Source organism: Streptomyces sp. NPDC001617, assembly GCF_053596855.1.
Genome location: NZ_JBSFHA010000021.1, coordinates 57,400 through 111,901, shown reverse-complemented (window position 1 = coordinate 111,901; position 54,502 = coordinate 57,400). Strand labels below are relative to the sequence as shown.

Here is a 54,502-nt window from a genome sequence, read left to right as displayed (position 1 = left end):
GCCGCGCCGGCCGAACGGCACCCCGAGGGCCGTGTACTCGTCGCCGCTCCAGCTCACCGTGGGCTGCACCACCAGCCTGCCCTCGCTGATCAGGTCGAGGGTGCCCAGTTCTCGGGCGAGCGCCAGCGGGTGGCGCAGGGGCGCGAGGACGGCCGCGGCGGCCAGCCGGATGCGTTCGGTGACCGAGGCGATCGCCGCCAGCAGGGACAGGGAGCCGGGCCAGGGGGTGTACGGGTCCTGGTTGCCCGGGAGCGCGTACGCACGGGGGTTGCCCATGATCCCGGCGGCTGCCGCGTCGGGTCCGAGGACGATGTGCTCGCTGACCATGACGGCGTCGAATCCGGCCTCCTCGGCCTCGCGGGCCCACCGTACGGCGGCGGGCAGATCGGCCCGGCCTCCCGTCAGGGTCCAGTTCTCACTGAGGACGAGCAGCATGCGGGGAGCGTCGCGGTGGGGCGGTGTCATGTCCGGTTGCCCTTTCTCTTCGTACAATTTGATCCCGAACAACACGAAGGAGCCGCCGTGCCGGGCCAGCGATCCATCACCGAAGCCGAGAAGCTCGCGGACGCGAAGCTCGGGGGTTTCCCGATCCGCCGGGAGCAGATGGCCGCCGTGGCGAACATCTATCGGGCGGCCTCCGCGGTGCGGCAGCATCTGGAGAACTCGGTGCTGCGCGGCTCGGATCTGACCTGGACGGCGTTCGTCGTGCTGTGGGTGGTGTGGGTGTGGGGCGAGTCGGAGACCCGGCATGTGGCGGAAGAAGCGGGGATCTCCAAGGGCACGCTCACCGGTGTGGCCCGCACGCTGGAGTCCCGTGGGCTGGTGCAGCGGGCGGGTCATCCGACCGACGGGCGGCTGGTGCTGCTGAGCCTCACCGACGCGGGCGAGGAGCTCATGCGCCGGGTGTTTCCGGCGTTCAACGAGGAGGAGGCCTTCGTCACCGCGGGCCTCAGTGCCGCAGAGTGCCGCAGCCTCGCGGAGGGGCTGCGCCGGGTCGTGATGCAGGTGGAGGAGAACGGCGAGGAACGGCGTCAGACGCTGCTGGACGGCGCCGAGCCCGCGCCGCGGCGCAGCGGGCGCCGGCCGCGGGCCTGACACCGGCCTCAGGCGGTCGCGCCGACGGCGGCCCGCACCAGCGCGTCGAACAGCGCCTGCTGGACCGGATCGTCGTGGGCCGTGTCCTCCGGGTGCCATTGCACGGCCGTGAACCAGCCTCGGGAACCAGGCAGTTCGACGCCTTCCACGGTGCCGTCCGCCGCCGTGGCGGTGATGGTCAGACCAGCACCCAGGCGGTCGACGCGCTGGTGGTGGTAGCAGGAGATGTCCGCCTTCTCGGCCCCGACGGCCAGGTGCAGTGTGCTGCCGCGCTCGACGGTCACGGGGTGGACGCGGTGCCGATGGTCCGACTCCGCCCCTCCCATGTCCTGTTCCAGGGTGCCGCCGAGGACCACGTTGACCACCTGCAGGCCGCGGCAGACGGCCAGCAGCGGCAGACCCGACTCCAGGGCGGCGCGGGCGGCCTCCAGGTCGAAGGTGTCCTGGAGCTCGTCGACGTCGTAGACGGTGTCGTGCGTGTCGGCGGCGCCGTAGCGGTGCGGGGCCAGGTCGCCGCCGCCGGGCAGGAGCAGGCCGTCGAAGCGGGTGAGGCGGGTGGCCGTCTCCGTGTCGGCGGGGTGGATGCTGACCGGTTCGCCGCCGGCCCGCCACACGGCCTCGACGAGGGCGCGGGCGTTGACCTCGGCGGCGTAGCGCAGGGCGGAGGTCGTCGCGGAGAAGCGGGCCGGGACGGCGATGAGCGGGCGGGTCACAACTGGATCCAGGTGGTCTTGAGCTCGGTGTACTTCTCCAGGGCGTGAGCGGACTTGTCCCGGCCGTTGCCGGACTGCTTCATCCCGCCGAAGGGGACGGTCAGGTCGCCCTCCTCGTAGCAGTTGACCCAGACCGTGCCGGCTTTCAGGGCGCGGGAGACCTTGTGGGCGGTGGACAGGTCGGAGGTCCACAGTCCGGCGGCGAGGCCGTACTCGGTGGCGTTGGCCAGCCGGACCGCCTCGTCCAGGTCGTCGAAGGCCAGGACGGACAGCACCGGGCCGAAGATCTCCTCGCGGGCCAGCCGCATGCCGGGATCGACGCGGTCGAAGACCGTCGGCCGCAGGTAGTTCCCTCCGGTGTCCGTCAGGGTGCGTTCGCCGCCGGTGCGCAGGCGGGCGCCGGCCGCGCGGCCGGCGGCGATGTGGTCGCGCACGCGGTCCAGGTGTGCCTGCCGGACCAGCGCGCCCATCTCGGTCGCCGGGTCCAGGGGGTCGCCCACCCGGAGTTCCTCGGCGCGGCGCACGACGGCTTCCGTGACGCGCTCGGCGATCGAGGAGTGGACCAGGAGCCGGGAGGGGGCGGTGCACATCTCGCCCTGGTTGAAGAAGATGCCCCAGGCGGCGGTGGCCGCGGCCCGGTCCAGGTCGGGGGCGTCGGGGAGGATGATGTTGGGTGACTTTCCGCCCAGTTCCAGCCAGACCCGCTTGAGGTTGGAGTCGGCGGCGTAGCGCAGGAAGTGGCGGCCGACGGCGGTGGAGCCGGTGAACGCCAGCACGTCGACGTCGGGATGCAGGCCGAGCGCGCGGCCGGCGACGGGGCCGTCGCCGGTGACGGCGTTCAGGACGCCCGGCGGAAGGCCGGCCTCGGTGCCGATGCGGCAGAGGAGGAGGGCCGACAGGGGTGAGTACTCCGACGGCTTGAGGACGACGGTGCAGCCGGCCGCCAGTGCGGGGGCCACCTTCCAGCTCGCGAGCGTCAGAGGGAAGTTCCACGGGACGACCGTGCCGACCACGCCCGCCGGTTCACGCGTGATCAGGGCGAGGGCGTCGGTGGCGGTGTGCGGGGACTCGTCGGTGAGCTTGTCCGCGAGCTGGCCGTACCAGCGGAAGGTGTTGATCGCGGCGCGCAGTTCGATGGCGTACGCGTCGGCGATGGGTTTGCCCATCTCCAGGGTGATGGTGAGGGCGAGCTTCTCCCTTTCCCTTTCCAGGAGTTCGGCCATGCGCAGCAGGGCACGGCCGCGGTCGGCCGGGGCGAGGCGCGGCCAGGGGCCGGAGTCGAAGGCGCGGCGGGCGGCGGCGACGGCGAGGTCGACCTCGGCCCGGGTCGCGTCGGCGACGTGGGCGAGGGTCTGGCCGTCCCGGGGGGAGACGACGGGGAAGGTGGTGCCGCCGCCGGGCTCGTCGGTGCCGTCGATGTGGTGGTGGGCGGGCAGGTCGAGGGCCTTGGCGCGGAGCAGGAGTTCGTCGTGGGTGGCGTCCAGCATGGGGTTCCTCGTTCCGGGGCCCGGCTCCGCGTGGGAGCCGGGCCGGGGGCGGGCGGGTCAGCGGGTGCGGACCAGGCGGGCGGCTCCGGCGCCCAGCAGCAGCACTGCCGGGACGGCGAGGACGAGCCAGGTGGCCGTTGCGGTGTCGCCGCCGATGAGGGTCGTGAAGTTGGCGAGCACCACCCAGATCACTCCGGCGATGCCGGCGGCACCGAGGGCGGGGGCGATCAGGGTGTGCCACAGCCGGGTGTCGAGCCGCTCGCGGCGAAAGAAGACGATCACCGAGACCGACGTCAGGAAGTACAGCAACATGCAGGCGAGGACGCCGACGCCGCTGAACCACGAGAACAGGGTCAGGACCGGGTCCTTGCCCGCGACGGCGAACGGCACGACCAGCAGCACCGCGATCGCGGTCTGCACCAGGCCCGCCGCCCACGGCGACTGCCGCCGGTTGAGGGTGCGCAGCCGGCCCGGGAGCAGCCCCTCGCGGCTGAGCGAGAAAAGGTAGCGGTTGGCGGAGTTGTGGAAGGCGAGGATGCCGGCGAAGAGGGAGGTGGCCAGCAGGATCGGCAGGACGTCGTTGACCCAGCCGCCGAACTGGTCGGCGATCGGCGCGAAGACGAACAGCGTGGAGTCGCCGCGCTCCAGCGCCTGGCCCGCGGCCGCGGTGGCCTTCGAGGGACCGTACGCGGAGATCAGCATCCATGAGACGAAGGCGAAGAAGCCGGTGACCACGGCCACCGACAGGTAGGTCGCCCGGGGCACGGTCTTGTGGGGCTCGCGGGCCTCCTCGCCGTAGATGGCGGTGGCCTCGAAGCCGAACATCGACGCGACGGCGAACATCAGGGCCACGCCGGGCGCGCCGTCCAGCACGGCGCCCGGCGAGAAGGTCTCGGTGACGGCGAGGCCCTCGGGCCCGCCGCCCTTCACCAGGGTGACCAGGGCGAAGGCGAGCAGGATGCTGAACTCGGCCAGCACGAACAGGGCGAGCACCTTGGCGCCGAGCTCGATGCCTGCGGCACCCAGCACCTGGACGACGGCCATGGTGACCAGCGCCCAGACCCACCAGGCGACGTGGACGCCGGAGTAGTGCTCGACCAGACCGCTCACGGTGGCCCCGTACAGGCCGTACATCGCGGCCTGGACGGTGCAGTAGGCGAACAGGGCCACCGCGGCGCTGCCGCTGCCCGTGGTGCGGCCGAGGCCCTTGCCGATGTACGTGTAGAAGGCGCCCGCGTTCACCACGTGCCGTCCCATGGCCACGAAGCCCACCGAGAACAGCAGGATCACGGCTCCGGCGACGGCGTAGGCGGCCGGGACTCCGGGGCCGTTGCCCACGGCGACGGCGATGGGGACGGCGCCCGCGATGCCGGTGAGCGGCGCCTGGGCGGACAGGACGAAGAAGAGGATGCCCAGGACACCCAGGGCGTTGCGTTTGAGGGTTGCCGTGGAGCGGGTGCCCTCTTCTGTCTGCGAAGAGGCGTCGACCGTCTGACTGTCCACTCGGATCACCTGCTGAGGGGAAGGGGAGAGATTTCATTTTGAGCCAAACGAGTTGCCTCATCGTGGGCTGGAACTATCCATCTGGCAAGGGGTCGGGGGAAGGAATTTACGCCGCGGAAACTGCCCCCAGGACATGACAAAGCCCCCGCCGCTGACGCGACGGGGGCCGTGTCGGCCCACTCAGTCGCGGCTGCCCTGCGCACGCAGGAGCGAGCGCAGCTCGGCCAGGGCGGCCTCGGTGTCCGCGCGGTCGCCGATGCCGGTCAGCTGGTGCAGTACGAGTCCGTCCAGCGCGGCGAAGACCAGCCGGTTGAAGGCCGGCGCGGCGCCCTCGGGCAGGATGCGGTCCAACTCGCGCCGGGAGGCGTCGAAATACTCGTCGTACAGCGCGCGCACCTGCGGCAGCAGCTCGGGGCGGCGGCGGGCCTCCAGCAGCAGTTCGTACTGGTACGCCTGGCCGTCCGCGTCGTCCTCCACCATGGCCGGCAGCCCGCTCACATAGTCCTCGGGCCGTCCGGTGCCGGGCTCCAGCAGGCTGCTGCTCAGGCTGGTGCGGACGGCGTAGGCGAGGGACTCCTCGATCAGCGCGTCACGGGAGCCGAAGTGGTGGACGACGAGGCCGTGGGTGACGCCGGCCTCCTCGGCGACGGCGCGGTAGGTGAGGTGACGCAGTCCGCGCCGGCCCACGACCCGAACCGCCGCCTTGAGCAGGGCCTCACGGCCCTCCCCGTAGCCCAGCCGCTTGCGCGTGCGGGAGCCGGCTTCCTGAGCGGTCTCGGCGGATTCGGTCATGGTCGCGACCCTACCGGCCGGGCCGCGCCGCAGGTCCCCGCGGTCAGCGACGGGGCGGGCGGATGCCACGGAACTCCCAGTCGCCGCCGAGCGCGGTGGACAGCACCTCCTCGGACTCGGTGGGCCGGGCGCCGACATCGGTGCGGATCGCGGTGGGGCCGGTGACGATGCGGTTGGTGAGCCTGCCGAGGCCTTCGACCTCGACCTCGACGATGTCGCCGGGCTGCACGGGCCGGGAGTTGGCGGGTGTGCCCGACAGCAGGACATCGCCGGGGTACAGAGTGATGGTGCGGGCGATGTCGGCGACGAGGTAGTGCATGTCCCACTGCATCTCGTCGGTCGAACCGTCCTGCACCACCTCGCCGTTGACGTACGTCTTGAGGCTCTTGCCGTGGAAGTCCCAGTCGGTGACGAGCCCCGGACCGAGCGGGCAGAGGGTGTCCGATCCCTTCACCCTGAGCATCGAGCCGGCATCGGTGTCACGGAAGTCGTGCAGGCCGTAGTCGTTGGCGACGGTGTAGCCCGCGATGTACTCCCCCGCTTCCTCGGGAGAGATGTTCCGCGCGTTCCTGCCGATGACGATGGCCACCTCGCCCTCGTAGTTGAGCCACTTGCAGCCCTCGGGGCGGACGATCGCACCCTTGTGGGAGTTGAGGGCCGAGGTCGGCTTGTGGAAGTAGGTGGGCGTGTCGGGCAGTTGGATCTGGAACTCGTCGACCCGACTTCGGTGGTTGAGGTGGACGGCGATCACCTTGGACGGGACGACCGGCGGCAGGTGGTGCGCCTCGTCGGTCTTGACGCGGCGGCCGTCGCCGGCGACGAGTTCGTCGCCGTCGACGGTGACCTGGACCGCGGCGCCGTCGAGGAGGATGCGGCGGTACTCGGGCATGGCAGGGCTCCTAGTGACGGCTGTGCGGAGTGCGCGGGGACGGGGCTGCGGGCAGACCTGTGCCGGTCCAGCCGTCGGTCGGACGGTCGAACCAGAGGTGCACCTGACCGGTGCCGACGGAGTTCTCGTACTCCCCGTACTGGCGGGCCTTGGCGACGCACCGCTGCTCGCCGAGGGCGCCGGCCATCATCAGGTAGTGGAAGAACTTCGCCTCGGGCTTGAACTTCCAGAACTCGTCCATGGTGTCGAGGACCTTGTCGTGCCGCCCCTCCTTGAACCACGCGATGCGCTCGTAGTCGGCCTCACGCGCCTCGGGGGTGCGGATGTGCACCGTGTCGCTGGCCTCGTGGTCGCGGATCTCGCGCAGCGGCCAGAAGGTGTGCGAGAGCGCGCCCGAGGCGATCATCAGGACGCGGCGGCCCGGGGTGGCGGCGATACCGTCGGCGAGTGCGCGGCCCAGCCGTAGATGATCCTCCATGTCACCGGTCTGGCAGACCCCGATCGTCACCCACCGCTTGTCCGGCAGGCCCTCGCCGAGGAACTTCCAAAGGTTGATGGTGGCGTAGTAGATCGGCAGGTAGTCGTCGTCGATCGCGGTGATCCAGGTGCCGTGCTTGTCGGCGAACTTCTCGATGTTGCGGGCGAGTTCGGGGTCCCCGGGGAAGTCGTACGGCATCCGGCACATCCCGCGCGGCAGCTCCTCGGAGGTGAACAGACCGGCCCGCCGCTGCTGGGCCGTGACGACGAACTCGACGGTCGTCGCCCAGTGCGAGTCGAGCACGACGACGGTGTCGTAGTCGTCACGCTCGAAGACGTCGCTGCGGAGCCGCTGCAGGCCGGTGACGAGGGTGATCTCCTTGCCCTCGTTCAGCTCGAGGCGGTCGGCCTCGGGGAGGACGATGGTGGGGACATGCGCGAGGAGCCCGGCCCCGACGATCTCACCCATGGTTCCTCCAACCGGCAGGCGCGGTGACGGTGTTCTTCAGGTCGCAGTAGAAGTCGAAGCTCCAGGTTCCGCCCTCACGTCCGACACCGGAATGACGGGAGCCGCCGAAGGGGGCCTGCAGGTCGCGTACGAAGAAGCAGTTGACCCAGACGGTCCCGGCCACCAGCTGCGCGGTGACGCGTTCGGCGCGCTCGGAGTCGCCGGTGGCGACGGTGGCGGCCAGTCCGAAGCGGGTGTCGTTGGCGAGCCGGACCGCTTCTTCTTCGGTGGCGAAGGTCTGCAGGGTCAGAACGGGGCCGAATACCTCCTCCTGGACGATCTCCGAGTCCTGGGCGACGTCGGTGAGCAGGGTCGGCGCGTAGAACTGCCCGTCCTTGCGGTGCCCACCGATCACCGCGCGCGCACCGGACGCGATCGCCCGCTGCACGAACCCGTCGATCTTCTCCAACTGGCGGGGATGGATGTTGGGTCCGATGTCGGTGGCCTCGTCGCGCGGGTCGCCCTGCGTCAGCCCGGAAGCCTTCGCCACGAACCGCCGCGTGAACTCCTCGGCGACCGACTCCTCGACGAGGAATCGGGTGGCCGCCAGGCACACCTGCCCGGCATTGTCGTACTGCTCCACCGCGAGGTCGACCGCCAGGTCGAGATCGGCGTCGGCGAACACCAACAGCGGTGACTTGCCGCCGAGTTCGAGGCTGAGCGGGGTAAGGTTGCCGGCCGCCGACTCGGCGATCCGCTGGGCGGTGGGCACCGATCCCGTGAAGCTGATCCGGCGCACGTCCGGGTGCGAGGTGAGGGCGTCGCCGATCTCGGAGCCGTAGCCCTGGACGACGTTCAGCACACCTGCGGGCAGCCCCGCCTCGGCGGCGATGTCGGCGAGCAGCGAGGCGGTCAGCGGGGACCACTCGGCGGGCTTGAGGACGACGGTGTCCCCCGCCGCCAGCGCCGGTGCGACCTTCCAAGTGGCCAGCATCAGGGGCGCGTTCCACGGGGTGATCAGCACACAGGGGCCTGCCGGGTCCCAGGAGACGTGGTTGGTGTGGCCGCGGGTCTCGAAGTCCTCGTGGTCCAGCTTCAGCAACCAGTCGGCGAAGAACCGGAAGTTGTGCGCCACGCGGGGCATGACGCCCCGACGGTGCGAGCGCAGGAGGGCGCCGTTGTCGGTGGTCTCGACGATGGCGAGCTCTTCGCTCCGCTTCTCCACGCCGTCGGCGATGGCGTGCAGGATGCGGGCGCGTTCGGCGCGGGAGGTGGCGGCCCAGGCGGGGAAAGCGGCCTTGGCGGCGGCCACGGCGGCAGCCGCTTCCGTCGCGGTGCCCCGGGCGATGTCGCCGATCGTGCTGCCGTCGATCGGCGAGACATCGCTGAACGTATCGGCGGAGGCGACGCGTTCGCCGCCGATCCAGTGCCGGGTGTCGATGGCGACCCCGGCCACGGTGAGGGTGTGCTCGGTCATGTCCGGTCTCCAAGTCCTTTGCGATGTGGGGTGGTTACTCGGCTCCGGAGGTGCCGGACTCCAGCAGCCGTCCGCCGTCCCACACCACGCCGACCTGGCGGTAGTACGCGGCGATCGGCTCCCGGATCTCCAGCCTGGCCAGCTCCTCGGTGGGCGCCTCGAACAGCTCCAACTCGGCTTCACCCAGCCACGGTCGGCCGCCCTCGAAGGAAGCGGCCCCGGACTCGATCAGCTCGTCCAGCGCGAGCCCCTTGCCCTTCTCGATCGACGGCAGCCATCGGTGATGGGCCATGGGATGCGCGTTGACGAACCCGTTGGTCTCCGACGGCTCCCGCAGCGTGACCACCGCCTGGGCGAGCCGCCGGTCGGCGGCGGCGAGCGTCGCCCCGAACCGCGCGCCCGCCTCGATCCGCGGAGCGGGCCCGTACGGATGCGGCCGCGTCTGGTGAATGGACCCGAGCTTCTTCGGATACCCCTGGTGCAGCCCCCGGGCAATGGCGAAGTCCTTGTCGACCCAGATGTAGACGCAGCGCGTGTAGGTCTGCCCCTTGTACTTGCAGCGGACGACCGCGAACGCCTCCTTGTACTGGGAGAGCACGGGGTCCAACAGCTCGTCCCCAGTCCCGGAGCAGGACTGCCAGTCGGCCCAGATCAGGGCGACCGCGCCCGGATCCTCGTCGGCCAACTCCAACGGCTCGGGCAGCAGTTCACGCACCCGCGCCGGATCGGTCCGGTACTCGACGGTGAGCAGATCACCGGAGTACCGCCACGGTGGCGACGGAATCAGCGACGAGGCACCGCTCGCCGTCTTGGGGAAGAAGTAGCCACGGACAGGGGACATGACAGGGGTTCCTTACGCGGTGAGGGCGGGCTGCTTGAGCAACTGGGCGCGATACCGGGCGGCGCCCATCGCGGCGGCCTGACCGCCGAGCGCGACGACGCCGACCAGCCGGCCGCCGACGTGGTAGCCGACGAGGACGTCACCTTCCACGTCGCCGTCGAGGACGCGGACGTCGTCGAGGCCGAGGGCCGGCGCGCCGAACGACTGGAGCCGGAATTCGTGCTGGTCACTCCAGAAGGTGGGCAGCGGCGCGAAGGGGCCGAACTCGGTTTCCGTACCGGCGAGATGGGCGACGAGCGCCTTGGCGGCGTGCCTGGCGGTGTCGGTGGGGATCGACCAGTGCTCGACACGGCGCGGTACGCCGTCGTAGCGGGCGTTGGGGAAGCGGGCGACATCGCCGACGGCGACCACCTCCGGACGTCCGCCGACCCGCAGCTGCCCGCAGGTGAGCACTCCGTCGGACAGGTCGAGGTCGTTGCCCTCCAGCCATTCGACGTTGGCTGCCGAGCCGACCGACTCGACCACCACGTCGGCGGGCAGCACGGTGCCGTCGCTCAGCACGACACCCGTGACACGGCCCTCGCCCTCGAAACCGGCGACTCCGGTGCCGAGCGCGAAGCGCACCCCGCGCTCCTCGTGCCGCTTCAGCAGCGCCCTGCCGAGCAGTTCACCGAGGGGTCCGACCATGGGCAGGGGCAGCGGGTCGACGACGGTCACCTCACGCACGCCGAGTATTACGGCCGTGGCGGCGACCTCGCAGCCGATGAACCCGGCGCCGACCACGACCACCCGCACGTCGGGGCGGGTGAGTTCGTCCCGCAGTCCCTGGGCGTCGGCGATGGTGCGGACCGTGTGACGGCCGGCGAGCGGACCGGGGCAGCGCAGGCGCCGGGGGCGCATGCCGGTGGCGACGACGAGACCGTCGTAGGAGAGGGGCGAACCGTCGTCGAGTGCGACGGTCCGCTCGGCGAGCCGGGCGGAGACGACGCTCGTGCCGAGCCGCCACTCCACGTCGGCGGCGGCCGCCTTCGGGGTGAAGGCCAGTGACTCGAAAGGGGCCTTGCCGGCCAGGACCTCCTTGGACAGCGGGGGCCGGTTGTAGGGCATGTGGGGCTCGTCGCCCACGACGGTGACGGCCCCGGTCCAACCCGCCGCACGCAGCTGTTCGGCTGCCCGCAGTCCGCCCATCGAGCCGCCCGCGACGACGATGCGTGCGGTCATGGGGCTAGGCCTCGATCCGGATGGCCTGCAGCGGACACACGTCGGCGGCCTCCTCGACCTGGTCGCGCAGTGCGTCGTCAGGGTCGGAGACGTACAGCAGGTGCCCGGTCTCGTCCATGGAGAAGACGTCCGGAGCCGCGAAGACGCACTGACCGTGGTCCTGGCACTTGTTCATGTCGACGACGACCTTCATGGCCGGTCCTCCTGAAAGTGCGGGAGCGAAGGGGGTGGGGCCCGGTCGGAATGGACCGGGCCCCGGCCAAAGGGGTGCGGTGATCGCGGTGGAGACCGCACCCCCAACTCGTTTGACATCAAACAAGGTAAGTGCGCCCCACCCCCTGGTCAATACCTATCCGGATGGATAAATTCTTGACCTCAACCTCTTGCGGGGAGGCCACCCCCTCCATACCGTTTGACTTCAAATAATGCACCGGAGGCTTGCTCCTGCCACCGCGCCCCGCCGGTCCCACACAGACCACCCGCCTGCCGGATCCTCCGTCCGGAGGTGTCCCGACAGCCGCCCGAGGAGACAACGGTGAGCGCTCAAGACCTGCCAGAAGTCCGCCGCCACATGGAACGGCTCGCCGCCGACGGCATCGATGTGGTGCGGGTGACGTATCCCGACCTGATCGGCACGGACCGGGCCCGCGACGTGCTGGTCGAGGCCCTGCCTCGGGCCGTGGAACACGGGCTCGCCTTCTGCCGGGCGGTCTACCACACCAGCCCTCAGGGAGACGTCGTCCCGGTGGGCGGCGGCCTGGACGCCGGCCTGCCGGACATCTGCGTACGACCGGACCTCTCCACCCTGACCGCCCTGCCCTGGGAGCCCGGCGTCGCCACCTGTCTCGGCGACATCCTCGACCCGGCCACCGGGGTTCCGGCCCCCGAGTCACCGCGCGACCTGCTGCGGTCGGTCCTGGGCCGGTGCGAGGAGCACGGGCTGAGCCCGGTCGTCGGACCCGAGCTGGAGTACTTCCTGTGCGACCCGAACCCGGCGGGCGGCTGGCGGCGCTACACCGGCACGCCGGGAGTCGTCTACACGGCCGGTCTGCGCGCCGACCCGGACAACCACCTGCTGCGCACCCTGCGGCAGGTCCGCGACCTGGACCTCGGGGTGCTCAGCGGGAACCACGAGTTCGACGGCGGGCAGTTCGAGATCAACCTGCTCCACTCCGACGCCCTCTCCGCCGCCGACCGGGCTTTCCGTTTCAAGGCCGCGATCAAGGAGCTGGCCCGGCGCGAGGGCAGGCTCGCCACGTTCATGGCGAAACCCTTCAACGACGCCGGTGGCTCCGGCTTCCACCTGCACCTCTCCTGCACCGGCCCCGACGACCGCAACACCTTCGACGACCCCGGCGGCGCACACGGCCTCTCCGACACCGCCCGGCACGCCATCGCCGGTGTGCTGGCCCACGCGCCCGCCCTGGCCGCACTGCTCAACCCGACGGTGAACTCGTACAAGCGCTTCGGCCCCGACACGCTCGCCCCCTGGCTGATCGACTGGGGGCTGGACAACCGCAGCGCGATGGTCCGCATCCCGCCCGAACGGGGCTCCGGCGCCCGGCTGGAACTGCGCCTCGGGGACGCGAGTTCCAACCCCTACCTGGCCATCGCCGCCACCGCCGCCGCCGCTCTCCTGGGCGTCCTCGCCGGGAAGGAACCCCCCGCCCCACTGAAGGGCTACGGCTACGACACCTCCAAGGCGGCCGTGCTGCCCATGGACCTGCCGGCCGCACTAGACGCCCTGGAGGCCGACACCGACCTGGCCGAGCTGCTCGGCAAGGACTTCACCACTTCCTACCTCGCCTACAAGCGCAACGAGGTCGAACGCTTCCAACGGCACGTCACCGACTGGGAGTTCACCGAGTACGCCTACCACCTGTGACGCCGAGGAGTCTTTGATGACCGAGATCCTGACCCCTGCCGTGAATGAGCCGATGCCCCTGGCGGACGTCGACCTCGCCGACCTCGACAACTTCACCGACGGGGTGACGCCCTGGCGGATGTTCCACACCCTGCGCCACGAGGACCCGGTGCACTGGCAGCCCGAGGAGGCCCCCAACTCCGGTTTCTGGGCGGTGACCCGGCACGCGGACATCGCCAGTGTCGACCGCGACCCGGAGACCTTCACCTCGACGAAGTTCGTCAACCTCGAGGAGGTCGACAACGACCAGATCAAGAAGCGGGCCTCCATCCTGGAGATGGACGGCGTCCGTCATCGCGCGCTGCGCAGCGTGATCCAGCGGCAGTTCGGCGCCGGTGTCATCAACAGCTACAGCGACTTCCTGCGCGGGCTGACGGCGCAGACCCTGGACGCGGCCCTCGCGAAGGGGACGTTCGACTTCGTCGCCGACGTCTCCGCGGACTTCCCCATCAACGTGCTGGCCCGCCTCCTCGACGTACCGCCGGAGGACAACCAGCAGCTCATCGACTGGGGCAACCGGATCATCGGCAACACCGACCCCGACTACGCGGACGTGCTCCTGCACAGCGCCGAGAGCGAGAAGTACCGTGATCTGCCCTTCCGCTCCCCCGCCTCGCTGGAGGTCTTCGAGTACGGCCGGGAGCTGGCCCGGCAGCGACGCGGCTCCGACGGCACCGACCTGGTGTCCAAGCTGGTCAACTCGACCCCACGCGACGGCATCCCGCTGTCCGCGCAGGACTTCGACAACTACTTCCTGCTCCTGGTGGTGGCCGGCAACGAGACCACCCGGCACACCATCTCCCACTCCATGCTGGCCCTCCTCCAGCATCCCGAGCAGCTCGCCCGCCTCAAGGATGACCCGTCCTTGATCCCGACCGCGGTCGAGGAGTTCCTGCGCTGGGCCTCCCCCGTCTACCACTTCCGGCGCACGGCAACCCGAGACGTCGAACTCGGCGGCAAGCGGATCAAGGAGGGCGACAAGGTCGTCATGTGGTACGCCTCCGGCAACCGCGACGAGGAGATCTTCGGCAACCCCTACGACTTCGACGTCACCCGGCAGAACAACGACCACGTCACCTTCGGCAAGGGCAGCCCCCACCTGTGCCTGGGCAACCTCCTCGCCCGCACCGAGATCCGCATCATGTTCGAGGAACTGATCCCACGCATCGCCGGCATCCGACTGGCCGGCGACGTGCCGCGCGTCCGCTCCAACTTCGTCAACGGCATCAAGAAACTGTCCGTCGAGGTCACGCTCGCCTGACGGCACGCTCGAACCACCGGTTGGGCCGACGACGGTCCTCGGCCGGGTGCCCTGGCACGCGCCGCGGCCACCCGGTCGGCATTCCACACAGCCGAGGTGCCGTTCGAACCTGCATGCGGGGAGAGCAGTGTCACCGTCATGCTTATCACATTTCGACGGGCCGAAGCTCGAAGGAGATCAGCACGATGACCGCACCCAGGCAGGTCAGCGACGAGTGGGCAATCATCGCAACGGATATCGCCCGCGCGAGTGGGACACCCGGGCGGGCACCGTCGAACTGGCCATCCCCAAGCTCAGGACCGGCGGTTACTTCCCGCACTGGCTACTGGAGCGGCGCCGCCGGGCCGAACAGGCTCTCATCAGCGTGGTCGCCACTGCTTACCTGCTGAGCTTCTCCACCCGCCGGGTCGAGAAGCTCGCCGAGCGCCTGGGCACCTCCACACCCTCGACCCTACGGACGGGACACAGCGCGGAACACCCGCCACGTGCGTTCGAAGAGTCGCCCGATCCGCCTGGCATCCTTCCGGCCACAAGCCCGGCACCAGCAGTTCCCGTGCGGGCCGTGATGCAGGGCTCCGTCAGCCGGCGTCGTCGCGCAACTCCCTGTCGATCTCGCTCAGCGCACTGGTCAGTCGGGCGTAGTCGTCGGCCGCCAGCGGCTTGACGAAGAACTGCTCCACCACACGAGCATGTACGGCCGCGCCGCGCAGGAATGCCGTGCGGCCCTCGGCGGTCGGTTCCACCAGGGCCACCCTCCGGTCCCCGGGAGACGGTGCGCGGCGGACCAGGCCGACCTCCTCCATGCGGTCGATCAGGCGGGTGGTGCCGCTGCTGGTGAGGGTGAGGTCGTCGGCCAGCTGGCGCTGGGAGACCTGCTCGCCGGGCTCCCGGTGGAGCCGGATGAGTACTTCCAGCATGGTGTGGCTGATCCCGCACTCCCGCCGAAGGTCGGCGTCGATCCGCCGTTCCAGGCGGGTGGCGGATTTGATCAGCAGCCCGAAGTCGCGCACGACCTGGCTGTTGGCCGCGCGGGCGGCGGCTTCGTCGTCCTGTCCGGGCGTGGCGTCCATCGCTGTGACTTTACTGCAATCTCACCTACTGCTGTCTCAATCACTGAGCAATCAATTGCTGACTAGTCAATGAAACCGTATGGTGGCGTCCGTGTCACCGGCGAGAGGGAAAGCAGTGGATCTGCAGCACTGGCTCGGTCGAGCCACCCACGCGATACAGGACTGGGCCGACACCTTCGGCCCCTACCAGGCCCACCCTTCCCTCCTGGTGGACGACGACCGCTTCGCCGCCGCCTTCGGGGAACTCACGGGACGGCTGAAGGACAACTACCCCTTCTTCCACCCGCATTACGCGGGCCAGATGCTCAAGCCCCCGCACCCTGCCGCCGTGGTCGGCTACGTCACCGCGATGCTGATCAACCCCAACAACCACGCCCTGGACGGCGGCCCCGCCACCGCGGCGATGGAACGCGAGGCCGTCGCCCAGCTCGCCTCGATGTTCGGCTACGACACCCACCTCGGCCATCTCACCACCAGCGGCACGATCGCCAACCTCGAAGCCCTCTTCGTCGCCCGCGAACTCCACCCGGGCCGGGGCGTCGCCTACAGCGAGGACGCCCACTACACCCACGGCCGCATGTGCCACCTCCTGGGACTGAAGGGCCACCCCGTACCCACCGACGACCACGGCCGCATGGGCCTCGACGCCCTGGAGGACACCCTGCGCACCGGGGAGGTGGGCACCGTCGTGGTCACCACCGGCACCACCGGGCTTGGCGCGGTCGACCCTGTCCACGAGGTCCTTCCGCTCACCGAGCGGCACGGTGTCCGCGTGCATGTCGACGCGGCCTACGGCGGCTTCTTCACTCTCCTCGCCGACGCCGACGGCCCCGAGGCGCTGCAGGCGGCACCCTGGAGGGCCATCGCACGATGCGATTCGGTCGTGGTCGACCCCCACAAGCACGGCCTCCAGCCCTACGGCTGTGGCGCGGTCCTCTTCCGCGACCCCGAGGTCGGCCGCTTCTACCTCCACGACTCGCCCTATACCTACTTCACCTCCGCCGAACTCCACCTCGGCGAGATCAGCCTGGAGTGCTCGCGCGCCGGCGCCTCCGCCGCCGCCCTGTGGCTCACCTTCCAACTCCTCCCGCCCACACCGGATGGACTCGGCCAGATCCTGGCGGCCGGCCGGCGCGCGGCGCTGAAGTGGGCGGACCTCATCGACGCGTCCGAGTACTTGGAGCTGTACCAGCAGCCCGAGCTCGACATCGTCAGCTACTTCCCCACCGTCGAACCGGCCACCCTGACCGCCATCGACGCGGCCACCGCACACATCCTCACCGACGGCATGACCAGCCCCGACCCGGTGTTCCTGAGCACCCTCAAAGCCGACCGCGAGGCGTTCACCGCACGCCACCCTCAGATCGCCGCAGACAGCGACGGCGCCCGGATCCTCCGGAGCGTTCTGATGAAGCCAGAGTCCGAGCACCACGTCGAGCACCTGCACAACCGGATCGAACACCTCGCCCGAGCTCGCTGACCACCGGCAGAGTGCTTCTGCCCTGCCGCTCAATCGTCGCTACCTGTTCCCGGCCACGACAGGGATCGCGCAGACGAAGCGGGACCCACCTTCAGTCTGCTCCAGGGCCAGCATCCCGCGAGCCGACGACTTCATCAGACACTTACGAGACACGACAGATAAGCGTGAACAGGCACGGGGCCGGAGCTCCTCGTACCAGGCCAAGGCCTCCGTGCGGCTGGTGGTGGCGGGCACCGGCCGGATCACACGCGGCGGTGGCCGCAACAACTCGCCGAGCCGGTCCAGGCGTTCCTGCAGCGGGCGAGGGCGCAGGGCGGTGCCGGTGACCGTTGGGCAAGCAGCGAGGATCGATCCGAGTACGCGTGCAACCCGCATGTCGAATGTCGGCGGTCCCTGGACATTCGCGACTCCAGCGGTGGGGCTGATCGATGTCGGAAGCGTTTCACGTGTCGGCATCGGCCACGAAGCCAGGAGCACTCGTTCCTCAGGAGGGCGAAGCCGGCTCGCCGAACATCTGGCGTTTGAGCATCTTGATGGGGTTGCCGTGCCCTTCCACGACGCCCGAGTTCCAGAGCAGCGTGAGCCCTGCGATGACCGCGGCCCGGTCGCGACCGATGCCGGCGGCGACCTGCCGCGCCGGCAGGTCCGCGAGAAGAAAGGCCGGTCAGCCGACCGGGCATGGTGGTGCTCGACAGTTATCGGGGGGACCCTGTCAGTCCCTGAACTGCACCGATCACGCTGTCCACCACCTCGGTCACCGGCTTGGAAGCATCGATGATCGTCGCACCACGGCTTTCGTAGAGCGCTCGCATCCCAGGATTCCACTTCAGGGCCGCTGCGAGCTCTTCGGGATGTTGACCGAATGTGTTCGTCGTGCGGGTCGCGAGCCGGTGGCGAAGGGTGTCCTCGTCGATCACCAGGCACACGATGAGGTCGAAAAGATCGCGGACGTCTGCCTCGTTTTCCGCCGACCCACATAAGAACGCGATTCGGAAACGGGACTCCTCGACGAGGGTCTCAACGCGCTCACGGACGATCGCCCACCCGTATCGGTCGAGCCAGCCCCCAGGAACCGGATACGGAGGATCCACCACTACATCGCCCTTGGCTCGGTCGATCCAGCGACTGAAGCCGTCCTCATCGGCGTCGAGCGCGACGTAGCCACGCTCTCGCAACACCCCGCAGACCGTGGACTTACCGACCCCTGAATTGCCCGTCACCCACACCAATGTCACGCCGCCAGGGTAGCTATGACCACCCCGGGACAGTGCCGCAACCGCGGGCCGGTGTCCGTCGGTCAGGCCGAGCTCGGGCAGCAGCAGGGCCGACCACTGCTGGATCCGCATCCCCGTCATCAGTGCCAACTGCAACGCGGAGCGGTTGCGATGGGGTCGCCTCCCCACAAGGCCGAGTCCAGGCCGCCGCCCGGCTCCAGGCCACCAGACCCGACGTCCCGGAAGAATAGGTACTGGCCGAGGTCCCTGTGCCGGATCCGTGGATCCCGGCTCACCCCGCCGCACAGGGACTCCCCCACGTCCCGTCGCCCGTCAGGGCCGCCCGTTCACGTAACCGACCCGGCCAAGTAGCCGTAGAGCCCGCCGATCGCGGCGGCGTCCCGATCCCAAGTGGCCTCGCCCACCTTCCACGGCGCCGGTCGCGGCCTCGCTGGTGTGAAGGTTGGCCATCTCGCGGTCAACAGCAGCCGCTGGCCGCGCCCGGTTGGGCCGCAGTGGCGCAGCAGGTACGGTCCTGCCGCTTGGCCAGGGTGTCGGCGTCGGCCTTGACGACGTAGACCTCCCAGGGTTCCTGGCCGGGTCCGTGGAGCCACACCTTGTCCTGCAGGACCTAGCAGCAGGTGGTGTCGTTCTCCACATCCGTTGCCAGTCCCTGATCTGCCAGGCGGGTGGTCGCGGCGTGGACGGCTTCGGAGGATTCGCCTTCGAGACGGAGGTGGTCCATCCGCGTGTCCTCACCCGGCGCGCCCTGGATCAGGACGAGCTTCAGTATCAGTCACTTGACGTCTTCCATGATCGTCGGCCGCCGGTAGATTTACCCCCTGAGCAGGCATCACCTGCTCTTATCGAGCCCATTTCTCACCAACATCTCCAGCCGCTCACACCCCCGCCTGCCTCCCGAACCGGTCGACAGGTGCTGCCGCTTAAGGTGAACGAAGCCAATGACCCTATGAGCGATAACCCGGACGCATCGGCAGACCACATCAGGTGAGGCCACAAACAGCACGGAATCACCCGCGACGGAGTGCAGATCTTCGAAGCCAGGACTCGGGGGCTGTTCCGTCTCAAATGATGACTTGAGCCGTGAGGGTGCTGGAAATCTCGCTCGATCTGGTCCTGGGCGAGGTAATGCCGGACATGGAAGTCGACGACGGGCGGGAGCGGGATCAGCGCGCCTGGCGGTAGCGGTCGACGATTGCGGTGCGCAGCGCCGGGGCTGATGCACCGAGTGCTGACAGTACGGAGGGCACGAGCCCGCTGTTCATGGCGATGAGGCCGAGGGCGAGGTGTTCGGTGCCGATGTCGGTCTCGTGCCGGGCCTGCGCTTCGTGGACCGTGTTGGACAGGCTCTCCTTGGCGTGCGGGGTGAAGGGGATGTGCCCGGTGGGGCGGGCGCCGTCGGTCTGGTAGAGGCCGGCTGGAGCAGGGGTGGGTGCCGTAAGGACGACGCGTCGGGCGCGGCGTTGGCTGCGCCAGTGGCGCGGGGGCACTGCGCGCCGGGGGTTGAGCCTGGAGGGGCGGGGTGGCCGGTGTACGGTCCGGCCGGCGCGGGCGAGGGCTTCTGGTCCGAAGGATTCCTCGATCCTGGCGCGGACGGCGTCGAGATCGATCCCGATCGAGGCCAGCGCATCCCGGTTGAGGGTGCCGAACAGGAGGGACCCCGCGCCGAGCCCGACCCGGCGGACGATCTCCTCCTCGACGCGCTGCGGCGTGAGGCCGTGCTCGCGCAGGACGGAGCTCGCCGGCTGGTCGGTCAGGACGAGGGCGAGCAGGAGGTGTTCGCTGCCGATGTGGTGGTGCCCGAGCCGGCGTGCGTGCTCCTGGGCATGAGCTACGACGGTGCGGGCGTCGGGGGTGAAGTGTTCGAACATCATCGCCTCCCGATCAGCGGGCCGTACTTGCGGTGCACGGTCTGCTTGGTGACGCCGAGCCGCTGCGCGATGTCCTGCCAGGACCATCCCAGTTTCCGGGCGTTGTCGACCTGGAGGAGTTCCAGCCGTTCGCTGAGTTCTCGCAGGGCAGCCACCGCGCGGAGCCCGACGTCCGGGTCGTTGCTGGCAGCGCCCTCGGCGATTTCGAGTGTGTTCTGCATGCCCGTCAGCATATGCTGACGACCGAGGATGCGTCAACATATGCTGACGACGTGCAGTGACTTCGAGATCCGCGCAGTTCAGCTGCCCTGGCCTCGTTTCTCCTGTCCCCGGCTTCGTGCTCGTTGATCAGGCACCCGCCGCCGGGACGGCGATCCGCTTCACTTGAGACCGCAGAGAGAATCGGGGCCAGTTCGCCTGCGACGCAGACCAGTTCATCGAGGACGGGACCGGGGCGACTGGATCACGTCAGACGGACAGCTGCAGTCTCAGCGAACCGAGCCCACGCGTCATCTCACCCAATCCAGTCCACGCAGGTCAGCGGTGTACGGACGACTAATGAGTGCCCGCTTCTGAACTGCCCTTCCGAATGCGGCTGGGATGATTGCGGGCATGACACATTCCTGGCCGGCGAGGCTGTTCGGGAAGGAGCGACTCCGTAGTGCGGGTGAGGACTCGGCGGCGGTCTCGTCGCCGGGCCCGGTATGGAGCGATCCGGAGATCCCGGACGAGGAGCGCGCGGTTCTGCTCGTGCGCCTCATCGAAGACCCCACGGCGCGCGAGGACGAGCAAGACGACGCGGCGTCGGATCTGGCGTTCCTCTCCGGTCCGTTCGTCGAGGCGGCCCTGATCCGGGCCATCCGGGCGGGGGACTTCCGCAGCGACTTGGCCCAGCGCTGCGCCGAGTCCCTCGCCGGAATCTGGGCCAGGGAGGGCCACGTGGACCCCGCCTTCCTGGCGGAACTGCGCAGTCTGGCGAAGGAGGAGGTCTTCGGCATCCTGGGGGTACGCGCCCCGCACCTGCTGCCGCCTGACGCCCTCTAGAAGATCTCTGACGGCTGAGGTTGCGGAGGTCGGAGGCCGAGTCCGATCTTGGTCATGAGTCCCTCGGTGAGACCGGGTCGGTACTGTGTCCGCTTCAGCCGGGTGCGATCGGCTCGACGAAGACGTCAACGGTGCCGACGGTGAGGTTCCCCAGGTCGTCGTTCAACTCGGGATGCGTGCCGCCAGGCGACGACGTGCCCAGTGCGTGAAGGGAGGGAAGGGGCCCGTCGTCTCCTCCCGGTCGATCAGGGCGCAGGATCTCAGGCACTCGTGCGCCGTACGTGCAGGTGGCCGTCGCGGGGGAAGGAGGGCGGCGCCGCGGGCAGGATGCTGTCGACGTCGTACCGGCACTTCTGTGCAACCCGGCACGATGCCAGGGTGCCCACCTGGTGCAGGAGTTCGAGACGCTCCAGCCCGTCGGCTTCGAACGTGTCGAAGGCCCAGCTCGTGAGTGCCTCCAGAGCGCCGGGGGGAACTCGTCGCCCGCGAGCGTGCGCCGCGGTCCAGTAGCCCACCTCGGCCGCCGGTTTGCCGGAGGTGACTTCTTTGAGAACCACGTTGCCAACCAACTGTTCGCGAAGTGAACCGGGTTGTGCCTCAAGGACGGCGAAGCCGAGCCGCTCCCCCCTGCCCAGCCCCGCTGCCGGGCCTGCACCCACCGTGCCCCGTCAGCATCGTTGTCCACGCCAAAGCTCCCCCGCTGACGCAATGCGGGATCCCGGCTCACCTCGACCAATGCGGCAACGTCCTCCATGCGTCAGGGGCGAAGAACGACAGCGGGAGAGGCCGGCGTCGCGGCCACCTGAAGTACGACGGGGGCATTCATCAACCGATCATGTGAGGCGGCGTATTCACACGACGCCAGCCGCGCCCGGTCCATGCCACCTTGCGACCGCCTCGTCATGGCTGTGTCCGGACGCGCAGAGCCTGGACGGACCAGTCGAACACCGAAGCCAGACTCTCCGGGGCCGGCCAGCCGTTGACCACTGCGAGCAGCTGGAGGTATCGCTCCCTGCGGGGGTCGTTCACGCTCTCCAGCCGAGTCGCCAGCCGGCGGCGAAGCTCGACGTCGTCGGGGCGGCCGAGGAGGTGCGCGTAGTGCGCCGTGAACGCCGCGACGATCGGATCGGCCTGGGGCGAGGCCGGGTCGATCCCGGCGGTCAGGGCCGGGCCGGCCTGATCACGGACGGCTGCGGCAATGTCGCGGCGCGGGCCCATCGTGTCGCTTCGGGGCTGCTCGGCTGCCTGGTCCTCGGCCATCCGCCGCACAACGGCGCGGAAATCCGGGTCCAGGGACATTTCAGCCAACTCCACCCACGCCTGGACCTGCTCCGCCTCCGGGTTGTCGGGCAGCTCGGGAGTCATCGAGCGCATGACCCCCGCGAATGCGGGGACGGCGTCAAGACCGCCGAAGACGGCGTCGAGGAAATCGCCGATCAGACGTCGGCGTTCGTCCTCGGAGAGCTGGGCCAGCCAGTGCATGAGTTCCGTCTCCTCAGGTGTGGACCCGCGCTCGGCCACCGCCGTCAGCACCGCCCGTTGCAGGCGCAGAACGCGGATCTGCACTGCCAGTGCTTCGGCGTGCGCCGCGGCGACCTCGGGAAGCGAGAGCTCGCGGTCCACGACCTTGCGGATCGTGGGAAGGTCCAGTCCCAGCTCGCGCAGGGTCCGCACGAGGTCCAGGCGTGCGACGGCGTCGATGTTGTAGAGGCGGTAGCCGGCCGGGCTGCGGTCCGTCGGCGCCACGATTCCGCGATCGGAGTAGAACCGAATGGTCTTGACCGTGAGACCGGTCCGCCGAGCGAGCTCGCCGATCGAGTAGAGCGTGTCGCCGTCCATGCCCCCACCTTTGTGTCTCCCCCTACTGGAGACTCAAGTCCCTTCGCCTGCCAGCAGCCAACCACTCCTCATTCACAAGTCTTGACAATGCCTCCCAGCGAGCGAATCCGGGGCGGACTGCGAGTCTTCGCAGTCCGCCCCGTTTGTATGTCCTGCGGGGTGACGTGCCGGGCCTTCCGCGCCGGGCAAAGAGCCGGCTGGAGGACAGGCAGTCGCCGGCCGTTCTTCCCCGCGGATACGGGGGCGCGCTCCGGGCCCACCGGTCTGGGGCGCGTCGCCGGCGCCCCGCGATCACATCGGCCTTCGGACCCAGATCCGGCTCAGCTGGAGTCCGCCTGACGGAGCGGACCTGCGCCTTGCCCATCCGGCTGCGCGTCAGGCACTGCGGTGGCCTGTCGACGCCCCCGTGCCCGGCCTGTGGTTGATCCAGGGGCGGCTTTCCGGGATGAAGGGTTATCAGTGTCACACTGTCTGCCCTGGGGAAAGGGGTGGGCCTCATGGGGTTCGGTTTCCGTGTGGGTGTTCCGGGGATGAGTGTGCGCGTCTCGACGCGCGGGGTGCGTACCTCGCTCGGGCCGCGTGCGGCGAGGATCAGTGTCGGCAGCGGCGGTGCCCGGGTCTCCTCCGGGCTCGGCCCGTTCTACGCCTCGAGTTCCCTCCGGGGCAGCCGGGGGCGGACCAGTACCCGGCGCAGCCCGCGTTCGCGCACGGTTGTGCCGTCGGCCGCGCAGTTGGAGCGGGCGCGCCGACAGGCGGAACGGGCTCAGCAGGAAGCGCAGCGTGATGCCGCGATCGCTGAGCTGCGCGAGCTTCGGCGCCAAATGACCGAGGTCCACTTGCAGGTGTTTCCCGCCGCACATCCGCCCGTGCTCCCGGAGGTGCCGCAGCTGGGTCTGCCGTGGGCACTCGCCGAGGCGCAGGCGTTCCATCTGCAGGGGGTGGGCCGACTGGCGAGGGCGGAGCGGGCCGCTGCCAAGCAGCGCGCCCAGCAGGACGCTCCCGCCTACCTGGCGGCAGAGACCGCGCGTCTGCACGCGATCCGGGACCGGATGGCCGACGAGGCCGGGCAGTGGTGGCAGGCCCTGCTCGCCAACGACGAGGGCATTGTCTGCGAGGCCGTTAACACGGCCTTCTCCGACAATCCGGCCGCCGGCTGCGCCGTCGGCGTGGACGGCTCGGTGATGTCCGTGCTGATGCGGCAGCAGGACCTCGACACGCTGCCCACCCAGACCCCCGGCCTGACCTCCAGCGGACGGCCGACACTGAAGAACCTCACCAAGCGCGACCGGCTCCTGTGGTGGCTCACCTCGATGGGCTCCCACCTCATTGCCACCCTCAAAGAGGGCTTCGCCACCGCTCCGGGCATCACCGCCATCGACCTCGCCGTCCTCACGCGCCTGCCCGACACCCAGCGCCTGGGCTTCGTCGCCTATGGCCGCTGGACGCGACAGGCGATCGAAGGCACTGTCTGGCGGGAGGCAGAGGACGCGCTGCGGTTCTTGGACCTCGGCCAGGACGTCGCCTGTGCTGTCACCACGACCGCCTCGGGGAATCTCTCCAGCTCCATCAAACCGCTGGATACGAGCCGGGTGCCCGGCCTGCAGGAGCTGCTGGGCAACGCTCAGGACGAACCCGATTCCGGCGGGGCCGCCCTTGCCGACCTCGACCGCACGCTCGGCGCCAACACCCCGCCCGACGACCCGGCTCCGGACGGCGACCCCTACCGCCTCACCCCGTTCGCCGCATGGAAGCACGCCACGCTCACCACCACACTGCCGCCGGCACCCCTGTTCCCGCCGTCCGCGCCACCGCCTCCACCACCCGCACCGGCTGCGCTGGTGGCCGGGCAGACCCTGGTATTGCCCGAAGAAGCCTGGCAAGGCCTGCGGATAGCCTTCCGTTTCGCCGGCGCGGACGCCGATCTCACCCTCTTCCTCACCGCCGACGACGGTCGGGTGGCCAGTGATGACGACTTCGTCTTCTACAACCAGCCCGCCACCGCCGACGGTGCCGCACGCCTGCTGGGCAAACGGCAGGAAGGACCGCATACCGTCGAATGCGCCACCCTCCACCTGTCCGCCCTGCCCGAACGGGTCCAGCGCGTGACCATCGCCATCAACATGGACGTCGACACCGGACTGACCTGCGCCGCCCTGACCCACGCCGCCCTCGACATGGACAGCCCCGCCGGCGCCGCGTGGACGTTCACCCCGCCCGCCGACCCCCACATCAAAGCCATGGTCATCGCCGAGCTGTACCGGCACACCCTCGACGGCCGCCCCGTGTGGAAACTCCGCGCCCTCGGCCAGGGCTGGGCCGACGGCCTCGACGCACTCGCCCGCGCCCACGGCGTCGACATCGCCTAACCCGACCACGCGCACCAGCCACCACACCCACACACCCCGGGCAGGCCGGCGACACCGGTGCGCCACCAGCTGTGGCCCGCCCCTCCATGTCCCCAGGTACCGGCCGCCGTTACTCGTTCAGGCAGCACCGACCGCACCTCAACCGCTCCAGGAACGCCTCCACCGTGAACGCAGCCCGCCGGCCACGGTGGAGGACCTGTCGTCACGAACGTTCCGACACGACCTGCAGCATGCGGTCGGGGCACCGCTTCGGTGCCCCGCCACCGGGACACGTCAGTCCACATACCACTTGCCGCACTTGAAACTCCTAACAGAATGCTGCAACTCGCCTTGGAATGTTGGTGTCTGATGGGTTGTTAGCCTGGACATGAGAAGGGGTGAGCAGCCGCCGTGGATCGTGCCGGATGGGCTGTGGGAGCGGATCGAGCCGTTGCTGCCGGTTGTGCCGCGCCGTACGGATCACCCCGGTCGCAAGCGTCTGGACGACCGGAAGGTGCTTTCGGGCATCCTGTTCGTGCTGTACACCGGCATTCCGTGGGAGTTCTTGCCCCAAGAGCTGGGCTTCGGCTCGGGCATGACCTGCTGGCGGCGCCTGCGTGACTGGAACGACGCGGGCGTCTGGCAGCGGTTGCACGAGTCGCTCCTGGCCGAGCTGAACGCCGTCGGCGCGCTGAACTGGTCGAGGGCGGTGATCGACGGCTCGCACGTCAGGGCGCTCAAAGGCGGCCCAAAACAGGACCGAGCCCGGTCGACCGTGCCCGGACAGGCTCCAAGCACCATCTGATAACCGAAGGGCACGGCATCCCGCTGGCGGTGTCGCTGACCGGCGGAAACCGCAATGACGTCACCCAGCTCATTCCCCTGCTCCAGGCCGTCCCGCCCATACGCGGCCGACGAGGACGGCCCCGACGGCGACCGGTCGCGCTCTACGCCGACCGCGGCTACGACCACGACAAGTACCGCAAGCAGGTGCGGGCCCTGGGAATCACCCCGGTCATCGCGCGGCGCGGCGTCCAGCACGGCTCGGGACTGGGCGTGCACCGCTGGGTGGTCGAGCAGAGCTTTGCGCTGCTGCACTGGTTCCGCCGACTGCGCATCCGCTGGGAGATCCGCGACGACATCCACGAAGCCTTCCTGAGCCTGGCCTGCGGCATCATCTGCTGGCGACGACTGGTCAACCTCTCACTTTGTTAGGAGTTCTTGGTGACGCCGTCGACCTCAGCACAGGTGCGTGCGGCGAAGTCGGCATTCAAGACGGACTGCGTGCGGCTGCCGGTGTAGGGGCCGCACATCTTCCAGCCCTCGCTCTTCGCCCGCTGGTCGCTGACGATGCCCTTGGTGTTGGGGAACTTGTGGAAGCTGCGGTCGACCCACAGCCGGTCGCCGGCCTTGCGGCCGGACTTGATCTCCGCGCGGCTGTAGCGGTCGAGCACCGACTCGTTTTGCAGCTCGACGCGGCGGCCGTGGAAGTCGAACCCGGCGACGAGTTCAGCGATCGCCTCCGGCGACAGCCAGTCACATGGCTGATCGCCGAACGGTCTCCCGCCACTCGGCCATTACATCGTGAGACTCATCCATGGCGGGATCGCGACATCCGCCGGGTGCGTAGGCCGGGGACCGGTCGGCGCGGAGCGGCACTGGAAAGACGACAACCGGCCGGTCGGCTACCCCGGCGTCAAGGGAATCGGGCAGATCTACCTGCTCGTCCTCGTCAGCCGCGACCAGGCCGCCCAGTTCCCTGTCGACGATGTACAGGGACTGGCCCAGGCCGTGGCTGTGCCAGGCGGTAAGGGCACCGGGCGAAAACCGGCTCATCGCAGTAGAAGGTGTGGTCGGGGTCTGTCGGTTTTCGAGGTCGCCGACACGGACTTCAGGCTCGCTGAACTCCTGTCCGAGCGCGACGAGACGTGTGCCGCGGAACGAGCTATGCACCCTCGTTGTCACCGCGCAGGGAATGGATCATGCTCTGCAGGATCCGGAACGCGTCTGACTGCTCGGTCTCGGCCAGGCCGGCCAGCATTCTGGCCTCGACGGACCGGACGGCTGCGCTCGCTTTCTCGAGGCTTCGTCGGCCGCTAGGTGTGAGCCGCGTGGGAAGCACCTTCCCGACGGGTGCCTCCGCAGGCCTGGTCACGTAGCCGTCTCGTTCCAGGGCCTGGAGCAATACGTTCATCGTCTGCCGTGTCACGAACGCGCCCCGCGCAAGCTCGGAGTTCGACAAGCCCGGTCGTTGCGCCAGCAGCTCGAGGCAGGAGTAGTGCGTCACGCTCATCCCGAGCGGCCGCAGCACTTCCTCCATGGCCGCGCGCAGCGCGCTCGACGCTTCTTTCAGCAGATAGCCCAGTGACGTCTCCAGGTCGACGCCGACACCTTCTTGACTCATGTCAGTATTCTGACATAGGTTGATGCGTGTCAGAAAACTGACACGAAAGGAAGGGATACCATCATGCCAGCCACCGGCCCCGACTTCATCTCGCTCCAAGTGCGCGACCTGGACGCTTCGCAGGCGTTCTACGAGCAGTACCTGGGCCTCGTCCGCTCGCCGGCCGGACCTCCGCACGCCGTGGTCTTCGAGACGAAGCCGATCGCGTTCGCACTCCGCGACGTCATTCCCGGCACCGACCTCGCATCCGTAGCTCAGCCCGGCATCGGTGCCGCGATCTGGCTCCACGCCACCGACGTCCAGGCCATCCACGACGCGCTAGTCACCGACGGCCACACCATCGTCTCCGCCCCGATCGACGGCCCCTTCGGTCGGACCTTCACCTTCGCCGACCCCGACGGCTACCAGGTCACGCTCCACGACCGCGCCTGATCGGCCAAACGCCACCGGACGATCATCAGCGGGTGCGCCCCAGGCTCGTGCGTGACGCTACCTGCTGCCCTGACGACGCCATCGTCCGCCAGTACATCGAGAAGCAAGAACGTCCGCTCCAAGGCGCACGTCACAGCAACCTTCAGATGCATACGTCCCCGGCATGAACACCGGGGCCTTCTGCCAGAGTCCCGATAACCTTGGGCCACGCACGACTCAGCCGGAGGCGTCTTCCTCGCCGACTGCCCCGCCCGGCTCGCCATCGACATCATCACCAACAAATGGGCCGTCTTCGTCCTGTTCGCCCTCAGTCGCGAGCCCCGTCGGCACAGTGAGCTCGTTGATCTCGTCGGTGGCATCTCCCGCAAGGTACTCACCCAGACCCTGCGCAGACTTCAGAGCTACGGCTTGATCGAGCGCCGTGCCTATGCCGAAGCGCCCCCACGGGTTGAGTACAGGCTCACCGACCTCGGCCAAACCCTCACCGAACCCATCGCCACCCTGACCGACTGGGCGAGGACGTACGGCGCCGCCGTCGTCGACTTCCAGGAAGCGGCGCAACAGGAGAGCACCTCCGGCTCCTGGCCTGTGACCGACACCGGACAGGTGATCAAGAAAGGCACTCCTCGAGCGGGTCTGTGAGCCGAGCAGACGGTCTGGCTCGTAGCCTGCCGCCCGTGCTCAGACCAGGCGCCCTCCTGTCGGGCCCAGCCGACGAACCGCCGGGCACAGCCGCCGTCCGCCCAGACCGGGCGGATGGAGAAGTACCTCGTGCGCCGCTGCTCCAGCAGCCGCCCGGCGACTCGCCCCGGTAGGCATGTGGCGGATCGGCGTGCCCTCGGTCATCTCGACCTCCTCGCCGGAGATTGGTCGGGTCGCCGATTCAGTCCGCTGGTTCGTCGTGCGGGTCGGGCGTGCCGACGGTGTAGATGTCCTTGACCTTCACCTCGCTGACGCCGCGGCCCTCGTCGAACACCGCGCGCCAGTCTCCGATGACGTGGAGTTCGTCGGTGCCCATCGCACGGACGACCATGAGGCCTTCGTCGTAGGCGCGGTGGGCCTTCCACCACAGGTTCGCGAAGGCCTGGGAGCGGATGAGGTGCATCCAGTCGGTGCGGTACAGCTCCCGGTTGTAGTTCGACTCCCCCAGCGTCGAGACGAACTTCGAGTACATCGCCTTGACGTACTCCAGCGTCACCTCGTCGTCCTCGGCGATCGCCCGGTCCCGGGCGTCCTTGAGAGCGACACGGAACTTCTCCAGCAGGCCTTCCGTCTGGCCGGAGGTCCACGACTCGTGGATCTCCGGCGGGTCGCACAGGCCGTACCTCGGTCCCGAGACCCTCAGCAGCAGGCGCAGGGTCGACTCGGTCACCCACAGCGGGCCTGGCTCGTCCCGGCTGCCGATCGGGTTGGGGAGGTAGGCGTCGTGCGCCCAGTCGGGCGGGGTGATCAGGTGGACGCCGGCGCGCCGCGGGTTGTGACGGTTGCCGGTGGAGTGCTCCAGCTGCCCGAGCGGCAGATGGGTCTTGAGTGCGCTCAAATAGGCGCCGTTGATGTCGAGCGCGGTGACCTCGTGCTGTCCGGACGGCAGTTCGGGCCGCGCCCATTTGGGGCGGGCCTCCCAGATCTGGTCTGCACCGCGGGAGGTCTGTTTGCGCAGGATGTCGGGCAGCCATGGGTGCGCCACCACCTCATAGCGGCCGCCCTTGCGACTGTGATCCAGCAGCGCCATCGCGTCCGGAATCGCTCGTTTCACCAAGGCCTTGGTGGCCGCGTCGAGGTCGCCGGAGTGCTCGGCGAGCGCGGCCGCGACGGCGGAGCCGATCAGGTCCGGCGTGTCGGTGGTCTTCAGACGGCGGCCGACGGGTACGACCCTGACGCCGTCCCCCGCCGGGCCCTGCCCGCCGGAGGACGGCCGCGCACTGCGGGGTTCCGATTGCGGAGCCGGCTTCCGCGGCACCGCGGGCTCGCTCCTCTGCGCGGGCTCGGCGGCATGACACTCGGCGGGGTCCAGGTGCTGGGGGAATCCCGCGACCTGGTGGCGGGCGGGCTGTCCGCACAGCACACACGGCTGGGCGGTGGCGAGCATATCGACGTCGTCGTCCTGGCCGGCTGCCTGCTCGGCGTCCGCGCGAAGCTCGTCCTCCGGCTCATCGACCGGGACTTCCTCGGCCGCCTCCGCTGCCTCGGCGGCCAGCTTGGCCTTCGCTCCCTCAAGGAAGTAGGCGTACTTCTCCCGCACTTCCCCGCCAGGGTCCCGCCCGGACTCCCAGCCCCCGACCGTGGACGGGCTCACCCCCAGGGCTTGCGCGAGCTGGGCGCGCGAGAGGTTCAGCTCTTCGCGCAGGGTGCGCCGCTCCTCGGCGGGCGGCAGCGCCACCTCCTTCTTGGCGCCGGCGAGCAGGGCGTCGATCGCGCCGAAGTCTGCCATCACACGCCTCCTTCGACGGCTGCGGGACGCCGGGTGCCGGCCTGTCGGCCGGGGACGCGGCGGCGGGCGGAGGGCAGTGCCTCGGTGGCCCGGGTGGGTCCTGCCAGGAGTTCGAGGACGTCGATGCCGTAGTGCGCGGCGACCGCCTCGCAGTCGGTCAGGCTCCAGGCCGCGGTGCCGGACTGACGGCGGCTCACCTGGGCCTGGCTCACCCCCAAGGCGGCGGCGAGTTCGGTCTGCGACTCGCCGGCCGCGTACAGGAGCGCCGCCACCGCCGACCGCACCCGCTCTTCGAGACCCATACTCATACAGCGGAATCTAGCACCCAAATCCCATGCTCTATACGTATCCTGCATTGCTCTGCTCGACCGCGCGGGAGCGATGCGGCTGTGCTCTCGCAGGGCCGCCGGGCTGCTGGGACATACGGCCGCGGAGGTTTGCGGACGACCGATCGCAGCCTGCTCGAAGATCCCTCTTAAGGGGACCGGTCGAACCGACTGTCGCCGAAGTGCCTCTGGGCAGCTCCTGCGATGCCGTCCTCATCGTGACGTCGGCATCGGACGAGGGGTGCGGGAACAGAACTCGGCCTGCTCCCGAACTTTCCAGGAACTTGGCATAGTGACGGAAGAGCTCCCGGCGTGCCGAAGATCGTAAGGCCGCTTGACCAGACCAGAGGCCAAGCGGCCTTACGGGTGAGCACTTCCGTGCCCGCCCCCATGTCGTTCCGTACGCAGCTGCGTCCACGTAGTTGCCGGCCTGATTCCGGAACAGCCGACGGTCAGGCGCCACGCCAGATCGATCGACGTGTTCACGGAGGATCCGAACGAACTGCGGCGGGATAGGCACAGGCCGTGTCGCGGTGGCAGCGCGACGCTTGAGCGCGGTAGCTGCGCGACGCTTGAGCGAGTGCACCTCGTGCACCGCACCGTCATCCGTTCAGTCCTTGCCTGCAGTGACGACGCCACCCGGCAGAGACGCCGTGGCGAGTCGTACGGGGTAAGGAGGCGGGTAGTTATTGGGCCAGAGGTACGCCGTCGGGCTGCCCAAGCTGGAGGCACGCCGCGCTGGTCTGAGCAGACCTGTCAGGCCCGCGCCGAGGATGGCCGGGACAGCAAGGCGTAGAAGCCGGCTTTGGGTGAGCTGATCAGCACGGTGACGGCGCCCAGATAGCCGGGGCCGACGATGGCGCCGACGTGCCCCACTCCGAGCCTGAAGCCGAGCGCAGTGCCGCGCAGGCGGGCAGGGTGGGATACGGCGACGAAGATGTTGACGAGCGACTGGGTACCGAGCGCGCCACAGCCGGCGAGGGCAGAAGCCAGGAGCAGCACGGGCCGGGGCTGCGGAATGCTGGCGTGAAGAAGCCGCGATCAGCGAGCGCCTGACATGCGCCAAACTCGACGGCGAGTTCATCGGCAGGGTGGTTCTCGCCTGTACCGAGGACAGTGGACTGCGGAGCCGGCAGACCCAGCGTGATCCGAGCGGCCTGCAGCACCGATTCCTCAGCGTCCTCCTCGCGACTGCTCACGTCGGCGAACCGGGCACAGGTCCGGAAGAGTTCGGCATTGCCCAGTCCGGGCAGTTCTTTCCGCAAGGCGGGATCGGCAGTGACACGCGACAAGGACGCCCCGTAGAAGCCGGTCCCCTCCACCCCGGCCCGCCTCACGGCTCCCACCTTCTCGGCCCACTTCAGCAGATCCCGGGATGCGCATCCCGGTGCGTGTCCACTCCCAGCACCGCCACCCCCACAGGGCGTCGACGACGGGCCCGCGGAGCGAGCGACGTACTGGGCACGGGCGAACTGGACAGGCCGGATACAGTGCGCGCGACGGCAGCCTGGTTGCTCAAGGAGGGCAAGCGTGACCGACACCAGCGAAACCCGACTCGCCGACAGTGCAGCGCTCCCGACTCAGCAGAGTCGACTGCACCGTCTGATGCGCTACCTCCCCCTGATCGCCCCCGTCCTGCTGTGGACCGTGCCCTGCTGGCTGCTGCTGCACACCGGCCAGCACTGGCCGCTCCCTGTCACGCTCGCCGGCACCGCCCTGTTCGCCCTCGGCCTGATCGGTATGCCGCTCGCGATGGTGCGCGGCCACGGCCGACGCCAGCAGGACTGGGCGGCGATCGTCGGAGACACCCTGCTGGGCACCAGCTGGGTTCTGTTCACCTGGTCCGTCGTGCTCGGCGTCCCGCTGCGGCTCGCCTTGACCGTGACCGGCGTCAGCGGCGGCCAGGACCGGGCCCGGATCGTCACCTGGGCGGTCCTCGGCGCAGCCACCGTGCTGCTCGCCTGGGGGTACGCCGAGGCCCGCCGGGTACCACGGGTACGCCGCCTGGAGGTGCAACTTCCGCGCCTGGGGGCCGGGTTGGACGGCACGCGCGTCGTCCTCATCACCGACACCCATTACGGCCCGCTCGACCGCGCCCGCTGGTCGGCGCGGGTCTGCGAGACGGTCAACAGCCTGGAAGCCGACCTGGTCTGCCACACCGGAGACATCGCGGACGGCACGGCCGAACGGCGCCGCGCCCAGGCCGCCCCACTCAGCACCGTGCAGGCCACCCGGGCCCGGGTCTACGTCACCGGCAACCACGAGTACTACAGCGAGGCCCAGGGCTGGGTCGACCTGATGGACGAGCTGGGCTGGGAGCCGCTGCGCAACCGCCATCTGCTGCTCGAACGCGGTGGCGACACCCTCGTGGTCGCCGGCGTGGATGACGTCACGGCCGAGTCCTCCGGCCTCGCCGGCCACGGCGCCCACCTCGCCGGAGCCCTGCACGGCGCCGACCCTGACCACCCCGTCCTGCTCCTGGCCCACCAGCCCAAGTTCGTCGACCGGGCGGCAGCCGGCGGCGTCGACCTCCAGCTCTCCGGCCACACCCACGGCGGCCAGATCTGGCCCTTCCACCACCTGGTCCGCATCGACCAGCCCGCCGTCGCCGGCCTCAGCCGCCACGGCACCCGCACCCTTCTCTACACCAGCCGTGGCACCGGCTTCTGGGGCCCGCCCTTCCGTGTCTTCGCCCCGAGCGAGATCACCCTGCTCGTACTCCGCTCCCCGCAGCGGCCCCCCACGCCGTAGCGCTGGGCGGGCCGGCGGTTCCGCCTGGAGATGCTGCGGTGTGCCGGCACCCCGAAGAAGGGCTACGCAGCAACGCCCTGCGCGTCACCAGCGGCACCACCGCCTTCCAGGAACGCGGCCGACCTCGATCGTGTGTGGAGCGATCCGAGGTGTACGCGATTTTCATGGCCCTGGGAGTGCCGGAGGCGAGGGAGTCGCCGGGAGAGGCCGTCGGCGCAGGCGATTCCCCAGCCAGGGCAGAGATGACGGCACACGCGGAGCGTGCAGCGTCCAGCGGCTCCTGCCTGCCGGCCACCGTGAAGGCGAAGCCGGTGCCCTGCGAACCGGCACGCCGCGTCATTCAGAAGGAATGCGAAACTCGAATTTGGGACGGTCCCACGGCACGGCGGGCGGGTTCGCGAGCGCGGTCCCGGTCCGCACCGCACCAACGCGGTGGTAGAAGTCCTCGGCGGGAAGATGCGACACGACCTTGACACAGTCGAGCCCGGCGGCATGGGCCTCGGACTGCATGTGCGCGACGAGCAGCCGTCCAATACCCCGTCCTTGCGCTTCGTCGGCGACGAACAGCAGGTCGAGCTCCGGTGGAGCGAGGACGAGCGAGTAGAACCCTATGACCCGGCCTCCCTGCTCGTCGGCGTCGACGGCTACGAAGGCGCGGTGGGCTTCGATGTAATCAGGACCGACCCGGTAGCCCGCCACTGCGGCTGCGTACTCGCCCGCGTAGGCGCCTGAGCCACGCACAAGCCGCGTGAGCCGTTTGGCATCCCGCGCGACTGCCCTCCGTATCGTGATCGGCTGGCTGATCGGGGAAGTGCGTGAACTCATCGGGAGAGTATTTCGCACCGGGGAGTGCCTCCCTGCAGCGGGTCGGCTGCTCGGGCGGGCGTTCCTTCACCGCTCCCTGGAACCAGTCGTGCGAGCGCAACCGATCTCACGCCAAAGCCGCGCCGGAGCGCTTCGGCCTCTCCCGGCTCCGCGCGGAGGTCCCCGTCGGAACGGTTTCCGGCGGGCCTCGCCGTGCCACGAGCGATCACAGGCGGGTCACCAACCCCGCAGACGCCCTCGGGCCACAAGGCCCTGACCTGGACTTACACGCTCACCCCGGATTAACTGGACGCCCGTGGACGGTCTCTACGACATGCGCCATGTGGTGCCACGGAGACACTCCCGGCATCGACACCCAGCGCGGCCCCGCCACCAGATCCGGACCGGGAGCGGACCGACTTCGCTCCCCTTCCCGAGATTTCTCTCATTTCCTCAGGTCAGCGGGCCATGTACCGCAAGCAGACGAAGAACCTTCTGGTGTCGCACTCTCCGAAGAAGCTGGGCTTCTTCAGTGAACCGAAAAGCGGCCTTACTCCCGATATCTCCCACCCGTATCCCAGTGCTGACCAGGAGTTCCGGGCCCGCTGTCGTGGGGACAGGAACACGTCACGGTGGTCCACGGGCCCGTCGCTCTGCAGGATCTGGACGCGGCACAGCCCGCACTCGCCGCGCAGACAGTCGTACATGATCTCGACGCCCGCCGCCCGCAAAGCGTCCAGCATGCTGGTGCCGACCGGAACCTCGACCGTGACACCGTGCCGCGGCACGGTGACCCGATCCGGACGGGCGGGATGGTCACCGCTCGTTCCGAAGGTCTCGAACCGCAGGTCCGCGGGCGATCGCCGCTCCTTGCCAGGCCTGACGGACGTCCCTGAGCAGGCCCATGGGACCACAGACGTACAGCACGCCGTCCTTGGGAACGCCGGCGACCACCTCGGCGGGGCTCAGACGTGCTCCGCGCGCCGATTCCGCCAGAGTCACCAGGCCGGGGTGGCCATCCTCCAACTCCCGTGCGAACGCCATGCGTTCGCGGGACCGGCCCGCGTAGAGGATCCGGTAGTGGCTGCCTCGGGCGCGCAGGGCCCGGGCGAGTCCCGGGGGTGATGCCGATACCGACGGCGAGCAGCACGCTGGGGGCGGAACCCGGGTTGAGCGGGAACTCGTCGATGGCTCGTGGCCGAGCAGGAAGGGGAACTCTCGTTGATGCCGCCCTCACGGTAGTGGAGGTCGGTGTGGCACACCCCGCATGCCTGGATGCGTACCACCGCCTCCCCCGGCCCCGGATCGGGGATGACGATCGTCTCGATGCCGACCGGCTCGCCCTTCGCCCGCGCGACGACTCCTCATACCTGCTGGGACATTTCTTGCTTCCCCACACTTCTCGGTGATCGAGGGCCGGTCAGGCGGCCGGCTGGACGCGCACGGGCAGGGATGCCCAAGAGCGCAGGGTGTTGTTGGGGTGGCGCTGCGGTGTGCCGGTGAGCTCGATCCGCTCGACGCGGCGGGCCAGTGCGGTCAGCAGCGCCTCGGCCTCCAGGCGGGCGACGTGCTGGCCGATGCACTGGTGGATGCCCATGCCGAAGCCGACGTGGCGGGAGGGGTCGCGGGTGAGGTCGAAGCGGTCCGGATCGGTCCAGCGGGCCGGGTCGCGGTTGGCCGCGCCGAGGAACATGAGGATCTTCGTGTCCGCGGGGATGAGGGTGCCGGCGATGGTGATGTCGGTGGTGACAGTACGGAAGAAGGTCTGCACCGGTGACTGCCAGCGCACCGCCTCGTCGAAGGCGGCCCGCGCCAACTCCGGCCGCTGCCATAGCCGTTGCCACTCCTCGGGGTGGGTGGCGAAGGCGTACAGACAGGCCGCAAGACCGTGCACGGTGGTATCGACGCCGGCCGTGAGCAGTGAACGCACCACCAACGGCGCCTGCGCGTCTGTCAGATCACCACGATCGGCGGCCTCCCAGATCCGCGCGCCGAAACCGTCCTCGCTCAACGTCTCCCGTGCGCACTGGGCGTTCACCCACGCCGACAGTTCGGCCACCCGGTGCGCGTCGGCCGCGACCAGGTCGTTGCGCGGGCCGAAGGCGTTGAAGGCCATGTTGCCGTAGGGCAGCAGGTTCTCCCGGCCGTCCGGGCCGAGGCCCACCGCGTCCGGGAAGGCCCGCAGAGGGAACGCCTCCGCCAGCGCAGTGAAGGCATCGAACTCGGTGCTCCCGGCGAGGACGTGGTCGACCAGCTCCTCGGCCACGAGGTGCCAGGTCTCGCGCAGGCGGCGCAGGGCGGGCGGGGCGAGGATCTCGCGCAGCACCCGGCGCGGCGCGTCGTGCCGGGGCGAGTCCGCCTCCAGTAGCAGGCTCGGCGGACGCCACGGCTTCTCGTGCCGGAAGTTGGCCAGGCCCACGCCCGAACCCGACTCGAAGTGCTGCCAGTCCACCAGGGCTGCGTGCACCTGCTCATAGCGGGCCAGCGCGTGGACGTCGTAGCGCGACAGGTACACGACCGGACCGGCCTCGCGCAGGGCCTGATGCAGCGGCTCGGGATCCAAGAGGGCGTCGTGGGCGAACGGGTCGGCGTCGCTGGCAGGCGGCACGACGGCACGCTCCAGTGCCTCGGTCATCGCGGCTCCTTGAGGAAAGGGAAGAAGGACGGGTGTGCTCAGAGATCGAGCACGAGGCGGTCGCCGCAGGAGCGGGACACGCACAGGAACATGCAGTCGTTGGCGGCCCGTTCGTGGTCGGCGAGGATCGAGTCGCGGTGGTCGGGCTGTCCCGCCAGCACCGGTGTCAGACACGTGCCGCAGGTGCCCTGCTCACAGGACGACAGCACGTCCGCCCCGGCGCGGCGCACCGCCTCCAGCACGGACACGTCCGGGGTGACGGTGACGGTGCGTCCCGTGCGCCGCAGGTCCACCTCGAACGGCGCCTTGCGCACTGGCGGGGTCTGCACAGCGGCGGTGAAGCGCTCGGTGCGCGGGGCGTACGTCGGCCAGCCGGCGCACGCCGCTTCGACAGCGGCGAGCAGCGGCGCGGGGCCGCAGCAGTACACCTTGGTGTCGGCTCGTGGTGCGCCAAGCCAGGCCGCGAGGTCCAGCAGCCCGAGCTCGTCCTGCGGGACGACCTGCACCCGCTCGCCGTAGGCCGCCGTCAACTCCTCGCGAAAGGCCATCGACGACCTGGTACGGCCGCCGTACAGCAACTGCCAGTCCGCGCGATTGGCTTGGTGCCACCGCATGAGCCCGGTGGTGTAAGGGACGTGGGTGATGCGGGCGAGGATGCCGAACAGGTCGAAGGACAGCGCGGGTCCGGACTGTCCGAAGAGGGCAACGAAGGACCAGCTCGCCGCGCCCCGCCAAGAAGCCGCAGCGGGGAAGAAATTGGGTGACGGCGTTGCGGTGACCGCCCATCAGCGACAGCCGCGGACCTCGTATTCATCTCGGCCTCAGCACCTGTATCTCCACGCGCGTGAAGCCGCTGAAGTCGTACGTCCATCTCCACAAAAGCGATTGCAGTCCGACCCAGGCCCTGGCTACGGTTCGCGCATGTCTATGACGCCCCGTGTTTCTTAGCTCGGACACCAGCTTCGACGTCACCCTTGTGCCCTTGAGCTATTATGGAGCGTAACTCCATTGAATACTCTTCGCGGTCCCGGCCTGTTCCGGAACCGGGACTTCTCGCTGCTGCTGAGCGGCCAGTTGGTCTCTGCCATCGGTGACCAGGCTCATTTCATGGCCCTGCCGCTGATCGTGCTTGCCCTCACCGGGTCGGCCGCCCAAGCCGGGTTCGTTCTGGGCCTCGGCACTCTTTCCTTCTTGGTGTTCGGGCTGATTGCCGGCGCCCTCGTCGACCGGTGGGACCGCAAGGCCACCATGATCTGGTGTGAGCTCGGCCGGGCCGTGCTCATTGGTAGCGTCGCCGTCGCGCTGTGGCTGAACAGGCTCACGATGCCCCAGCTGTATGCGACTACGGTGCTTGCCGGGATCCTGACCACTCTCTTCCAGGTGGCGAACTCAGCGGCGCTGCCCAACGTGGTTGGTCCGCGACAGCTGTCCGCTGCGCTCGGCTACTCACAGTCCGCCACCAGCGCGGTGGGCATCTTCGGGGCCTCACTCGCCGGTGCGCTCTATGCCTTCGGCAGGACTGTGCCGTTCGCCGTCAACGCGATTTCTTTCGCGGTGTCCGCGGTGTCGCTGCGTTTGATGCGTGCTCGATTCCAGATGGACCGGCAGGACGTGCGGACGACGTCCCGACTCACCACCGAGATCAGAGAGGGGCTCGGCTGGCTCTGGCGCCGGCCGGTCATCCGCTTCCTCACTCTTGTCTCGGCCGCTGACAAGGTGCGCTACGGCGCCGGGTACCTGTTGATCATCACTCTCGCCCGGCAGGTCGGTGCCTCGCCCCTGTGGATCGGAGTCATCTTCAGCGGCGCGGCGGTCGGTGCCATGGCGGGGGCGCTGGTCTCGGACAGGGCCACTCGCCGCTTTCCGCTGGGTCGGATCGCTGTGGTGATGCTGTGGTTGGAAGCATTGATGTTCCCGCTGTACGCTCTCGCGCCCAACCCGCTGCTGCTGGCAGCGGTCGCGGCCGCCGAGTCGCTGGTGGCTCCGGTCTATACGGTGGCCATGACCACGCACCAGCTGGCGATCACCCCTGATGAGCTGCGAGGCCGGGCGACGAGCGCGGTCTCCACACTCACCACGGGAGCCCTGTCGATCGGCACGCTCGCAGGTGGCGCGCTGATCACCACACTGGGTGCCAAGCCGCTGGTCTGGCTCTGCGGAGCATGGCTGCTCACTCTGGCCCTCCTCACCACGGCCAACCGGGCCGTGCGGCAGGCGCCGCCGGCGGGTGCGCTTCCACAACAGAAGGACACCAGCGCGGCCGAGGCCGCTGACATGGCCGGCTAACACCCAGGACTGCGGCCACCGTTGAACTGATGACTCAGCGGTGGCCGCTGGTCGCACCGTCAACCTGCTCCTGCGTTGGCGCCGGATGGACATGTCCCGGATGCCGGCGTGTATTGAGGCGACCTGGGTGAGCTGGTCCGGTCATTGGCGGGCCGAACCTGCGGGTGAGACGGGGGGTCTTGAGAGTGATGGCGGCCCAGGAGATCAGGGTTCGGCGAGGCGAGACGACGAACCCGGAGGCGTCCTTGGGACGGCTGACGGGTTTGATCGTCGTGCTGAGGCGGAGACGGAACAGGACTTCTTGGCGGCGGCGGAGTCGTGCAGGTCGGCGGGTGGCCCTGGAGCGATTTCTCAAGCACTACGGGTTCACGTATCACGCAGCCCGGGATTTCCCGAACTACCCCGTCTTCCCAGGGCAGAACGGCCCTATGGGCCGGTTTCCGGGGGAGATCAACCTGTTCGGAAGCATCTGGATGCTCCGACGCAACCCCAATCTGACGTTGAGCCATGATCCCAACGCCTGGCATCCCTCCTTCGTCGGCGACATGGCCATGCAACTCGCCTCGTGGCTGGAACAGCAGACGATTGAGAACGACGCGGAAGTCTGAGCCCGATCCGCTGGTACTTCCGACGTCATGCGTTCGGGCAGCCGTCTCGACGCATGGTCGGACAACCGGGCCCAGCCGGCGCATCACCACCGCAGGCGGCTGCTACCCAGGCCGGCCCGTTGCCCGAAAGCCGTAGCGGCCGGTGCTGCCGAGGGCGCTGGGGCCCCGCATGCGCGCAACAGTCACAAGCCGCACGCTTGGAACATGGCCACTGAACCGACCGTCGTCGTCTATCCGCCGACCGAAGACGGCGGCCGGCGTGTCCGTATCGGCGACCACTTCGTCGGCATCGCCTACGGACTCATCGATGTCGCCGCCTTCCTTCAGGAGGCCGGTCTGCAGGACTGGGACGAGATGGATGTCGCCCGGTCTGCTCTCGTCGAATGGCGCGGGGGCGGTCCTGAACAGTGGAAGCGCTGAGGACCGCGCGACGGCCGCATCACCTCACGCTGCGACGAGTCTCTCGAAGAAGAACTCGTGTTTGAGGAACGACGTCTCGTGTTCCGCTCCCGGGTACGGCGGGATGAGCGGGGCGGCCTGGATGAGCCGCCAGCCGTCCTCCAGCGCGGCGACGCCCGTCTCGTACGGCGGCTCGTCGGTGTCCCCGGTGGTGGGCCGGGTCGCGCCGGTGCCGTCGTAGCGGGCCCATCCGATGACCGGGGCGTCGAGGGCGGAGGTGGCCAGGTACAGGACGAGGACCTGCTGCCGCACGGTGTTCGGACTGGTCATGCGTGGCTCCGGTGCGCAGGTCGGTTGGAGATGCGGGTGGCCCAGTACTCGATGTCGAAGTCGGGATCGGCGGACAGCAGGCGCCACAGCCGGATCCGGTTGTGGACCTCCAGCCGGCCGGTGGCCGGTTCGTACCAGGCAAAGGTGCGCCTCAACTCCTCGCGCACGGCCGGGTCGTGCAGGTCGGCGGTGTCCCAGAGCCGTACCTGCGGCACGGTCGGGTTGAAGCGGATCTTGTACATGTGGCGGACGGTGTCGCTGTCATTGCGTCGCCCGCCGTGCCAGATGCCGTGGTGGAGCAGGAGGACCGTGCCGGCCGGGCAGGTCAGCCGGGTCTGGCCGCGCAGGTTCTGGTAGCGGCCGGTGTCGGACTCGTTGGTGCGGCGCAGATGGCTGCCCGGGACGATGAGCGTGCCGCCCATGTCGGCGGTGACCTCCTGCGGGTAGTACATGAGCTGCACGTCGAAGGCGTCGGGCCGCACATCGATGAGGGCGTCGGCATGCAGCGGCTGCGCGCTGCCCTCGCGCGGCTCGCGGGTGTGCACGTGGTGGTGGTCGACGGTCGGGTCGGGGCCCACCAGGCTCTCCAACGCGCCGGCGACGGCGGGAAGTTCGAGGAGCCGTCGGGCGAAGGATCCCTCGGGAAACGCCTTCCGTACGGGGGTGCCGTAGGGCACGGAGGGCAGCCCCGCGGCGAAGACGCCGGGCGCCTCCTCGTTGAACTCCCGGGGCACGACGCCGTCCAGGCGCAGGAATCCGTGTGCCACGAACCGCGCCACCTGGGCGGAACTCAGCAGTTGTCGTGTGGTTGGCATACGGCAACCGTAGGAGGAGCGAGGCCGGGAGTCGTGGGCTGTAATCAGCAAGCACTGGTAGTTTTCCGTCATGACGCATTCCGTGGAGCTGACCCTCGACCTGCCTCCGCAGGTGGCGAACGCGGGCGTGGGCGTCCACGGGCACACCGGCCCGCACGACGTGTTCCGGCTGCCGCGGCTGTGGCAACTCCATCTGTACACCTACTCCGGCACCCTGGAGTTCGACGGCCATCAGCACCCGATCCGCCCCGGGCACATCAGCCTCGTACCACCCGACACAGAAGTCCACTTCCACTACGACACCACCCCGAGCCAGCACCTGTATGCCCACTTCAGACTGCGGGGCGAGGGCGAGCGGCGCCGCGTCCCCGTCATGCAGGACGCGGGTGCGGACGCGGCGGTGCTCGGCGCGCTGCTGCGGCATACGGTCACGGCCGGCACGCAGTCCCCTGCCCGGGCCGCCGCGGAACTGTGGACCGTACTGTGGCGCACGACCGGCCTGACCGACGCCTCCGACCGCGAACGGTCCGGGCATCCCGCCCTGCGCACAGCCATGGCCCACATCGAAGAACATCTGGCCACCCCGCTGAGCGTCCCCGACATCGCCCACGCCGCCGGGATCTCGCACACCCAGCTCACACGCCTCTTCCGCCAAGACACCGGACTCACCGTCGTCGGCTACATCCGGCACCGCCGCATGGAGCGCGCCCGGCACCTCCTGATCGCCTCCACACTCGCCATCCCTGCGATCGCCGCGACCGTCGGCATCCCCGACCTCCAGGCGTTCAACAAGACCTGCCACCGAGAACTGGGCGCCTCACCACGAGCCGTCAGACACCCAGGGCGGCGATGAAGGCCCCGGCGGGAGGAACCCCTGGGCCACACCACCGAACCCACGGTGAACCGCGCCGTCCCACTCACGTGGCCCTGCTGAGTTCCTCGGAGGTTCCCGTCATGGCCACGCTGCCGTCCCCTATGACGAGGCAGTGGCTGATCGCGTCGAAGGGGAGCTTGGCGTTCTGCTCGACCAGAGATCGACTCAGGCCCTCCTCCCTCAGCCGCCGCAGGGTGTCGAGGATGAATCCGGGGCCACTGGCGTGGGGCATCGCCTCGACCGCCGAGTAGCCGGTGCCCATCAGGACGGCACCGTCACCGCGCTCGATCATCTCCGGCAGCACCGCATGGAACACCTCCACCGGGGTGTAGGTCGGCGGCGATCGGGGCGTACTCGACGACATCGATCCGGCCGAAGTGGTCGCGGATGGCGTCGACAAGGGCCGGGACTGCGGTGGGGTCGGCCAGGTCGGCAGGGAAGGGGGCAGCCTCGATGCCCCCTTGCGCGTCTCGTACCGTTTGACGGAAGCCGGCGGGGCACTCGAACCGGCTCTCAAGGAGCTGGCCGCCTGGGCGGAGCGGCATCTCCCGGACGCGGAACGGGCCACGACCTCGTCCGGGATCTGAGCGAGCGGTGCGCGTTCGGGATCTTCCTCCGGGCCGTTGGGGCGCCGGGCGCAATGTCGACGCTTCGGATCTCCAGGGTTCACGCTCCGTCCATGCGGGTCACCCGCCGCACCAGGTCCACCCAGGTGGCCTGGAGACGGGCGACGGGGACCTCGCTTCCCACATGCAGGTAGTCCGTCGTCTCGAAGTTCGCGAAGGCGAGCAGGGCGTGGGCGAGCATGTCGTGGTCCCCGTCGACTCCCGCTTCCGTCAAGAGGGTTGAGACGTGGCGGTGGAAGGAGCGACCGGTGTCGGAGGCGTGGCGACGGTCGTGGAGCACCTGGCGTCCCAGCGCGGCGCCCAGGTCCGCGTCGGCAGCGATGCGCTCGATCAAGGCGGAGCCGAACGCCTCCAGCCGTTCCCTCGCGGGCGCGCCCGGCCCCAGTGGCGAGGGACCTTCGGTGTACGCCACCTGGAACTCGGCTTCGGCCTCACCGAGGAGGGCGAGCAGGAGCCCGTCGCGGTCGCCGAACCGGCGAAAGAGCGTGGCCTTTCCCACCCCGGCGGCCTCCGCGACCGACTGCATCGTCACGTGTCCGGCGCCACGCTCGCCCACCAGCCGGGCTGCCGCCTCCAGCAGGCGGGCACGGTTGCGGGCGGCATCGGCCCGCTCGACGACGGTGTCGTCCGCCACATCCATCACGGTGTTCCTGTCACTTGTGCGTACACGATTCCGTCCTCGACCCGCACCGGGTACACGGGGACGGGGCGGGTCGCAGGAGGATCGAGAGGGTCTCCAGTGCGCAGGTCGAAGCGGGAGCCGTGCAGCCGGCGCTCGACGGTCAAGGCGTCCACCTCCCCTTCGGAGAGCGAAACCGCGCTGTGCGAGCACAGGTCATGGATCGCGAAGACCCGCTGCTCGGTCAGGACCGGCGAAACGGGCACACCCTCCACCTCGAGGCGCCGCGGGACGCCCTCCTCCAACTCATCGAACGTGCAGACGTACGCGTATCCGTTGCCCGACATCGCTCTCCTCGGCTGCATTCATGGCGCCGGCGGCGTGCCTTCCGGTTCACAGGAGTGCATCGCGCGGGCTACGACGTCCCGCCCGGAGCGGCACATGTGAGTGGTGCTGATCGCCGAGGCCGACGACGCGGGGACGAGCCGGGACCCGACCCCGGTCCGAAGCGAGTTCGGCAGACGGGCCCAAGCCTCGTCACATGATGGTGAGCACGGCCAGGACGTCGTCGTACGTGCCTTTCGCCTCCACGGCACACGCGGACCTGACACGATCTACGACCCGTTCCCTCGTCGGTGCTGGGAACTCGGGCTCAGGTGGTGAGCTGCTGGTGTCCTATGACGGAGAGCAGTTCCAGCTTGCTGTGGCTTTCCGTGCCGGGGCGGGTGGTCAGCACCACCAGGGTCTGGGCGCGGTTCTCGGTGAACAGGACCTGGCCGTCGACGTCGATACGGCCGAGCTCGGGATGGACGATGGTCTTGCTCTCGTCGTAGCGCTGGGCGACTTCCTGGAGTTCCCACAGGCGGACGAACTCGGGGCTGTGTTCCTGGAGTTCGGCGAGGATCCGGGTGGCCCGGGGGACGTCGCTGCCGGCCGTGAGCGCGGCCCGCAGACGGGCTGCCTGGGCACGGCCGTGTCGTTCGTGGTCTTCTTCGGGATATACCAGCCGCTCGGCCGGGTCCATGAACCAGCGGTAGTAGGCGCTGCGGGCCAGGCCGGTGTGCCGGGTCTGGTCGCCGAGCAGGGCGATGGCCAGCGGGTTCATCGCGAGGGTGTCGGACATGTCGGTCAGCACCAGGGCCGGGGAGTCGTCCAGACGGTCCAGCACCCGCAGCAGCGTCGGGCTGACATGCTCGGAGCGGTGGAAACGGGCCGGGGCGTTGTGACCGATGAGGACGAAGAGGTGGTCTCGCTCGTCCAGGGTCAGCCGCAGCGCCCGGGCAAGGGCGGTGGCGATCTGGACGGAGGGCTGCGGGGCACGCTGCTGTTCCAGGCGGGCGTAGTAGTCCGTGGACATGCCGGCGAGCTGAGCGACCTCCTCGCGGCGCAGCCCCTGGGTGCGCCTGCGCGGCCCCTCGACCAGTCCGACGTCGCGGGGGCGCAGCGCCTCACGCCGGTGGCGAAGGAACTCCGCCAGTTCTTTCTTGTCCATGTACCCCATCGTCGCCGCTTGACGCCCGGCTATCCAGAGACCGCCAATCCATGGATGAACCGTCCTCTCCCGCCCGCGCGAAAGCTCTCATACGGTCGACGCTGCGGGCACTCCGGGCGAGACAGGGCCACGCCACGTTGCGCTGCTGACACCCACCAAGCGAACGGAAGAACAGATGACCGTTTTCAGTGACCACAGCATCGAGCTTTCGCAATTGACTTTTCCATACCGCGAGGCGGGTAACCCGGATGCGCCGCCACTCATTCTTCTGCATGGCCTCATGTACGACGCGCGGGACTAGGACGAGATCGCGAGCTTCCTCGCCGAGCACTACCATGTCTTCGCCCTCACTCAACGCGGCCATGGCGAAAGCGCCTGGCCCGGCGACTATTCCTTCGAGTTGGGGTGCGGCGACCTCGAAGCGTTCTCCGATGCGCTCGCCCTGGGCCGCTTCACGTTGATCGGCCACTCGATGGGCGCACGGGTCGGGTGCGTCTTCGCGGAGAAATGGCCCGAACGGATTGAGCGGATGGTTTGGGAAGACACCGCTCCCATCGATGGGCAGTTCCCGGAAGGTTCCGACGCCGTCAGGGGAAAACCGCTGGGCTGATCCGTGTGTGAACCGACCAGGCCGCGTCAGTGCGCCACAGCCGCCGGCTCCAGGACGAAGACCGGGATCTCACGGTCCACCTTCTTCTGGAGCTCGGCATAGGTAGGAAACGCCTCGACGGCTTGTGATACCAGAACGGGTGCTTGGGGGCCTCTCCCGCGGAGGCGACCACGGCGTAGGAGCCGTCGTGCTCCACGCGCATGAGCGGGGACTTTCGGATCTTTCCGCTCTTCCCGCCCAGGGTGGTCAGGATGACGACCGGCAGGTCCCGCCTTGTCGCGTCGTCCCAGCCGATCAGGCTCGGCTCGTACTCGCCTCTGAGAGGCATGCTGACCAGTCCGTACTGTCGTATCGAATCAGAACATTTCCGTCGGCGGACAGCGGGTTGTGGCCGCGGCGGAGCGGCGAGAATCAGGGTTCTTGAGAGTAAGGAAATGACCTTAGTTCGGCGCCAAGGTGACCAATTGGGATGGGCGGCGGGCGACGCCGCCCGGGGGCGGCCGGAATGACGCCGCAAGGACACGCTGACGACGTTTCAGAACGTGGCCTGGCCGTCGTCATACGTGCCGTTGGTGTGCGCGAAGAAGGAGTCAAGGCTCGGATCGGGGTCGCAGCACACGACCCCGATCATCACTTGGCCTGTATGACCCGCTTGGATATGCGCCAGCCGTCGGCGGTGCGCCGCAGTTCATCGGCGTAGACGACGCTGATGACGGTGCCGCCGTCGACGACGCCCAATGCCTTGGATCGGACCCGGGCCTCGTCGGCCGGCCCCTCCGACACGACGATGTTCGTCGTGTGATGAGCGCTCGCGTGTCCGTCGGCGCTCAGGACGGAGGTGATCGCCTCCAGCCCGACGACCGGGGCGAAGCCGAAGACGCTTCCGTCCCATTCCGCATCTTTGGTGAGGACCTCGCCGAGGCGGGCCAGCTCACGGTCGTCCATGATGTGACCCCACAGGGCCAGCACCCGTGCTATTTCGACAGTGTCTTCATTCGTGGGTTTCATCGTGGTTCTTCCTGTCTCCCTTGTGCAGGGAGGAAACGAGCGGCTGGGGAGCGACGTCGCTCAGACGCCGCTGAGCATGGCCAGGACGTTGTCGTAGGAGCCGTTGGCCTCCGCGTCGCGCACGAACCTGGCGCGCTCCACGACGAGTTCCTTCGCGTCGGGGTTCTCGCGCACGATGTCGAGGGTCTCGGTGAGGAAGTCGTCCAGCGGCATCGAGGTCTCGCTGTTCTCCTGGCCCAGCAGGGTCGTGCGCACGCCCGGCGGAGCCACCTCGATCACCTGCACGTCGGCGTCGGCGCCCGCGAGCTGGACGCGCAGGCTCTCGGAGAAGGAGTGCAGCGCGGCCTTGGTCGCGTTGTACGTCGGGGTGGCCGGCATCGGCACGAACGCCAGCGCGGAGGTGACGTTCATGACGACCGCATCGGGCTTACCGATCAGCAGCGGCAGGAAGGCGTACGTCATCCGGATCGTGCCGAGCAGGTTGACCGTGACGTGATCCTCGGCGATCGGGAGTTCGGCCGGGTCGAGGAGGTTCTCCCGCAGCATGATGCCGGCGTTGTTGACCAGAATGTTCAACTCCGGGTAGCTCGCGGCCACGGTCTCACGGACACGGGTGATCGAGTCGGGGTCCGTGACGTCGAGGACGAGCGCGTCGATGCCCGGGCGCTCGGCCCTGATCTCGTCGAGCAACGCCTTGCGTCGCCCGGCGACGATCACCTTGTTGCCGGCCTCGTGCAGACGCAGGGCCAGGCCGAGCCCGATGCCCGAGGTGCCGCCGGTGATCAGGATCGTGTTGCCGGTCATCTTCATGGGGGATTCTCTCCTTCGCTGACTGCGGGCCGGTGAATGCCCACAGCCTCGACCGTAGAAGCGTCCACTCAGCGGCGGGAGAGGAAGGTTTATCCATGGATCGGCGGTCCCTGCCTGCTGGAACAGCAGCTCGTTCAACTGCGGCAGCACTTCGTTCACGGCGAAGGACTGTCGAGACCCCCCTCCAGGCAGGCGATTTTCGGGCGGACTTTAGTGGTCGTAGGCGGTCAGTGCGCGCATGGCCGGTCGGCCGCGCATGAGCCTGGCTCCGCTCATCAGGCCCCGTTGGAATCGATCATCCAGGGGAACCGGGAGGCGCTCTACCGGCGGACCGCCGAGATCAGTCCACCGGGCCGCTCCTCGCGTTGCGGCGGGGTGCTGATCGGGCGGCCGTAGGCGGCAGCGCGCTCGCGCAGGGTGTGGCTGTCGACCTCCCAGCCGTGCCCGGCCAGCCAGCCCACCGGGTCGTCGGGCATCTCCGAAACCCACATGGACGCCGCCGATCCCGGCGTGGCGTCCGCGCCGAAGCGCTCGATCACGCCGCGCGAGCCCAATGTCAGCCCCATCCGGCTGCCTGCCGCCGACTGCGCGCTGATCCGGGCCAGCAGCAGCTCCACCGCGTCCTCGGGCAGGTAGATCAGTAGTCCTTCAGCGATCCACACGGTCGGCTCGGCCGGGTCGTGCCCTGCGGCGGCCAGTGCGCCCGGCCAGTCCTCACGCAGATCCACCGCGACAGTGATCCGCTCGCAGCGCGCGACGGCCCGCTCCTGGCGCAGCACCGAAGCCTTGAAGTCCAGTGGCGCGGCGGTGTCGACCTCGAACAGCCGGGTGCCCTCCGGCCAGTCCATCCTGAAGGCCCGGCTGTCCATGCCGGCGCCGAGCAGGACGACCTGCCGGACCCCGGACGCGGAGGCCTGCTGCAACAGGTCGTCGAGGAACTTCGTCCTGATGACGATGGAGAACGACACGGCCCGCCGGCGGCGTCGCGCGGCCTCGTCATCGGGCAGCGGCGGCGAGGAGGGCCATAAGCCGCCGGCGGCGGCGAAGGCCTGTGCCAGTGGGTCGCGGAACAGCGCGTTCTCCCGCTCGGTCTCCAGCGCCCGCACCCGGGCCACCCCCACCGCCGTGGCCCACACTCCCGACGGCTGCACCCGCTCCTGCTCATCAGTCACCGCGCCAGCCTAGGTGATCGATTCCAAGTCGGAAGGGGTGCACGGTTTCCTGAGGCTCCATGGCAGGTCGGCCGTGTGCGCAACCGCCGACGCCGGCTGATCAGCGTGCTCCGCCGACTCACCTCGAACGACGTGGCTTCCCATTGGAGAAGTCAAGCCGTCTGGGTAGGCCCTAAAGCCCTTTGCGTTGGTTCGCGATCTCTCCTAGGTTGGCCCGGGTGACGATCGAGGTGCCCTACCAGCCAATTCCGGTTGACCAGTCGGACGTTCGCTACGCCCACGGCCCCGACTCGGCCCTGCAACCGGACGTGCCCGTCGGAGAGACGATCGAGTTTGACTGGAACGACAGCGCGATCTACCCGGGCACGTCACGGAAGTTCTGGGTCCATGTGCCCGCGCAGTACGACCCCACCGAGCCGGCGTCGCTGATGGTGTTCCAGGACGGATGGTGGTACCTGGACCCCGGAGGGGAGGTCCGCGGCGCGATCGTCCTGGACAACCTCGTCCACCGCGGGGACATCCCGGTCACCATCGGCGTGTTCGTCGACCCTGGCATCTTCCCCGACGCCGGGGATCCGAAGAACCGCAACACCGAGTACGACGCATACGACGATGCGTATGTCGGCTTCCTGCTGAACGAGATCATCCCCGAGGTCGGGAAGCACTACTCGATCGCCGAGGACCCCGATCAGTGGGGCATCTGCGGTGGCAGTAGCGGCGGCAACTGCGCCTTCACCGCGGCGTGGCTGCGCCCGGACAAGTTCCGCCGCGTCATCGGATACCTGTCCAGCTTCGCGCAGATGCCGGACGGCAACCCGTACCCCGAAGTCATTCCCCGCGTTCCCCGCAAGCCGCTGCGGATTTTCCTGCAGGCGGGCCATCGTGACCTGCGCTGGAACGAGCCCGAGGCGAACTGGCTCGCCCACAACTTGCGTGTCGCGGCAGCGCTCGCAGAAGCCTGCTACGACTTCCGCCTCGTCCTGGGCGATGGCGGCCACAGCCCCAACCACGGTGGTGTCCTGCTCCCAGATGCCTTGCGCTGGTTGTGGCGGTCTGATGACCGCCCGAACCAGCCGGTGGGCTTGGACGGAGCGACTTCGTAGAAGAGGCCGTCCCTGATCAGGGCCCACAGGACGTTGACTCTGCGGTGGGCAAGGACGCTCATGGCCTGGGGATGACGTTTGCCCTCGGCGCGCTTGCGGTCGTCATACGTCCGGGAGTTGGGGTCGTAGTGCACGTTCGGACCGGTGGGCGACGTGGCCCTCGGAACGGACCAGGATCGTGCCGGCTTCGCCGTGACCCCGCAGTGCCGCCAGGCACCCTGCTCGTCGCGCAGCGCCGGAGCCCGCGGGTCGCCGTCCGTTCCGGCACTGATGACCTGCCAGCCGTTGATCTCGACTCCGGTCACCTTCGACACGGTTCGGACGCCTCGAGCCACGGTCGCCCGTCCGCCCCCGTGAGGAGGAGGAACGAGCCGGTCCACACCAGCAGCTGATGAGTCGAGACCTCCTCGCCGCACCAGTCGAGGACGGCGTGCGGCAAACCGTGGCCCGGCTGCGCCGTCTGGACGTACTCCACGCCGAGGGGTTCACGGGACGGCGCCGGGGTTCCGTCCGGAACCACCGCCCCGCCGTCCGCGTAGTGGCGGCCCATCTCGATGTCGCGGGCCTGGTACCCGCCTCCTGATCGCCTCCACACTCGCCATCCCCGCGATCGCCGCGACCGTCGGCATCCCCGACCTCCAGGCGTTCAACAAGACCTTCCACCGGGAACTGGGCGCCTCACCACGAGCCGTCGGGCAGTGGGGGGCGGTGAGGGCCCTGGCCGCATCGGCCGCGCGGGCGCAGCCGCCGATGTCGCTGGTGACGATGTGGTGAGGGACTGACGCTCGACGAGCCGGGAGCGCTGCGCGCGGTGCGTCGAAGGTCGCCCCGGCACCGGCCGCCGCATCCTGGCGTGCAGGGGCCCGCCGGTTGCGGGCGCGTTCGGGCTAGCGATTGACGGAGCGCATCCCGGCCTCGTCGTACCGCTCGCCCGCGGCCTGGGGCAGCTCCGCGTCGATGCGGGCCAGGTCGTCCTTGGTCAGCGTGATGTCGACCGCGGCGGCGTTCTGCTCCAGGTAGGTGCGGCGCTTGGTGCCCGGGATCGGGACCAGGTGCTCACCCTGGGCGAGCACCCAGGCGATGGCCAGCTGGGCCGGGGCGACGTCCTTCTCTGCGGCGATCTCCTCCACCTTTGCCGCCAGCCGCAGGTTCGCCTCCAGGTTGGCGTCCTGGAAGCGCGGGTTCTGACGGCGCCAGTCGTTCGCGTCCAGGTCGTCCGGCGAGGTGAACCGGCCGGCGAGGAAACCGCGGCCCAGCGGCGAGTACGGCACGAAGCCGATACCCAGCTCACGGCAGGCTGGCAGTACCTCGGCCTCGACGTCCCGCGACCAGAGGGAGTATTCGCTCTGCACGGCGGTGACCGGGTGCACGGCGTGGGCGCGGCGGATGGTCTCCGCACTCGCCTCGCTCAGCCCGATGTGGCGCACCTTGCCCTCGGCGACCAGTTCGCCCAGCGCGCCGACCGTCTCCTCGATGGGCACGTTCGGGTCGACCCGGTGCTGGTAGTAGAGGTCGATGTGGTCGGTCCCCAGACGCTCCAGGGAGCCGTGGATGGAGCTGCGGACGTGCTCGGGCGAACCGTCCTGCGGGCCGACCGTGCTGATGTCGCCGGGTACGGCGCTGTCCATCCGATAGTTGAACTTCGTCGCGAGCACGTACTCGTCGCGATGCCCGCGGATCGCCTCGCCGATGAGCGACTCATTGGTGAGCGGCCCGTACATCTGTGCCGTGTCGAGGAAGTTCATGCCGAGGTCGAGGGCGCGCCGGATGGTCGCGATGCCCTCTTCCTGGTCGGCGGATCCGTAGAAGGCGGACATCCCCATGCACCCCAGGCCGATGGCCGATACCTGGAGGTCCCGCAGACTGCGCTTCTGCATGCCGTATTCCAGCCTTTCCTGCAACTCGTTCGTCGTTCGGGCGGCACCGGGCCCCTCACCCGTCTGACGACGGAATCCATCGCTCGGCATCCCGCGGTGTACACCGCAAGCGGGGGGCTCGTACGCCACACGGTCTGCGACGTTACGACCTGGAGCGCACTCGAACGCAAGTCAGCAGCGGGACGCCATCCGGCTTCCGCACCAGTATCGGAGCCCGTGCCTACGGACGGGTGAAATCTGACCCACCGTCAGCCCTGCGGGGCATGGATGAGGGTGCCCGGCACCCTTCGTCGCCGGGTCGATGACACGACGTGCCGGAGGCGAGCGATGAACGAAAGAGTGGAGCAGGACGACACTCATACCCACAAGGTCCCGGTCCTGATCGTCGGCGGTTCCCTGGTCGGTCTGTCGGCGTCGGTGTTCCTGGGGCGGCTGGGGGTGGGGCACACGCTGGTCGAGCGGCACGCCGGCACCTCCATCCACCCGCGCGGCCGCGGCAACAACGTCCGGACGATGGAACTGTTCCGGGTGGCCGGTGTCGAGCCGGCGATCCATGAGGCCGCGGCGACCCTGTCCGGCAACCACGGCATCCTGCAGACGCCCACCCTGGTCGGCGACGCGGGCGAGTGGCTGTTCAAGGAGATGGACCCGGGCGGCGGGCTGGCCCGGTTCAGTCCGAGCGCGTGGTGTCTGTGCAGCCAGAACGATCTGGAGCCGGTCCTGCTCGAGCACGCCGCGCGGCTCGGCGGCGATCTGCGTTTCGCCACCGAGCTGATGTCCTTCGACACGGACCCGACCGGCGTGACCGCCTTCGTCAAGAACCGGAACACGGGCGAGCACACGACCATCCGCGCGGACTATCTCGTCGCCGCCGACGGCCCCCGCAGCCCGGTGCGCGAGCAGCTCGGCATCGGCCAGAGCGGGCCCGGCGACCTGTTCCACAACGTCAGCATCACCTTCCGCTCCCGCCGCCTGGCCGACGTCGTGGGCGACCGCCGCTTCATCGTCTGCTACCTGACCAGTCCTGACGCCGACGGTGCGCTGCTGCCGGTGGACAACGTGGAGAACTGGGTCTTCCACGCGCCCTGGCACCCGGAACACGGCGAGACGCTCGAGGAGTTCACCGACGAGCGGTGCATCCAGCACATCCGGCGTGCCGTCGGCGTGACCGACCTCGACGTGGAGATCACCGGCCGGGCTCCGTGGCACGCCGCGCAGCGCGTCGCCCGCAGCTACCGGTCCGGGCGTGTCTTCCTGGCCGGTGACTCCGCCCACGAGATGTCCCCCACCGGGGCGTTCGGTTCCAACACCGGGATCCAGGACGCGCACAACCTCGCGTGGAAGCTGGCGGCGGTGCTCGACGGCTGGGCGGGAGAAGGGCTCCTGGACTCCTACGACGCCGAACGCCGTCCGGTGGCGGAGGCGACGAGCGCGCGTGCCGCCCACCGGTCGGCCGAGCACAGCCACCCCGGTTTCGCCCCGCCGCCCGGTGCCGGCGGAGGAGGTGGTCCCCAGCGCGGCATCCTCAACGTGGCCCTCGGCTACCGCTATCCGCGTGGCGCGGTGGTCGGCGCCGAGCCCACGACCCCGGTCGTCCCGGAGGGTCTCGACCTGAGCGGTGAACCCGGCAGCCGGGCCCCCCACATGTGGGTGCGGCACGGGGGCGAGCGGATCTCCACCCTCGACCTGTACGAACGGTCCCTGGTGCTGCTCAGCGACGCGGACGCCACGAGCGACTGGCACGAGGCCGCCATCCGCCTCAGCGGGCAGACGTCCGTCCCTGTCGCGTCGTACCGCGTGGGGACGGGGCCCGGCGCCGAGCTGGTGCCCGACGACGGCGCGGACTGGTGGCAGCGCCATGGCACGGAGCCGGGAGGTGCCGTACTCGTCCGGCCCGACGGGTTCGTCGCGTGGCGGTCGACGGGTGCGGTCCCGGACGCGGAATCGACACTGCGTCATGTCCTGGCGACGGTGACGGCACTGACCTGATGTCAGGTGCCGCGAGGCGGTGAAAGCCTCGCGGCACCGCCCGGTCGGCCGAGCCCGTTCACCCGCGTGATCGTCTTGAGTGGTGGCGGCGCGACATCCCGCTGACGGTGGTTCACGTCAGGGCCGGGTCACTACAGCTGACGAGACGCCAGCTGCCCAGGCCGTGACGGAAGGAAAATCCCCTATGCGCTCAGCTCGCATGTTCCTGGCCGCCGCAGCGGCTTCCGCCGTCCTGGCGATCGCCGCACCCGGCGCCTACGCCGACGACGGCGGCTGGAACCCGGACGACTCTTCCCACAGCAAGGAGCACGGCAAGGACAGCAGCCACGACGGACCGCACGGCGGCATGCACACGGGTGGCGGAGCGCTGGCCACCGTGAAGCAGGACAGCTCGGACAACTCCCGCGACCCGAGGTTCGACCCCAACACCTACAAGGACCACGGCAGCAGCTCGTCGAGCTCGGACGGCTGGAGCGGTGAGCACGACAAGCCGCACGGCGGCATGCACACCGGTGGTGGAGCGCTCGCCATGCCGACGGTGACCACGGGCGGGCTGGCGGTCCTGGCCGTCGCCGGGACCGGCCTGTACGCGGCGCGTCGCAGGAAGACCGCCGGAAGCGTGGCCTGAGCCATGCCGGACGCGATAGAGCAGCCGTGGCCGCCACCTGTGTCCTCCGGTGGCGGCCCGGCCCGCGGCCCCCCTCCCGTCCGCTCGACTGCCGCGCCCGAGTGAGGTGTTCTTCCGATGGCAGTACCTTCTCCTCCCCCTTCCGGCGACGCACCGGCCTCCGACGAGCAGGGCTCCCGTACGAGCTCCGTGATGATCTGGGCCACGGCCTTGCTGCTCCTGGCCATCGCCCTCCTCTCGGGACATGACACGACGCCCGAACCCCCCCGAGCGCCGTACGCCGGCCAGGCGGCACCGTCGGCCGCCCCCGCCGAGGCGTCCCCCACACAGCGCTCCGCCGGACCACATCTGCCCTGGTCGAGGCCCGTACGGCTGCGTATCCCGAAGATCGGGGTGGACGCGCCCTTCACCGACCTCGCCATCGGCCCCACCGGGCAGCTTCAGCCCCCGCCGGCCGGCGA

The 54,502-nt window shown here is 69.4% G+C and carries 59 protein-coding genes and 5 pseudogenes (2 of these 64 running past the window's edge); 23 read left to right on the top strand and 41 right to left on the bottom strand.

What is annotated here, in order from left to right; all coding sequences use genetic code 11:
- Window positions 1–465: the start of an LLM class flavin-dependent oxidoreductase gene (locus ACWC09_RS18600; RefSeq protein WP_450851608.1), read on the bottom strand. Its footprint begins 489 nt before the window's first position; only the first 465 of its 954 coding nucleotides appear in the window; the start codon lies at window positions 463–465; its stop codon lies off the left edge, out of view.
- Window positions 466–522: 57 nt separating this feature from the next.
- Here ACWC09_RS18600 and ACWC09_RS18595 point away from each other — a divergent pair, with 57 nt between their 5' ends.
- On the top strand, window positions 523–1,095 hold the full coding sequence (locus tag ACWC09_RS18595; RefSeq protein WP_450851607.1) for a MarR family winged helix-turn-helix transcriptional regulator: 573 nt from the start codon (window positions 523–525) through the stop codon (window positions 1,093–1,095).
- A gap of 8 nt (window positions 1,096–1,103) precedes the next feature.
- Here ACWC09_RS18595 and ACWC09_RS18590 read toward each other — a convergent pair whose 3' ends face one another.
- From ACWC09_RS18590 to ACWC09_RS18545, 10 genes are all read right to left on the bottom strand, one after another.
- A complete protein-coding gene (locus tag ACWC09_RS18590; protein ID WP_450851606.1) occupies window positions 1,104–1,808 on the bottom strand; it encodes a gamma-glutamyl-gamma-aminobutyrate hydrolase family protein in 705 nt (234 codons plus the stop codon).
- Window positions 1,805–3,295: an aldehyde dehydrogenase gene (locus ACWC09_RS18585; RefSeq protein WP_450851605.1), complete on the bottom strand. Its 1,491-nt coding sequence runs from the start codon at window positions 3,293–3,295 to the stop codon at window positions 1,805–1,807. Before ACWC09_RS18585 ends, ACWC09_RS18590 begins: the two co-directional genes overlap by 4 nt.
- A 57-nt stretch (window positions 3,296–3,352) precedes the next feature.
- Window positions 3,353–4,798 carry an APC family permease gene (locus ACWC09_RS18580; protein ID WP_450851604.1) on the bottom strand — a complete coding sequence of 482 codons (1,446 nt, stop codon included), beginning with the start codon at window positions 4,796–4,798 and terminating at the stop codon, window positions 3,353–3,355.
- 180 nt (window positions 4,799–4,978) lie between these two features.
- Window positions 4,979–5,590 carry a TetR/AcrR family transcriptional regulator gene (locus tag ACWC09_RS18575; protein WP_450851603.1) on the bottom strand — a complete coding sequence of 204 codons (612 nt, stop codon included), beginning with the start codon at window positions 5,588–5,590 and terminating at the stop codon, window positions 4,979–4,981.
- A 43-nt stretch (window positions 5,591–5,633) separates the two neighbouring features.
- Window positions 5,634–6,479 (bottom strand): fumarylacetoacetate hydrolase family protein, encoded by an 846-nt coding sequence (locus tag ACWC09_RS18570; RefSeq protein WP_450851602.1) that lies wholly within the window; start codon window positions 6,477–6,479, stop codon window positions 5,634–5,636.
- 10 nt (window positions 6,480–6,489) lie between these two features.
- Complete coding sequence (locus tag ACWC09_RS18565; RefSeq protein WP_450851601.1) at window positions 6,490–7,425, bottom strand: 3,4-dihydroxyphenylacetate 2,3-dioxygenase; 936 nt, start codon at window positions 7,423–7,425, stop codon at window positions 6,490–6,492.
- A complete protein-coding gene (locus tag ACWC09_RS18560) occupies window positions 7,418–8,881 on the bottom strand; it encodes an aldehyde dehydrogenase (protein WP_450851600.1) in 1,464 nt (487 codons plus the stop codon). Before ACWC09_RS18560 ends, ACWC09_RS18565 begins: the two co-directional genes overlap by 8 nt.
- Window positions 8,882–8,915: 34 nt before the next feature.
- Complete coding sequence (locus ACWC09_RS18555; RefSeq protein WP_450851599.1) at window positions 8,916–9,722, bottom strand: acetoacetate decarboxylase family protein; 807 nt, start codon at window positions 9,720–9,722, stop codon at window positions 8,916–8,918.
- Window positions 9,723–9,734: 12 nt separating this feature from the next.
- A complete protein-coding gene (locus tag ACWC09_RS18550) occupies window positions 9,735–10,943 on the bottom strand; it encodes an NAD(P)/FAD-dependent oxidoreductase (protein WP_450851598.1) in 1,209 nt (402 codons plus the stop codon).
- 4 nt (window positions 10,944–10,947) lie between these two features.
- Entirely contained in the window at window positions 10,948–11,136 is a 189-nt protein-coding gene (locus tag ACWC09_RS18545; RefSeq protein ID WP_450851597.1) for a ferredoxin, read from the bottom strand.
- A gap of 342 nt (window positions 11,137–11,478) precedes the next feature.
- Between ACWC09_RS18545 and ACWC09_RS18540 the strand changes: the two genes are divergently transcribed.
- The 3 genes and pseudogenes from ACWC09_RS18540 to ACWC09_RS18530 form a co-directional block, all read left to right on the top strand.
- Window positions 11,479–12,828: a glutamine synthetase family protein gene (locus ACWC09_RS18540; protein WP_450851596.1), complete on the top strand. Its 1,350-nt coding sequence runs from the start codon at window positions 11,479–11,481 to the stop codon at window positions 12,826–12,828.
- 16 nt (window positions 12,829–12,844) lie between these two features.
- Window positions 12,845–14,128 carry a cytochrome P450 gene (locus tag ACWC09_RS18535; protein WP_450851595.1) on the top strand — a complete coding sequence of 428 codons (1,284 nt, stop codon included), beginning with the start codon at window positions 12,845–12,847 and terminating at the stop codon, window positions 14,126–14,128.
- A 220-nt stretch (window positions 14,129–14,348) separates the two neighbouring features.
- Window positions 14,349–14,606: pseudogene (locus ACWC09_RS18530) on the top strand (transposase); the annotation flags it as partial.
- A 100-nt stretch (window positions 14,607–14,706) separates the two neighbouring features.
- On the opposite strand, the gene ACWC09_RS18525 reads toward ACWC09_RS18530, so the two are convergent.
- Window positions 14,707–15,198 (bottom strand): MarR family winged helix-turn-helix transcriptional regulator, encoded by a 492-nt coding sequence (locus ACWC09_RS18525; RefSeq protein WP_450851594.1) that lies wholly within the window; start codon window positions 15,196–15,198, stop codon window positions 14,707–14,709.
- Between the two features lie 115 nt (window positions 15,199–15,313).
- Between ACWC09_RS18525 and ACWC09_RS18520 the strand changes: the two genes are divergently transcribed.
- Complete coding sequence (locus tag ACWC09_RS18520; RefSeq protein ID WP_450851634.1) at window positions 15,314–16,678, top strand: pyridoxal phosphate-dependent decarboxylase family protein; 1,365 nt, start codon at window positions 15,314–15,316, stop codon at window positions 16,676–16,678.
- A gap of 695 nt (window positions 16,679–17,373) precedes the next feature.
- Here ACWC09_RS18520 and ACWC09_RS18515 read toward each other — a convergent pair.
- The 4 genes and pseudogenes from ACWC09_RS18515 to ACWC09_RS18500 form a co-directional block, all read right to left on the bottom strand.
- A complete protein-coding gene (locus ACWC09_RS18515) occupies window positions 17,374–18,048 on the bottom strand; it encodes an AAA family ATPase (protein ID WP_450851593.1) in 675 nt (224 codons plus the stop codon).
- 322 nt (window positions 18,049–18,370) lie between these two features.
- Window positions 18,371–18,682 (bottom strand): annotated as a pseudogene (locus ACWC09_RS18510) (glyoxalase/bleomycin resistance/dioxygenase family protein); the annotation flags it as partial.
- 397 nt (window positions 18,683–19,079) lie between these two features.
- Window positions 19,080–19,784 (bottom strand): Clp protease N-terminal domain-containing protein, encoded by a 705-nt coding sequence (locus ACWC09_RS18505; protein WP_450851592.1) that lies wholly within the window; start codon window positions 19,782–19,784, stop codon window positions 19,080–19,082.
- Window positions 19,784–20,005 (bottom strand): helix-turn-helix domain-containing protein, encoded by a 222-nt coding sequence (locus ACWC09_RS18500; protein WP_052067739.1) that lies wholly within the window; start codon window positions 20,003–20,005, stop codon window positions 19,784–19,786. Before ACWC09_RS18500 ends, ACWC09_RS18505 begins: the two co-directional genes overlap by 1 nt.
- A 391-nt stretch (window positions 20,006–20,396) precedes the next feature.
- Here ACWC09_RS18500 and ACWC09_RS18495 point away from each other — a divergent pair, with 391 nt between their 5' ends.
- Window positions 20,397–20,828: a hypothetical protein gene (locus tag ACWC09_RS18495; protein WP_450851591.1), complete on the top strand. Its 432-nt coding sequence runs from the start codon at window positions 20,397–20,399 to the stop codon at window positions 20,826–20,828.
- 260 nt (window positions 20,829–21,088) lie between these two features.
- On the opposite strand, the gene ACWC09_RS18490 is transcribed toward ACWC09_RS18495, so the two are convergent.
- Together ACWC09_RS18490 and ACWC09_RS18485 are read right to left on the bottom strand one after the other, a co-directional pair.
- Complete coding sequence (locus ACWC09_RS18490; RefSeq protein ID WP_450851590.1) at window positions 21,089–21,487, bottom strand: GNAT family N-acetyltransferase; 399 nt, start codon at window positions 21,485–21,487, stop codon at window positions 21,089–21,091.
- 241 nt (window positions 21,488–21,728) lie between these two features.
- Window positions 21,729–22,667, bottom strand: a complete 939-nt coding sequence (locus ACWC09_RS18485) for a MerR family transcriptional regulator (RefSeq protein WP_450851589.1) — start codon at window positions 22,665–22,667, stop codon at window positions 21,729–21,731.
- 530 nt (window positions 22,668–23,197) lie between these two features.
- Here ACWC09_RS18485 and ACWC09_RS18480 point away from each other — a divergent pair.
- Both ACWC09_RS18480 and ACWC09_RS18475 read left to right on the top strand, forming a co-directional pair.
- The gene (locus ACWC09_RS18480) at window positions 23,198–25,033 is read left to right on the top strand and encodes a TerD family protein (protein WP_450851588.1); all 1,836 of its coding nucleotides are present in this window, start codon (window positions 23,198–23,200) and stop codon (window positions 25,031–25,033) included.
- Window positions 25,034–25,400: 367 nt separating this feature from the next.
- Window positions 25,401–26,227 (top strand): IS5 family transposase gene (locus ACWC09_RS18475; RefSeq protein WP_450851587.1). Its coding sequence is split into 2 segments (ribosomal slippage): window positions 25,401–25,761 and window positions 25,761–26,227, totalling 828 coding nucleotides; the frame shifts between segments, so codons are not numbered across the junction.
- On the opposite strand, the gene ACWC09_RS18470 is transcribed toward ACWC09_RS18475, so the two are convergent.
- The 3 genes from ACWC09_RS18470 to ACWC09_RS18460 all read right to left on the bottom strand — a co-directional run bounded on the left by ACWC09_RS18470 (window position 26,224) and on the right by ACWC09_RS18460 (window position 27,416).
- Complete coding sequence (locus tag ACWC09_RS18470; RefSeq protein WP_450851586.1) at window positions 26,224–26,466, bottom strand: hypothetical protein; 243 nt, start codon at window positions 26,464–26,466, stop codon at window positions 26,224–26,226. The genes ACWC09_RS18475 and ACWC09_RS18470 overlap by 4 nt on opposite strands.
- 82 nt (window positions 26,467–26,548) lie before the next feature.
- Window positions 26,549–26,965, bottom strand: coding sequence for a hypothetical protein (locus ACWC09_RS18465; RefSeq protein WP_450851585.1), 417 nt, complete (start codon window positions 26,963–26,965; stop codon window positions 26,549–26,551).
- On the bottom strand, window positions 26,958–27,416 hold the full coding sequence (locus tag ACWC09_RS18460) for a MarR family winged helix-turn-helix transcriptional regulator (RefSeq protein WP_450851584.1): 459 nt from the start codon (window positions 27,414–27,416) through the stop codon (window positions 26,958–26,960). Before ACWC09_RS18460 ends, ACWC09_RS18465 begins: the two co-directional genes overlap by 8 nt.
- 63 nt (window positions 27,417–27,479) lie before the next feature.
- On the opposite strand from ACWC09_RS18460, the gene ACWC09_RS18455 reads away from it, so the two are divergent.
- Both ACWC09_RS18455 and ACWC09_RS18450 read left to right on the top strand, forming a co-directional pair.
- The gene (locus ACWC09_RS18455; RefSeq protein WP_450851583.1) at window positions 27,480–27,848 is read left to right on the top strand and encodes a VOC family protein; all 369 of its coding nucleotides are present in this window, start codon (window positions 27,480–27,482) and stop codon (window positions 27,846–27,848) included.
- Window positions 27,849–28,109: 261 nt separating this feature from the next.
- Window positions 28,110–28,490, top strand: coding sequence for a winged helix-turn-helix transcriptional regulator (locus tag ACWC09_RS18450; protein ID WP_450851633.1), 381 nt, complete (start codon window positions 28,110–28,112; stop codon window positions 28,488–28,490).
- A 241-nt stretch (window positions 28,491–28,731) separates the two neighbouring features.
- Here ACWC09_RS18450 and ACWC09_RS18445 read toward each other — a convergent pair whose 3' ends face one another.
- The 3 genes from ACWC09_RS18445 to ACWC09_RS18435 all read right to left on the bottom strand — a co-directional run bounded on the left by ACWC09_RS18445 (window position 28,732) and on the right by ACWC09_RS18435 (window position 31,607).
- A complete protein-coding gene (locus ACWC09_RS18445; protein WP_450851582.1) occupies window positions 28,732–30,279 on the bottom strand; it encodes a helix-turn-helix domain-containing protein in 1,548 nt (515 codons plus the stop codon).
- Complete coding sequence (locus tag ACWC09_RS18440) at window positions 30,279–30,587, bottom strand: helix-turn-helix domain-containing protein (RefSeq protein WP_450851581.1); 309 nt, start codon at window positions 30,585–30,587, stop codon at window positions 30,279–30,281. The genes ACWC09_RS18445 and ACWC09_RS18440 overlap by 1 nt, the downstream gene beginning before the upstream one ends.
- Window positions 30,588–31,361: 774 nt before the next feature.
- Window positions 31,362–31,607: a hypothetical protein gene (locus ACWC09_RS18435; protein WP_450851580.1), complete on the bottom strand. Its 246-nt coding sequence runs from the start codon at window positions 31,605–31,607 to the stop codon at window positions 31,362–31,364.
- A 528-nt stretch (window positions 31,608–32,135) separates the two neighbouring features.
- Here ACWC09_RS18435 and ACWC09_RS18430 point away from each other — a divergent pair.
- A complete protein-coding gene (locus tag ACWC09_RS18430; protein WP_450851579.1) occupies window positions 32,136–33,356 on the top strand; it encodes a metallophosphoesterase in 1,221 nt (406 codons plus the stop codon).
- A gap of 336 nt (window positions 33,357–33,692) precedes the next feature.
- On the opposite strand, the gene ACWC09_RS18425 is transcribed toward ACWC09_RS18430, so the two are convergent.
- From ACWC09_RS18425 to ACWC09_RS18405, 5 genes and pseudogenes are all read right to left on the bottom strand, one after another.
- Window positions 33,693–34,181 (bottom strand): GNAT family N-acetyltransferase, encoded by a 489-nt coding sequence (locus ACWC09_RS18425; RefSeq protein ID WP_450851578.1) that lies wholly within the window; start codon window positions 34,179–34,181, stop codon window positions 33,693–33,695.
- A 437-nt stretch (window positions 34,182–34,618) separates the two neighbouring features.
- Entirely contained in the window at window positions 34,619–34,948 is a 330-nt protein-coding gene (locus tag ACWC09_RS18420; RefSeq protein WP_450851577.1) for a 2Fe-2S iron-sulfur cluster-binding protein, read from the bottom strand.
- A gap of 403 nt (window positions 34,949–35,351) precedes the next feature.
- Window positions 35,352–35,488: pseudogene (locus ACWC09_RS18415) on the bottom strand (alcohol dehydrogenase catalytic domain-containing protein); the annotation flags it as partial.
- 92 nt (window positions 35,489–35,580) lie between these two features.
- Entirely contained in the window at window positions 35,581–36,795 is a 1,215-nt protein-coding gene (locus tag ACWC09_RS18410) for a cytochrome P450 (RefSeq protein WP_450851576.1), read from the bottom strand.
- 38 nt (window positions 36,796–36,833) lie between these two features.
- The gene (locus ACWC09_RS18405) at window positions 36,834–37,409 is read right to left on the bottom strand and encodes a flavin reductase family protein (protein WP_450851575.1); all 576 of its coding nucleotides are present in this window, start codon (window positions 37,407–37,409) and stop codon (window positions 36,834–36,836) included.
- Window positions 37,410–37,803: 394 nt separating this feature from the next.
- Between ACWC09_RS18405 and ACWC09_RS18400 the strand changes: the two genes are divergently transcribed.
- The 3 genes from ACWC09_RS18400 (at window position 37,804) to ACWC09_RS18390 (ending at window position 40,109) form a co-directional block, all read left to right on the top strand.
- Window positions 37,804–39,081 (top strand): MFS transporter, encoded by a 1,278-nt coding sequence (locus ACWC09_RS18400; protein ID WP_450851574.1) that lies wholly within the window; start codon window positions 37,804–37,806, stop codon window positions 39,079–39,081.
- Between the two features lie 332 nt (window positions 39,082–39,413).
- Window positions 39,414–39,689 (top strand): hypothetical protein, encoded by a 276-nt coding sequence (locus tag ACWC09_RS18395; protein ID WP_450851573.1) that lies wholly within the window; start codon window positions 39,414–39,416, stop codon window positions 39,687–39,689.
- A 204-nt stretch (window positions 39,690–39,893) separates the two neighbouring features.
- Window positions 39,894–40,109 (top strand): hypothetical protein, encoded by a 216-nt coding sequence (locus tag ACWC09_RS18390; protein ID WP_450851572.1) that lies wholly within the window; start codon window positions 39,894–39,896, stop codon window positions 40,107–40,109.
- Between the two features lie 24 nt (window positions 40,110–40,133).
- Here the strand turns inward: ACWC09_RS18390 and ACWC09_RS18385 are convergent, their stop codons facing one another.
- The gene (locus tag ACWC09_RS18385) at window positions 40,134–40,418 is read right to left on the bottom strand and encodes a hypothetical protein (protein ID WP_450851571.1); all 285 of its coding nucleotides are present in this window, start codon (window positions 40,416–40,418) and stop codon (window positions 40,134–40,136) included.
- A complete protein-coding gene (locus ACWC09_RS18380; protein WP_450851570.1) occupies window positions 40,415–41,233 on the bottom strand; it encodes a phytanoyl-CoA dioxygenase family protein in 819 nt (272 codons plus the stop codon). Before ACWC09_RS18380 ends, ACWC09_RS18385 begins: the two co-directional genes overlap by 4 nt.
- 70 nt (window positions 41,234–41,303) lie before the next feature.
- On the opposite strand from ACWC09_RS18380, the gene ACWC09_RS18375 reads away from it, so the two are divergent.
- A complete protein-coding gene (locus tag ACWC09_RS18375; RefSeq protein ID WP_450851569.1) occupies window positions 41,304–42,086 on the top strand; it encodes a helix-turn-helix domain-containing protein in 783 nt (260 codons plus the stop codon).
- A gap of 64 nt (window positions 42,087–42,150) precedes the next feature.
- On the opposite strand, the gene ACWC09_RS18370 is transcribed toward ACWC09_RS18375, so the two are convergent.
- Entirely contained in the window at window positions 42,151–42,471 is a 321-nt protein-coding gene (locus ACWC09_RS18370) for a hypothetical protein (protein ID WP_450851568.1), read from the bottom strand.
- Window positions 42,472–42,484: 13 nt separating this feature from the next.
- Here ACWC09_RS18370 and ACWC09_RS18365 point away from each other — a divergent pair, with 13 nt between their 5' ends.
- Complete coding sequence (locus tag ACWC09_RS18365) at window positions 42,485–42,694, top strand: winged helix-turn-helix transcriptional regulator (RefSeq protein ID WP_450851567.1); 210 nt, start codon at window positions 42,485–42,487, stop codon at window positions 42,692–42,694.
- Window positions 42,695–42,773: 79 nt separating this feature from the next.
- Here ACWC09_RS18365 and ACWC09_RS18360 read toward each other — a convergent pair whose 3' ends face one another.
- From ACWC09_RS18360 to ACWC09_RS18350, 3 genes are all read right to left on the bottom strand, one after another.
- Window positions 42,774–43,373: a TetR/AcrR family transcriptional regulator gene (locus ACWC09_RS18360; protein ID WP_450851566.1), complete on the bottom strand. Its 600-nt coding sequence runs from the start codon at window positions 43,371–43,373 to the stop codon at window positions 42,774–42,776.
- Window positions 43,373–43,699 (bottom strand): non-heme iron oxygenase ferredoxin subunit, encoded by a 327-nt coding sequence (locus ACWC09_RS18355; protein WP_450851565.1) that lies wholly within the window; start codon window positions 43,697–43,699, stop codon window positions 43,373–43,375. The genes ACWC09_RS18360 and ACWC09_RS18355 overlap by 1 nt, the downstream gene beginning before the upstream one ends.
- 305 nt (window positions 43,700–44,004) lie before the next feature.
- A complete protein-coding gene (locus tag ACWC09_RS18350; protein WP_450851564.1) occupies window positions 44,005–44,844 on the bottom strand; it encodes a helix-turn-helix transcriptional regulator in 840 nt (279 codons plus the stop codon).
- A gap of 307 nt (window positions 44,845–45,151) precedes the next feature.
- Between ACWC09_RS18350 and ACWC09_RS18345 the strand changes: the two genes are divergently transcribed.
- A complete protein-coding gene (locus tag ACWC09_RS18345) occupies window positions 45,152–45,454 on the top strand; it encodes an alpha/beta fold hydrolase (RefSeq protein ID WP_450851632.1) in 303 nt (100 codons plus the stop codon).
- A 26-nt stretch (window positions 45,455–45,480) separates the two neighbouring features.
- Here the strand turns inward: ACWC09_RS18345 and ACWC09_RS18340 are convergent, their stop codons facing one another.
- The 4 genes from ACWC09_RS18340 to ACWC09_RS18325 form a co-directional block, all read right to left on the bottom strand.
- Window positions 45,481–45,744, bottom strand: a complete 264-nt coding sequence (locus ACWC09_RS18340) for a nitroreductase/quinone reductase family protein (RefSeq protein WP_450851631.1) — start codon at window positions 45,742–45,744, stop codon at window positions 45,481–45,483.
- Between the two features lie 340 nt (window positions 45,745–46,084).
- Entirely contained in the window at window positions 46,085–46,462 is a 378-nt protein-coding gene (locus ACWC09_RS18335) for a nuclear transport factor 2 family protein (RefSeq protein ID WP_450851563.1), read from the bottom strand.
- 60 nt (window positions 46,463–46,522) lie between these two features.
- A complete protein-coding gene (locus ACWC09_RS18330) occupies window positions 46,523–47,272 on the bottom strand; it encodes an SDR family oxidoreductase (RefSeq protein WP_450851562.1) in 750 nt (249 codons plus the stop codon).
- 320 nt (window positions 47,273–47,592) lie between these two features.
- A complete protein-coding gene (locus tag ACWC09_RS18325; RefSeq protein WP_450851630.1) occupies window positions 47,593–48,408 on the bottom strand; it encodes a class I SAM-dependent methyltransferase in 816 nt (271 codons plus the stop codon).
- A gap of 254 nt (window positions 48,409–48,662) precedes the next feature.
- Here ACWC09_RS18325 and ACWC09_RS18320 point away from each other — a divergent pair, with 254 nt between their 5' ends.
- Entirely contained in the window at window positions 48,663–49,547 is an 885-nt protein-coding gene (locus ACWC09_RS18320; RefSeq protein WP_450851561.1) for an alpha/beta hydrolase, read from the top strand.
- On the opposite strand, the pseudogene ACWC09_RS18315 reads toward ACWC09_RS18320, so the two are convergent.
- A pseudogene (locus ACWC09_RS18315) lies at window positions 49,541–49,672 on the bottom strand (IS110 family transposase); the annotation flags it as partial. The gene ACWC09_RS18320 and the pseudogene ACWC09_RS18315 sit on opposite strands and share 7 nt — an antisense overlap.
- Before the next feature lie 266 nt (window positions 49,673–49,938).
- On the opposite strand from ACWC09_RS18315, the gene ACWC09_RS18310 reads away from it, so the two are divergent.
- Window positions 49,939–50,130: a hypothetical protein gene (locus ACWC09_RS18310; RefSeq protein WP_450851560.1), complete on the top strand. Its 192-nt coding sequence runs from the start codon at window positions 49,939–49,941 to the stop codon at window positions 50,128–50,130.
- Window positions 50,124–50,321 (top strand): annotated as a pseudogene (locus tag ACWC09_RS18305) (hypothetical protein); the annotation flags it as partial. The gene ACWC09_RS18310 and the pseudogene ACWC09_RS18305, both read left to right, overlap by 7 nt.
- A 113-nt stretch (window positions 50,322–50,434) precedes the next feature.
- On the opposite strand, the gene ACWC09_RS18300 reads toward ACWC09_RS18305, so the two are convergent.
- Window positions 50,435–51,424 carry an aldo/keto reductase gene (locus tag ACWC09_RS18300; protein WP_450851559.1) on the bottom strand — a complete coding sequence of 330 codons (990 nt, stop codon included), beginning with the start codon at window positions 51,422–51,424 and terminating at the stop codon, window positions 50,435–50,437.
- 327 nt (window positions 51,425–51,751) lie between these two features.
- On the opposite strand from ACWC09_RS18300, the gene ACWC09_RS18295 reads away from it, so the two are divergent.
- The 3 genes from ACWC09_RS18295 to ACWC09_RS18285 all read left to right on the top strand — a co-directional run.
- Window positions 51,752–53,413, top strand: a complete 1,662-nt coding sequence (locus tag ACWC09_RS18295; RefSeq protein ID WP_450851558.1) for an FAD-dependent oxidoreductase — start codon at window positions 51,752–51,754, stop codon at window positions 53,411–53,413.
- A 184-nt stretch (window positions 53,414–53,597) separates the two neighbouring features.
- Window positions 53,598–54,041: a hypothetical protein gene (locus tag ACWC09_RS18290; RefSeq protein WP_450851557.1), complete on the top strand. Its 444-nt coding sequence runs from the start codon at window positions 53,598–53,600 to the stop codon at window positions 54,039–54,041.
- Between the two features lie 117 nt (window positions 54,042–54,158).
- A protein-coding gene (locus ACWC09_RS18285; RefSeq protein ID WP_450851556.1) for a class F sortase crosses the window boundary here: on the top strand, window positions 54,159–54,502 show its 5' portion. Its footprint extends 340 nt past the window's final position; only the first 344 of its 684 coding nucleotides appear in the window; it begins with the start codon at window positions 54,159–54,161; the stop codon falls past the right edge of the window.

Bases quoted from the DNA above. Each gene is read 5' to 3' on its own strand.
- ACWC09_RS18585 (WP_450851605.1), bottom strand. From the start codon at position 3,295: ATGCTGGACGCCACCCACGACGAACTCCTGCTCCGCGCCAAGGCCCTC.
- ACWC09_RS18575 (WP_450851603.1), bottom strand. From the start codon at position 5,590: ATGACCGAATCCGCCGAGACCGCTCAGGAAGCCGGCTCCCGCACGCGC.
- ACWC09_RS18570 (WP_450851602.1), bottom strand. From the start codon at position 6,479: ATGCCCGAGTACCGCCGCATCCTCCTCGACGGCGCCGCGGTCCAGGTC.
- ACWC09_RS18565 (WP_450851601.1), bottom strand. From the start codon at position 7,425: ATGGGTGAGATCGTCGGGGCCGGGCTCCTCGCGCATGTCCCCACCATC.
- ACWC09_RS18560 (WP_450851600.1), bottom strand. From the start codon at position 8,881: ATGACCGAGCACACCCTCACCGTGGCCGGGGTCGCCATCGACACCCGG.
- ACWC09_RS18555 (WP_450851599.1), bottom strand. From the start codon at position 9,722: ATGTCCCCTGTCCGTGGCTACTTCTTCCCCAAGACGGCGAGCGGTGCC.
- ACWC09_RS18550 (WP_450851598.1), bottom strand. From the start codon at position 10,943: ATGACCGCACGCATCGTCGTCGCGGGCGGCTCGATGGGCGGACTGCGG.
- ACWC09_RS18545 (WP_450851597.1), bottom strand. From the start codon at position 11,136: ATGAAGGTCGTCGTCGACATGAACAAGTGCCAGGACCACGGTCAGTGC.
- ACWC09_RS18535 (WP_450851595.1), top strand. From the start codon at position 12,845: ATGACCGAGATCCTGACCCCTGCCGTGAATGAGCCGATGCCCCTGGCG.
- ACWC09_RS18525 (WP_450851594.1), bottom strand. From the start codon at position 15,198: ATGGACGCCACGCCCGGACAGGACGACGAAGCCGCCGCCCGCGCGGCC.
- ACWC09_RS18505 (WP_450851592.1), bottom strand. From the start codon at position 19,784: ATGTTCGAACACTTCACCCCCGACGCCCGCACCGTCGTAGCTCATGCC.
- ACWC09_RS18500 (WP_052067739.1), bottom strand. From the start codon at position 20,005: ATGCAGAACACACTCGAAATCGCCGAGGGCGCTGCCAGCAACGACCCG.
- ACWC09_RS18495 (WP_450851591.1), top strand. From the start codon at position 20,397: ATGACACATTCCTGGCCGGCGAGGCTGTTCGGGAAGGAGCGACTCCGT.
- ACWC09_RS18485 (WP_450851589.1), bottom strand. From the start codon at position 22,667: ATGGACGGCGACACGCTCTACTCGATCGGCGAGCTCGCTCGGCGGACC.
- ACWC09_RS18480 (WP_450851588.1), top strand. From the start codon at position 23,198: ATGAGTGTGCGCGTCTCGACGCGCGGGGTGCGTACCTCGCTCGGGCCG.
- ACWC09_RS18460 (WP_450851584.1), bottom strand. From the start codon at position 27,416: ATGAGTCAAGAAGGTGTCGGCGTCGACCTGGAGACGTCACTGGGCTAT.
- ACWC09_RS18455 (WP_450851583.1), top strand. From the start codon at position 27,480: ATGCCAGCCACCGGCCCCGACTTCATCTCGCTCCAAGTGCGCGACCTG.
- ACWC09_RS18445 (WP_450851582.1), bottom strand. From the start codon at position 30,279: ATGGCAGACTTCGGCGCGATCGACGCCCTGCTCGCCGGCGCCAAGAAG.
- ACWC09_RS18440 (WP_450851581.1), bottom strand. From the start codon at position 30,587: ATGAGTATGGGTCTCGAAGAGCGGGTGCGGTCGGCGGTGGCGGCGCTC.
- ACWC09_RS18425 (WP_450851578.1), bottom strand. From the start codon at position 34,181: ATGAGTTCACGCACTTCCCCGATCAGCCAGCCGATCACGATACGGAGG.
- ACWC09_RS18410 (WP_450851576.1), bottom strand. From the start codon at position 36,795: ATGACCGAGGCACTGGAGCGTGCCGTCGTGCCGCCTGCCAGCGACGCC.
- ACWC09_RS18405 (WP_450851575.1), bottom strand. From the start codon at position 37,409: ATGCGGTGGCACCAAGCCAATCGCGCGGACTGGCAGTTGCTGTACGGC.
- ACWC09_RS18390 (WP_450851572.1), top strand. From the start codon at position 39,894: ATGGCCACTGAACCGACCGTCGTCGTCTATCCGCCGACCGAAGACGGC.
- ACWC09_RS18385 (WP_450851571.1), bottom strand. From the start codon at position 40,418: ATGACCAGTCCGAACACCGTGCGGCAGCAGGTCCTCGTCCTGTACCTG.
- ACWC09_RS18380 (WP_450851570.1), bottom strand. From the start codon at position 41,233: ATGCCAACCACACGACAACTGCTGAGTTCCGCCCAGGTGGCGCGGTTC.
- ACWC09_RS18375 (WP_450851569.1), top strand. From the start codon at position 41,304: ATGACGCATTCCGTGGAGCTGACCCTCGACCTGCCTCCGCAGGTGGCG.
- ACWC09_RS18370 (WP_450851568.1), bottom strand. From the start codon at position 42,471: ATGTCGTCGAGTACGCCCCGATCGCCGCCGACCTACACCCCGGTGGAG.
- ACWC09_RS18360 (WP_450851566.1), bottom strand. From the start codon at position 43,373: ATGGATGTGGCGGACGACACCGTCGTCGAGCGGGCCGATGCCGCCCGC.
- ACWC09_RS18355 (WP_450851565.1), bottom strand. From the start codon at position 43,699: ATGTCGGGCAACGGATACGCGTACGTCTGCACGTTCGATGAGTTGGAG.
- ACWC09_RS18350 (WP_450851564.1), bottom strand. From the start codon at position 44,844: ATGGACAAGAAAGAACTGGCGGAGTTCCTTCGCCACCGGCGTGAGGCG.
- ACWC09_RS18335 (WP_450851563.1), bottom strand. From the start codon at position 46,462: ATGAAACCCACGAATGAAGACACTGTCGAAATAGCACGGGTGCTGGCC.
- ACWC09_RS18330 (WP_450851562.1), bottom strand. From the start codon at position 47,272: ATGAAGATGACCGGCAACACGATCCTGATCACCGGCGGCACCTCGGGC.
- ACWC09_RS18310 (WP_450851560.1), top strand. From the start codon at position 49,939: ATGAGTCGAGACCTCCTCGCCGCACCAGTCGAGGACGGCGTGCGGCAA.
- ACWC09_RS18300 (WP_450851559.1), bottom strand. From the start codon at position 51,424: ATGCAGAAGCGCAGTCTGCGGGACCTCCAGGTATCGGCCATCGGCCTG.
- ACWC09_RS18295 (WP_450851558.1), top strand. From the start codon at position 51,752: ATGAACGAAAGAGTGGAGCAGGACGACACTCATACCCACAAGGTCCCG.
- ACWC09_RS18290 (WP_450851557.1), top strand. From the start codon at position 53,598: ATGCGCTCAGCTCGCATGTTCCTGGCCGCCGCAGCGGCTTCCGCCGTC.